58 protein-coding genes and 1 pseudogene (2 of these 59 only partly in view) are annotated in these 54582 nt (G+C 59.5%); 28 read left to right on the top strand and 31 right to left on the bottom strand.

Going from position 1 to position 54582, the window contains the following annotated elements; all coding sequences use genetic code 11:
- Positions 1–305: the 3' portion of a bacterioferritin gene (gene bfr / locus KUV52_RS16710; protein WP_222527082.1), read on the top strand. Its footprint begins 175 nt before the window's first position; only the last 305 of its 480 coding nucleotides appear in the window; its start codon lies off the left edge, out of view; its stop codon occupies positions 303–305.
- Between the two features lie 55 nt (positions 306–360).
- Here bfr and KUV52_RS16705 read toward each other — a convergent pair whose 3' ends face one another.
- From KUV52_RS16705 to efp, 6 genes are all read right to left on the bottom strand, one after another.
- Entirely contained in the window at positions 361–1125 is a 765-nt protein-coding gene (locus KUV52_RS16705; protein ID WP_222527096.1) for a metal ABC transporter permease, read from the bottom strand.
- A complete protein-coding gene (locus KUV52_RS16700; RefSeq protein WP_409996487.1) occupies positions 1122–2060 on the bottom strand; it encodes a metal ABC transporter solute-binding protein, Zn/Mn family in 939 nt (312 codons plus the stop codon). The genes KUV52_RS16705 and KUV52_RS16700 overlap by 4 nt, the downstream gene beginning before the upstream one ends.
- Entirely contained in the window at positions 2044–3216 is a 1173-nt protein-coding gene (locus tag KUV52_RS16695) for an OprO/OprP family phosphate-selective porin (RefSeq protein ID WP_222527081.1), read from the bottom strand. Before KUV52_RS16695 ends, KUV52_RS16700 begins: the two co-directional genes overlap by 17 nt.
- Before the next feature lie 62 nt (positions 3217–3278).
- Positions 3279–3572: a hypothetical protein gene (locus KUV52_RS16690; protein ID WP_222527080.1), complete on the bottom strand. Its 294-nt coding sequence runs from the start codon at positions 3570–3572 to the stop codon at positions 3279–3281.
- A gap of 54 nt (positions 3573–3626) precedes the next feature.
- Positions 3627–4598: an elongation factor P--(R)-beta-lysine ligase gene (epmA, locus tag KUV52_RS16685; protein WP_222527079.1), complete on the bottom strand. Its 972-nt coding sequence runs from the start codon at positions 4596–4598 to the stop codon at positions 3627–3629.
- A 79-nt stretch (positions 4599–4677) separates the two neighbouring features.
- Positions 4678–5250 carry an elongation factor P gene (gene efp, locus KUV52_RS16680; RefSeq protein ID WP_222527078.1) on the bottom strand — a complete coding sequence of 191 codons (573 nt, stop codon included), beginning with the start codon at positions 5248–5250 and terminating at the stop codon, positions 4678–4680.
- 42 nt (positions 5251–5292) lie between these two features.
- On the opposite strand from efp, the gene epmB reads away from it, so the two are divergent.
- Together epmB and KUV52_RS16670 are read left to right on the top strand one after the other, a co-directional pair.
- On the top strand, positions 5293–6315 hold the full coding sequence (gene epmB, locus KUV52_RS16675) for an EF-P beta-lysylation protein EpmB (protein ID WP_222527077.1): 1023 nt from the start codon (positions 5293–5295) through the stop codon (positions 6313–6315).
- A gap of 55 nt (positions 6316–6370) precedes the next feature.
- On the top strand, positions 6371–6919 hold the full coding sequence (locus tag KUV52_RS16670) for a hypothetical protein (protein WP_222527076.1): 549 nt from the start codon (positions 6371–6373) through the stop codon (positions 6917–6919).
- Between the two features lie 6 nt (positions 6920–6925).
- Here KUV52_RS16670 and KUV52_RS16665 read toward each other — a convergent pair whose 3' ends face one another.
- The gene (locus KUV52_RS16665; protein WP_222527075.1) at positions 6926–7756 is read right to left on the bottom strand and encodes a TraB/GumN family protein; all 831 of its coding nucleotides are present in this window, start codon (positions 7754–7756) and stop codon (positions 6926–6928) included.
- 93 nt (positions 7757–7849) lie between these two features.
- Between KUV52_RS16665 and KUV52_RS16660 the strand changes: the two genes are divergently transcribed.
- Positions 7850–8158, top strand: a complete 309-nt coding sequence (locus KUV52_RS16660; RefSeq protein WP_222527074.1) for a prephenate dehydrogenase — start codon at positions 7850–7852, stop codon at positions 8156–8158.
- A gap of 73 nt (positions 8159–8231) precedes the next feature.
- On the opposite strand, the gene KUV52_RS16655 is transcribed toward KUV52_RS16660, so the two are convergent.
- The 3 genes from KUV52_RS16655 to KUV52_RS16645 form a co-directional block, all read right to left on the bottom strand.
- Positions 8232–8753: a DUF3016 domain-containing protein gene (locus tag KUV52_RS16655; protein WP_222527073.1), complete on the bottom strand. Its 522-nt coding sequence runs from the start codon at positions 8751–8753 to the stop codon at positions 8232–8234.
- 194 nt (positions 8754–8947) lie between these two features.
- Positions 8948–10588: a chaperonin GroEL gene (gene groL, locus KUV52_RS16650; RefSeq protein WP_222527072.1), complete on the bottom strand. Its 1641-nt coding sequence runs from the start codon at positions 10586–10588 to the stop codon at positions 8948–8950.
- 35 nt (positions 10589–10623) lie between these two features.
- Positions 10624–10914 carry a co-chaperone GroES gene (locus KUV52_RS16645; RefSeq protein ID WP_222527071.1) on the bottom strand — a complete coding sequence of 97 codons (291 nt, stop codon included), beginning with the start codon at positions 10912–10914 and terminating at the stop codon, positions 10624–10626.
- 211 nt (positions 10915–11125) lie between these two features.
- Here KUV52_RS16645 and KUV52_RS16640 point away from each other — a divergent pair, with 211 nt between their 5' ends.
- The gene (locus KUV52_RS16640) at positions 11126–12472 is read left to right on the top strand and encodes an MATE family efflux transporter (RefSeq protein WP_222527070.1); all 1347 of its coding nucleotides are present in this window, start codon (positions 11126–11128) and stop codon (positions 12470–12472) included.
- A gap of 56 nt (positions 12473–12528) precedes the next feature.
- Here the strand turns inward: KUV52_RS16640 and KUV52_RS16635 are convergent, their stop codons facing one another.
- Positions 12529–13035, bottom strand: a complete 507-nt coding sequence (locus KUV52_RS16635; protein ID WP_222527069.1) for an FxsA family protein — start codon at positions 13033–13035, stop codon at positions 12529–12531.
- A gap of 155 nt (positions 13036–13190) precedes the next feature.
- Between KUV52_RS16635 and cutA the strand changes: the two genes are divergently transcribed.
- From cutA to KUV52_RS16615, 4 genes are all read left to right on the top strand, one after another.
- Positions 13191–13535: a divalent-cation tolerance protein CutA gene (gene cutA / locus KUV52_RS16630; RefSeq protein WP_222527068.1), complete on the top strand. Its 345-nt coding sequence runs from the start codon at positions 13191–13193 to the stop codon at positions 13533–13535.
- Positions 13532–15301 (top strand): protein-disulfide reductase DsbD, encoded by a 1770-nt coding sequence (locus KUV52_RS16625; protein WP_222527067.1) that lies wholly within the window; start codon positions 13532–13534, stop codon positions 15299–15301. The genes cutA and KUV52_RS16625 overlap by 4 nt, the downstream gene beginning before the upstream one ends.
- A 156-nt stretch (positions 15302–15457) precedes the next feature.
- Positions 15458–15829 (top strand): acyl-CoA thioesterase, encoded by a 372-nt coding sequence (locus tag KUV52_RS16620; RefSeq protein WP_222527066.1) that lies wholly within the window; start codon positions 15458–15460, stop codon positions 15827–15829.
- Positions 15830–15977: 148 nt separating this feature from the next.
- Positions 15978–17555: a cation:proton antiporter gene (locus tag KUV52_RS16615; RefSeq protein ID WP_409996488.1), complete on the top strand. Its 1578-nt coding sequence runs from the start codon at positions 15978–15980 to the stop codon at positions 17553–17555.
- Positions 17556–17563: 8 nt separating this feature from the next.
- Here KUV52_RS16615 and KUV52_RS16610 read toward each other — a convergent pair whose 3' ends face one another.
- The 4 genes from KUV52_RS16610 to KUV52_RS16595 form a co-directional block, all read right to left on the bottom strand.
- Positions 17564–18136, bottom strand: coding sequence for an LON peptidase substrate-binding domain-containing protein (locus KUV52_RS16610; protein ID WP_222527064.1), 573 nt, complete (start codon positions 18134–18136; stop codon positions 17564–17566).
- A 232-nt stretch (positions 18137–18368) separates the two neighbouring features.
- Positions 18369–18584: a hypothetical protein gene (locus tag KUV52_RS16605; RefSeq protein ID WP_222527063.1), complete on the bottom strand. Its 216-nt coding sequence runs from the start codon at positions 18582–18584 to the stop codon at positions 18369–18371.
- Positions 18585–19177: 593 nt separating this feature from the next.
- Positions 19178–19381: a DUF2061 domain-containing protein gene (locus KUV52_RS16600; protein WP_222527062.1), complete on the bottom strand. Its 204-nt coding sequence runs from the start codon at positions 19379–19381 to the stop codon at positions 19178–19180.
- Positions 19382–19463: 82 nt separating this feature from the next.
- The gene (locus KUV52_RS16595; RefSeq protein ID WP_222527061.1) at positions 19464–20498 is read right to left on the bottom strand and encodes an alpha/beta hydrolase; all 1035 of its coding nucleotides are present in this window, start codon (positions 20496–20498) and stop codon (positions 19464–19466) included.
- Between the two features lie 476 nt (positions 20499–20974).
- Between KUV52_RS16595 and KUV52_RS16590 the strand changes: the two genes are divergently transcribed.
- The 6 genes from KUV52_RS16590 (at position 20975) to accC (ending at position 24811) form a co-directional block, all read left to right on the top strand.
- On the top strand, positions 20975–21361 hold the full coding sequence (locus KUV52_RS16590) for a DUF2057 family protein (protein WP_222527060.1): 387 nt from the start codon (positions 20975–20977) through the stop codon (positions 21359–21361).
- Positions 21362–21489: 128 nt separating this feature from the next.
- Positions 21490–21897 (top strand): DUF2057 family protein, encoded by a 408-nt coding sequence (locus KUV52_RS16585; protein ID WP_222527059.1) that lies wholly within the window; start codon positions 21490–21492, stop codon positions 21895–21897.
- Between the two features lie 31 nt (positions 21898–21928).
- Positions 21929–22354, top strand: coding sequence for an alternative ribosome rescue aminoacyl-tRNA hydrolase ArfB (arfB, locus tag KUV52_RS16580; protein WP_222527058.1), 426 nt, complete (start codon positions 21929–21931; stop codon positions 22352–22354).
- A 167-nt stretch (positions 22355–22521) separates the two neighbouring features.
- The gene (gene aroQ, locus KUV52_RS16575) at positions 22522–22986 is read left to right on the top strand and encodes a type II 3-dehydroquinate dehydratase (protein WP_222527057.1); all 465 of its coding nucleotides are present in this window, start codon (positions 22522–22524) and stop codon (positions 22984–22986) included.
- Between the two features lie 8 nt (positions 22987–22994).
- A complete protein-coding gene (accB, locus tag KUV52_RS16570; protein ID WP_222527056.1) occupies positions 22995–23453 on the top strand; it encodes an acetyl-CoA carboxylase biotin carboxyl carrier protein in 459 nt (152 codons plus the stop codon).
- 11 nt (positions 23454–23464) lie between these two features.
- Positions 23465–24811, top strand: coding sequence for an acetyl-CoA carboxylase biotin carboxylase subunit (gene accC, locus KUV52_RS16565; RefSeq protein WP_222527055.1), 1347 nt, complete (start codon positions 23465–23467; stop codon positions 24809–24811).
- A gap of 133 nt (positions 24812–24944) precedes the next feature.
- On the opposite strand, the gene KUV52_RS16560 is transcribed toward accC, so the two are convergent.
- A complete protein-coding gene (locus tag KUV52_RS16560; protein WP_222527054.1) occupies positions 24945–26534 on the bottom strand; it encodes a S8 family serine peptidase in 1590 nt (529 codons plus the stop codon).
- A 619-nt stretch (positions 26535–27153) separates the two neighbouring features.
- Between KUV52_RS16560 and KUV52_RS16555 the strand changes: the two genes are divergently transcribed.
- Together KUV52_RS16555 and KUV52_RS16550 are read left to right on the top strand one after the other, a co-directional pair.
- Positions 27154–28746, top strand: a complete 1593-nt coding sequence (locus KUV52_RS16555; protein WP_222527053.1) for an AAA family ATPase — start codon at positions 27154–27156, stop codon at positions 28744–28746.
- Positions 28722–30179 (top strand): VWA domain-containing protein, encoded by a 1458-nt coding sequence (locus KUV52_RS16550; protein ID WP_222527052.1) that lies wholly within the window; start codon positions 28722–28724, stop codon positions 30177–30179. The genes KUV52_RS16555 and KUV52_RS16550 overlap by 25 nt, the downstream gene beginning before the upstream one ends.
- Here the strand turns inward: KUV52_RS16550 and KUV52_RS16545 are convergent.
- The 5 genes from KUV52_RS16545 to KUV52_RS16525 form a co-directional block, all read right to left on the bottom strand.
- A complete protein-coding gene (locus KUV52_RS16545; RefSeq protein WP_409996486.1) occupies positions 30176–30910 on the bottom strand; it encodes a fumarate reductase iron-sulfur subunit in 735 nt (244 codons plus the stop codon). The two genes, KUV52_RS16550 and KUV52_RS16545, sit on opposite strands and share 4 nt — an antisense overlap.
- Positions 30910–32871, bottom strand: a complete 1962-nt coding sequence (locus KUV52_RS16540; protein WP_222527050.1) for a fumarate reductase flavoprotein subunit — start codon at positions 32869–32871, stop codon at positions 30910–30912. The genes KUV52_RS16545 and KUV52_RS16540 overlap by 1 nt, the downstream gene beginning before the upstream one ends.
- Positions 32872–32885: 14 nt before the next feature.
- Positions 32886–33569, bottom strand: a complete 684-nt coding sequence (locus tag KUV52_RS16535; protein WP_222527049.1) for a fumarate reductase cytochrome b subunit — start codon at positions 33567–33569, stop codon at positions 32886–32888.
- 91 nt (positions 33570–33660) lie between these two features.
- Positions 33661–34362, bottom strand: a complete 702-nt coding sequence (locus KUV52_RS16530; RefSeq protein WP_222527048.1) for a succinate dehydrogenase/fumarate reductase cytochrome b subunit — start codon at positions 34360–34362, stop codon at positions 33661–33663.
- Between the two features lie 150 nt (positions 34363–34512).
- Positions 34513–35178 (bottom strand): hypothetical protein, encoded by a 666-nt coding sequence (locus KUV52_RS16525; protein WP_222527047.1) that lies wholly within the window; start codon positions 35176–35178, stop codon positions 34513–34515.
- A 199-nt stretch (positions 35179–35377) separates the two neighbouring features.
- Between KUV52_RS16525 and prmA the strand changes: the two genes are divergently transcribed.
- The 3 genes from prmA to fis all read left to right on the top strand — a co-directional run bounded on the left by prmA (position 35378) and on the right by fis (position 37780).
- Positions 35378–36265: a 50S ribosomal protein L11 methyltransferase gene (prmA, locus tag KUV52_RS16520; protein WP_222527046.1), complete on the top strand. Its 888-nt coding sequence runs from the start codon at positions 35378–35380 to the stop codon at positions 36263–36265.
- Between the two features lie 220 nt (positions 36266–36485).
- The gene (gene dusB, locus KUV52_RS16515; protein ID WP_222527094.1) at positions 36486–37445 is read left to right on the top strand and encodes a tRNA dihydrouridine synthase DusB; all 960 of its coding nucleotides are present in this window, start codon (positions 36486–36488) and stop codon (positions 37443–37445) included.
- A gap of 26 nt (positions 37446–37471) precedes the next feature.
- Complete coding sequence (fis, locus tag KUV52_RS16510; RefSeq protein ID WP_013343972.1) at positions 37472–37780, top strand: DNA-binding transcriptional regulator Fis; 309 nt, start codon at positions 37472–37474, stop codon at positions 37778–37780.
- Positions 37781–37856: 76 nt separating this feature from the next.
- Here fis and KUV52_RS16505 read toward each other — a convergent pair whose 3' ends face one another.
- Complete coding sequence (locus KUV52_RS16505) at positions 37857–38399, bottom strand: protein tyrosine phosphatase family protein (protein ID WP_222527045.1); 543 nt, start codon at positions 38397–38399, stop codon at positions 37857–37859.
- Positions 38400–38634: 235 nt separating this feature from the next.
- Here KUV52_RS16505 and KUV52_RS16500 point away from each other — a divergent pair, with 235 nt between their 5' ends.
- Complete coding sequence (locus tag KUV52_RS16500) at positions 38635–39351, top strand: YebC/PmpR family DNA-binding transcriptional regulator (RefSeq protein ID WP_222527044.1); 717 nt, start codon at positions 38635–38637, stop codon at positions 39349–39351.
- 120 nt (positions 39352–39471) lie between these two features.
- Here the strand turns inward: KUV52_RS16500 and KUV52_RS16495 are convergent, their stop codons facing one another.
- Both KUV52_RS16495 and KUV52_RS16490 read right to left on the bottom strand, forming a co-directional pair.
- The gene (locus KUV52_RS16495) at positions 39472–41646 is read right to left on the bottom strand and encodes an OmcA/MtrC family decaheme c-type cytochrome (protein ID WP_222527043.1); all 2175 of its coding nucleotides are present in this window, start codon (positions 41644–41646) and stop codon (positions 39472–39474) included.
- A gap of 284 nt (positions 41647–41930) precedes the next feature.
- Positions 41931–43385, bottom strand: coding sequence for an NAD-dependent succinate-semialdehyde dehydrogenase (locus KUV52_RS16490; RefSeq protein ID WP_222527042.1), 1455 nt, complete (start codon positions 43383–43385; stop codon positions 41931–41933).
- Between the two features lie 154 nt (positions 43386–43539).
- On the opposite strand from KUV52_RS16490, the gene KUV52_RS16485 reads away from it, so the two are divergent.
- The 4 genes and pseudogenes from KUV52_RS16485 (at position 43540) to KUV52_RS16470 (ending at position 46579) form a co-directional block, all read left to right on the top strand.
- Positions 43540–45036, top strand: a complete 1497-nt coding sequence (locus tag KUV52_RS16485; protein ID WP_222527041.1) for a sulfotransferase — start codon at positions 43540–43542, stop codon at positions 45034–45036.
- A gap of 90 nt (positions 45037–45126) precedes the next feature.
- A pseudogene (locus KUV52_RS16480) lies at positions 45127–45348 on the top strand (RNA-binding S4 domain-containing protein); the annotation flags it as partial.
- Between the two features lie 94 nt (positions 45349–45442).
- A complete protein-coding gene (locus KUV52_RS16475) occupies positions 45443–45784 on the top strand; it encodes a ribonuclease E inhibitor RraB (protein WP_222527039.1) in 342 nt (113 codons plus the stop codon).
- 138 nt (positions 45785–45922) lie between these two features.
- On the top strand, positions 45923–46579 hold the full coding sequence (locus KUV52_RS16470) for an OmpA family protein (RefSeq protein ID WP_222527038.1): 657 nt from the start codon (positions 45923–45925) through the stop codon (positions 46577–46579).
- A gap of 39 nt (positions 46580–46618) precedes the next feature.
- On the opposite strand, the gene KUV52_RS16465 is transcribed toward KUV52_RS16470, so the two are convergent.
- A complete protein-coding gene (locus KUV52_RS16465; RefSeq protein ID WP_222527037.1) occupies positions 46619–47167 on the bottom strand; it encodes a dihydrofolate reductase family protein in 549 nt (182 codons plus the stop codon).
- Between the two features lie 98 nt (positions 47168–47265).
- On the opposite strand from KUV52_RS16465, the gene KUV52_RS16460 reads away from it, so the two are divergent.
- Positions 47266–47817 carry a TetR/AcrR family transcriptional regulator gene (locus KUV52_RS16460; protein ID WP_222527036.1) on the top strand — a complete coding sequence of 184 codons (552 nt, stop codon included), beginning with the start codon at positions 47266–47268 and terminating at the stop codon, positions 47815–47817.
- On the opposite strand, the gene KUV52_RS16455 is transcribed toward KUV52_RS16460, so the two are convergent.
- From KUV52_RS16455 to KUV52_RS16445, 3 genes are all read right to left on the bottom strand, one after another.
- Positions 47814–48617 (bottom strand): hypothetical protein, encoded by an 804-nt coding sequence (locus KUV52_RS16455; protein ID WP_222527035.1) that lies wholly within the window; start codon positions 48615–48617, stop codon positions 47814–47816. The two genes, KUV52_RS16460 and KUV52_RS16455, sit on opposite strands and share 4 nt — an antisense overlap.
- A 42-nt stretch (positions 48618–48659) precedes the next feature.
- The gene (locus KUV52_RS16450) at positions 48660–49421 is read right to left on the bottom strand and encodes an alpha/beta hydrolase (protein WP_222527034.1); all 762 of its coding nucleotides are present in this window, start codon (positions 49419–49421) and stop codon (positions 48660–48662) included.
- A 287-nt stretch (positions 49422–49708) separates the two neighbouring features.
- Entirely contained in the window at positions 49709–51040 is a 1332-nt protein-coding gene (locus KUV52_RS16445) for a DEAD/DEAH box helicase (protein WP_222527033.1), read from the bottom strand.
- Between the two features lie 253 nt (positions 51041–51293).
- Here KUV52_RS16445 and KUV52_RS16440 point away from each other — a divergent pair, with 253 nt between their 5' ends.
- On the top strand, positions 51294–51491 hold the full coding sequence (locus tag KUV52_RS16440; protein WP_315900205.1) for a DUF2375 family protein: 198 nt from the start codon (positions 51294–51296) through the stop codon (positions 51489–51491).
- A gap of 15 nt (positions 51492–51506) precedes the next feature.
- Here the strand turns inward: KUV52_RS16440 and KUV52_RS16435 are convergent, their stop codons facing one another.
- A complete protein-coding gene (locus KUV52_RS16435) occupies positions 51507–51863 on the bottom strand; it encodes a glutaredoxin family protein (protein WP_222527032.1) in 357 nt (118 codons plus the stop codon).
- Positions 51864–51967: 104 nt separating this feature from the next.
- Here KUV52_RS16435 and KUV52_RS16430 point away from each other — a divergent pair, with 104 nt between their 5' ends.
- Positions 51968–52864 (top strand): lysine exporter LysO family protein, encoded by an 897-nt coding sequence (locus KUV52_RS16430; RefSeq protein WP_222527031.1) that lies wholly within the window; start codon positions 51968–51970, stop codon positions 52862–52864.
- 78 nt (positions 52865–52942) lie between these two features.
- On the opposite strand, the gene KUV52_RS16425 is transcribed toward KUV52_RS16430, so the two are convergent.
- Together KUV52_RS16425 and KUV52_RS16420 are read right to left on the bottom strand one after the other, a co-directional pair.
- Entirely contained in the window at positions 52943–53233 is a 291-nt protein-coding gene (locus KUV52_RS16425; protein ID WP_222527030.1) for a hypothetical protein, read from the bottom strand.
- 87 nt (positions 53234–53320) lie between these two features.
- Positions 53321–54582: the 3' portion of an SO_0444 family Cu/Zn efflux transporter gene (locus KUV52_RS16420; protein WP_222527029.1), read on the bottom strand. The gene runs 31 nt beyond the window's last position; the window shows 1262 of its 1293 coding nt (coding positions 32–1293); its start codon lies off the right edge, out of view — the gene reads right to left on this strand; the stop codon is at positions 53321–53323.

Below are 54582 nucleotides of genomic sequence, written 5' to 3'. Positions count from 1 at the left end.
TTGAGCGCATCCTCTTTCTTGAGGGGCTCCCCAACCTCCAATCCCTCGGCAAGCTCCGCATCGGCGAGCACACCAAAGAGATGCTGGAATGCGATCTCGCGCTGGAGATGGATGCAATCCCGGATCTTCGTGAAGCGATCGCCTACTGTGAATCGGTGCGGGACTTCGTCAGTCGGGACCTGTTTGAGGACATTCTCGAAGACGAGGAGGAGCACGTGGACTGGCTGGAAACTCAGTTGGAGCTGATCGACAAGGTCGGGATCCAGAACTACCTGCAAACCCAGACCATCGATGAGGAGGAGTAACCGCCTCCCTCGCCATTCAGCAGTAAAAAGGGACGCCTCCGCGTCCCTTTTTCGTTTACTGTGCGGTTGGGTTGCGGCTGATGATCCGCACCACCACCGCCACCACAGCCAGAGTGCAGACAATGGTTGCCCCGGAGGGCAGGTCTCGCCCTGCGGACAACCAGAGGCCTGCGGCGTAGCCCACCACACCGGTAACATAGCCCCAGACCAAGGCCCGCTTTCCGCTCAGACGGTTAACCGCCAGTGCCGGCAGGATCAGGCTGGAGAACACCAGATAAACCCCCACCAGAGGCACCGACATGGTGATCACCAGCGCAAACAGCGGGTAGAAGGCCCGCCCCCGCAGCAGCGTTGGTCGCCACAACAAGAGCCCCAACACCAGCAAGGTCACCAACGCGGGCAAAACCAGGCTGTTCCAGTCGGTCCAAAGGATCTGGCCGGACAGCAGCTGTTTTAGCAACTCACCGCCATGGGGATCCTGAGCCAGCACCAGCATTGCAGCAACCGCGGAGAGCACATAGAGGCAGCCAATCAGCGCCTCCAGCTCACTCTTATAGTGACGCTCCAGCACGGCGATCAGTCCCGCTCCCGCCAGGGCAAACAGCGCCGGCAACAACCAGGTCATCCCGGGCAGGTGTGCCAGGTCATGATGGGTGTGCGCTAACACTGCCCCCAGAGCAGCGATCTGGGCTAGGGCCAGATCGATAAAGATGATGCCGCGGGCCAGTACCTGCCGCCCCATCACCACGTGACTGGCCAGCACCAGCAATCCAGCGGCCATGGCAGGCATCAGGATACTGATCAGCGTCGCATCCATCAGCGCGTACCTCCCTGCACTGACAACAGCCCCTGAATGACTTGCTCATACAGGTCAAACAGGTCCTCGACCCCTTCGGCACCCGGCGCAAAGGGCAGCATCACCAGAGGGAGATCCGCTCGCTCAGCCAGCCACTTTGCCCCCCGGCTGTCCTGATAGCCGGTGTAGACCACCACCATAACGTCACCTTGAGCCGTGCGGTCCAGCAGTGTTGCCAGATGCGCGCTGGTGGGTGCCAGACCAGGCTTGGGTTCCAGATCACCCACCTGCTCCATACCAAGCCAGTCAAACAGGTAGCGGAAGCTGGTGTGGTAGGCGATCACCTTCTTACCGTTGAGGGGCGCTGCCATCGCTTCCCACTTTGGAACGGCGACGTCCCAGCGGGTCTGAAACGCTTCAAGATGGCTCAGGTACTCCCCCTTGTTCGCAGGATCCAACTCCGCAAGCCGGGCCGCCAGCGCAGAGGCCACCGCAGCAACCCGCTGCGGTGAAAACTGGATGTGCGGATTGCCCTGAGCATGCACATCCCCCATGGTGCGATCGACATTGGCCAGCTGGTCCAGGTTCTGCACCTGATCCGACGCATAAAACATCCCCAGCTGCCCGTCGCGCACCTTGGGGTTATTGGCCTTCATCTGCAGCATCGGCAGCCAGCCAATCTCCAGATCGGCTCCGGCGCAAACCACCAGATCCGCCCGCCGCATCTTGGCGATCAAACTGGGCCGGGCCTGCACCTGATGAGGATCCTGCAGAGCAGTGGTCGCACTGAAGATGGTCGCATCCGGTGCCAGTTCTCTGGCCAGTGAGGCGTACTCCGGTTCACAGGCAAAAATCGACAGAGCCCAGCTGCGTGGCGCCCACAGCATTATCAAGGCCGCCAGCAACAGCACTGGCAGAGCCCGAAACAGGCCATGAGTGACGTTAGAATTGATGTGCACCGTGAGCCCCCAGGGTCATGATGTATTGCAGAGTGACCACGTGGTCATCAAAGTCGCCCAACTCGGTCACATCCTGATGGGTGTACTGCAATCGCACCGTGGAGAAGTGGCTGGCGTGCCAGGCAACCATCGCTTCGGTTTCCTTGATGCGGGCATCGTGGAAATGGCCATGGTCCCCTTCCAGCTCAAACAGGGCGGCGTTCATTTCGCCGTAGCGCACTGCGGCAGACCAGCTTGGATTGAATTGGTACAGCGCGGACAGGTACCAACCATCATAGTACTCTGGCGCGCCCTCCTCCTCGCCATGATCGCCATGCTCAAAAGGCGCATCCAGGTAGAAGTATTCGCCACTTACCGTCAGGTGGTTGTACTTGTAGTTGCCGTTCGGGGCCCACTTGTAGACCGCAGAGAGGTTAAACAGATCCCGCCCGGTAAATTGGGCGCCATGGGCATGGTCATGGCCCGGTTCCTCGGCCGCTTCAACATGCTCATGCTCCTCCAGATGACCCTGACCATTCTCATTGCGCAACCAAGAGAGACCCGCCTGCCAGCTGTGAGACAGCCCGATATCCCCGCCAAGCTTGGTGTAGAGGTGATAGACCCCAACGGTTTCGGGCGCTTCCAACTCTTCAGCCTGGAGCGGGTCGCCACTGAATACCTCGCCGCCCAACTCCCAGTAGGTGTCGGTCGGCGCCACCCAGTTGAGTCTCACCCCATCATCAAAGTAGTGGCCGCCCAGAAAGGCGCGGTATGCCGCTGGACGCTCAACAAAGGCGTCGGTGTGGAGGTGCTGGTTGTTGAGATAGCCGATATCAGAGAGGAAACGGCCCGCCCGTACAGAGAGTCCGCCGGGCAGCGCCAGGGTTTGGATAAAGGCCTCTTCCAGGCCGATCTCCGTCTCCCCGTCCTGTGTTTCCAGTACGGTGGTCAGCTTGCCGTAGAAGCGATCATCGATTGCGGCGGAAAGGGCCAGTTCGGTATGGCCCAGACCGAAGCCCTCTTCCCGCTCGCCCAGCGGGCGCTCTCCGTCCTGGTAGTAGCCATCCAATACCACGGAGATGTTGGGGTTGGTCAGGGTTCCGGGGGTTGCCGCAAACGCCAAAGAGGAAACGCCGCTCAGCGCCAGGCCGACGGCAACAGTAGTCCGATTTTTCATGTTTTCTGATCCTTAGGAAATTGAGTGCAGACACCGACAATCCGGTGCCGGTTGGAATCGCATCAAACTCGAGGATCAGCGGGGGGCGCGCGGGCGCTGTAGTTGGGTAGCGGGTTTACGGTCGGGGTGGCTGGCAGGCTTAGAGGCTGCCAGCGGAAAGGCACCACCGTGGCCAGATCTGGAAGGAGATGGCTGAACAGCTGTTGCAGCTGGGTCTGGTGGGCAAAGAAGTCACACTGTTCGGAAAGGGTGATGTCGTCATGGACATGGCTCAGCTCATGGGCCGGAGCCGCTAGCGAAATCGCCAGCAGCCAGAACACCATCGCCATTGCTGAGACCCGTGGGTAACGCTTCACCGTTTCTCCTAAAAACGTCCTTCCTTGCCCATCCCGGGCGGCCCCAATAGTAACTTAGGCGTTAAAAACTGGGAAGGGGATCACATCTTTTATGGCTTTTGCGTCCAGAGCCAGCATCACCAGACGGTCTATCCCGAGCGCCACGCCCGCGCAATCCGGCAGTCCCGATGCCAGTGCCGCAATCAGATGCTCATCAATGGGACGCTCCGGCAGGCCATGTTGGCGGCGTTGCTCATTGTCCGCGATAAAGCGGGCTCGCTGCTCTTCGGCGTCCGCCAGTTCATGGAACCCGTTGGCCAGTTCCACGCCCTTGTAATACACCTCGAAGCGCCGAGCCACGCGAGGATCGGCATCGTCGATGCGGGCCAGTGCCGCCTGGGAGGCGGGGAAATGGAACACCATCGCGGGCACTTGCTGGCCGATGTTGGGCTCAACCACGGTGGCAAACAACAGCTGCAGCAGGGTATCGCTGTCCTCTTCGCTATCCGCCAGGTCACCCATACCGTGTTGATGGCACAGGGCACGAAGGTCGGCTAATGAGGCACTCAGAGGATTGCAGCCCAGCACCTTCTCAAAGGCATCGGCGTAACTCAGACGTTCCGGTTTGCCGCAATCCAGCACGGTCTGGAGCAGATCCGCCATCTCATCCATCAGGGCATGATGGTCAAACCCAACCCGGTACCACTCCAGCATGGTGAATTCGGGGTTGTGGAACCGTCCCGCTTCCTCGTTGCGGAAGCTTCGACACAGCTGATAGATGGAGCCACTGCCCGCACACAGCATCCGCTTCATGTGATACTCAGGCGAGGTCATCAGGTAGAGCGGAAGGCCCTGTGCCGCGCCCGGGCCAACAAAGTGAGTCTGGAAGTTGTGCAGGTGGACGTCGGTCACCGCCGCTTGCGACAGGCAGGGAGTTTCCACCTCCCACACGCCACGTTCCGCGAAGAACGCCCGGATACGACTCACCAGCGCGGCACGCTGCTTTAATACCGCCATGTCGGCAGTGGGTTGCCAGGATTGGCTCATTGCTCCATCCCCATTTGTGTCTCAAAACAAAAATAGTGGGCCGGAGCCCACTATTTTCAGAACGATGTGCAGCGAAAGATTACTTGCTGCGAACGCGCTCTACGTACTCACCGGTACGGGTATCCACTTTCACCACTTCACCGATGGCGATAAACAGCGGTACACGAACTACAGCACCGGTGGCCAGGGTAGCAGGCTTACCGCCGGTGCCCTGAGTGTCGCCTTTCAGGCCCGGGTCAGTTTCGGTCACTTCCAGCTCAACGAAGTTCGGCGGGGTCACGGTGATCGGGTTACCGTCCCACACGGTGATGGTGCAGACGTCCTGCTCCACCAGCCACTTCTCGGCGTCGCCAATCGCTTTCGCGTCAGCAGCGATCTGCTCAAAGGTATCGTTGTTCATGAAGTGCCAGAACTCGCCATCGCTGTAGAGATAGGCCAGTTCGTGGTCCATGACGTCAGCCGCTTCAACGGTGTCACCGGATTTAAAGGTTTTTTCCAGTACCTTGCCGGTCAGCAGTTTGCGGATTTTCACACGGTTAAAGGCTTGGCCTTTGCCCGGCTTAACGAACTCGTTCTCGATGATGTTGCACGGCTCGCCGTCCAGCATTATCTTTAGCCCGGAACGAAACTCGTTTGTTGCGTAAGAAGCCATCTTTACTCTCTTCCAGCAGTTCTGTTGAAGTTTAACCGCCCAATGATAACCCGAAATTCCGACTCTGTGCAGGGTGTTGACCGCACCTGGCAGCGTGAGCTGGCTGAAGCGTATCGCTCGCCCGCGCAACTGCTGACCGCACTGGACCTGGATCCCGCCCAGTTCGGTGACGGCCTCAATGCCCGTCGCCTCTTTCCCATGCTGGTTCCCAAGCCCTTTGCCGCTGCCATGGTTCCGGGCGATCCGGCGGATCCCCTGCTGCGCCAAGTGCTGCCGATCGGCGATGAGTTTGCTGATGTACCGGGATTCGGGCCGGATCCCATTGGCGAACAGGATGGCCCTTTGCCGGGCTTGCTGCACAAGTACCGCAGCCGGGTTCTGCTGATGCTGCGCACCGGCTGCGCGGTGAACTGCCGCTACTGTTTCCGTCGCCACTTCCCCTACGCCGACCACAGGGTAGGCCAGGCGGAGCTGGAGCAGGCCAGGCAGTACATCGCAGCGGATACCAACATTAATGAACTGCTGCTCTCCGGGGGCGACCCGTTAATGGCCCGGGACGATCATCTGGCCGCGCTGTTCGAGCAGTTCCGCGACCTGCCCCACCTTAAGCGCCTGCGTATCCACAGCCGCCTTCCGGTGGTGCTGCCCAGCCGGGTGACCGACCAGTTGGTGACGCTTCTGAGCAGCCTGCCCTGGCAGGTGGTGCTGGTGTTGCACATCAACCACCCTAACGAACTGCAACCGGAGTTGGTCGCCGGACTGGCGCGGCTGAAAGCCGCCGGTGTGACCCTGCTGAACCAGGCGGTATTGCTTAAAGGGGTGAACGACAATGCCGACACCCTGGTGGCACTCTCAGAAACGCTGTTTGAGGCAGGCGTACTGCCCTACTACCTCCATCTGCTGGACCGGGTGCAGGGTGCCGCCCACTTCGAGGTCTCAGAGGATGAGGCCCGTAGCTTGATGGCCGCCCAACTCGACCGCCTGCCGGGATTCCTGGTGCCCAGGCTGGTTCGAGAGATTGCGGGTCAACCCAGTAAAACCCCCATCGATCTGAAGCTGGTTTAGCGGGGACAGCTTGGGTAGGATGGGCGCCCTGTTGTCCGGGCAGCAAGGAGGCCCCATGTCCACCCACTGGCTTATCACCGATATCTGGGGGCAGCACGCCACGCTGGACCCCTTTATTGAGCGCCTCGGTTCCGTCGCGCCAGAGTGGCAGGTGTTGGACCCCTACAGTGGCCAGCGCTTCGCCTTTGAAGATGAAAACCAGGCCTACCAATACTTTCTGCACCGCTGCAGCAAAGCGACCTATCAACAGAAGGTGGCCACCATGCTGGAGCAGGCGGAAACGCCCGTTACTCTCCTGGCCTGCAGCGCGGGCGCCAATGCCCTCTGGCCGCTACTGAGCGGGCCCCTGGCCGCCAAGATCAAGAAAGCGGTGCTGGTGTATGGTTCCGCCCTCCCCCAACAGCCGCTGACGTCCCAGTGCGAGGTGGCCCTGCTGCTGTGCCGCGATGACGCCGGTGTCACTGAACAGGAAGAAGCGCTGCGTGCACTGGGCCCCTGTCTGATCAGCGATGCGCCCCACGGCTTTCTCAATCCCCGCGCGCCGGGCTTTGACGCTGCAGCCGCTGAGGAAGCCGAAGTCTGGCTGCATCAGCAACTGCGTTGAGCCCATTCAGGGCAGTTGGCAGTGCGCCTGCCAGCAATCCTTAACCTGGAGCCCGGCCTGTTTCAGCAGCGCCGGGATCCCGTCCGGCCCCACCAGGTGGCCCGCGCCAACCGCGATAAAAATACCATCTTGCCGCAGCAGCCAGTCACCAATGGTGCCCGCCATGTCGTGATTGCGATCCACCATCAGCCGCTGCCACAACTCATCGGAATCGGACAGTCCCTCGCGCATTAACGCATCCAGCACCTGAGCATCGCCGCCGCGCCAGGCATCAATCAACTCAGCGGGATCTGCATCCTCCAGCGTGGCTTCCAGCATGGCCAGCTGCGCGTCCTGACTCAGTTCGGTAAAGATCGCCATCTGCCGCCCCATGCTCTCCAGCTGCCACAAAGGCTTCTGTCCCTTACGGGAGAGCAGCATGCTGTCCACTCCCAGGTCGGGCGAATAGCCCGCCTGCATCATCTGGAACATCGCCAGCTGGGCACTGAGCAGCCAGGGGCTGGTATTGAGATCGCAAGGGATGGCCAGGGTCTGGCAAAGGGCGCTGACCTGCTTCGCCAGTGGCGCGGGCAGCGGAGCTTCGGCGCGACCATAGCGCGCCAGCAGCGTGGGCACCTGAGGGTCATTGGGATCCGCTTCCAGCGCCAGGATCTGAGAGTGGGAGAACGCGTCCTCCACCTGAGATGGCAGAGGATAGAAATCTTTCGAGCCCACATGGATGGTGCCCAGTAACCAGGCCGTGTGGCCGTGGGCCTGCACCTGATAGAAGGGCGGACGGTCCTCCGGGGCAGCCCAAAGGGCAAACGGAAACAGCAGCAAGAGCAGCCAGGCGCGCATAAGATCTCCCTAACTATCCGCCTCCGTCGTCAGCGACGGGGGCTTTTTGGTTATACTGTGGCGATTTTCCAACACCAGCTTACAGGACAGAAGATGTCTTTCGACACCGTAATTGAACAGTACCGTCAGAGCCTTCAGGCCGCTTACCGACAAGCGGTGGATGCCGATGCCCTGCTCGATGGCCTGCAGCAGGACGGCAAGGGCAAGTTCAGCGCCATTTTCCGCGAAGACGCCGGATTCAACACCCAGGCCAGCCGCTTTGTGCCTTACGTACAGGAACTGGCGGACACCCTGAGTCGCTTCGAAGCGGAGCCCAATGCCGAGGCACTGCCCCAGATGGTCCAGCAGCTGGAACTGGTGCTGAGTACTCTGGCCCAGTTGCGTCAGCAGCTCAAAGGCTAAAGTTGCGTCAGCAGGTAAAAGGGTAACAACGTAAAAAAAGCCGCTTTTCAGCGGCTTTTTTGTTGGCGCAATCTTAAAGCTGGGGCTTCAGCGTCCGGTCAACCCAGTCATCCAGCATCCGCATCTCATAACGCAATGTGTCGTTGCGGTAGCGGGTGGTGGAGCGGGTATCAAAGCCCAGATCCGCAATCTTCTCCTCTCCGACAACCTTCACGCTGCCATCCGCCGCCTTCACTTCATAACTGAACTCAATGCGGGGCGGGTACACGCTCTTCACGATGCGAATATCATTTGGCGTGGCGCCAAAGGAGGGGCGGACGTCCCCGGCCAGGTCCAGATCCGTTACCGTAATGGTGATGGTTTCCCCTTCAGCCAGGAGCGGTTCAATCGACTTCTGCAGATGCTTGCCTAAAGTGGCGAACACATGATTCTGGTAACGAGACTGCACGCCAGAGCCCGCCTTTACATCACGATAGTTATCAGGCTCCTGCCAGATCACCGTGACATCGCCATCCTGGGTAGGCCACTTCGGGGCGTCCTCCGCCATCGCGGAACCCGTAAACAACGCGATTGCGAGCCAAATCATTCTTCTCATTTGCCAACTCCTCACGGCACAGTGGTGTGCATTCATTGACTTAGAAGCAGTAGAGCAAAAAAGATTCAAAAAATCATGGTACAAAAAGCGGCCGATTCAAAATCGGTTCAGACAAGGGTCCAGTCCATTTGGCAGTACAATAAAAAACGGGCACCGAAGTGCCCGTTTTTTGCGGTTGGCTGGCAGCCGGCAGATTACATCATGCCGCCCATGCCACCCATGCCGCCCATGCCGCCCATATCCGGGGCTGCTTCTTCCTTCGGCAGGTCGGTCACCATCGCTTCGGTGGTGATCATCAGGCCAGCTACGGAAGCCGCGAACTGCAGTGCAGAGCGGGTTACCTTGGTCGGATCCAGAATGCCCATCTCCAGCATGTCGCCGAACACACCGGTACCGGCGTTGTAGCCGTAGTTACCGGAGCCGTCACGCACCTGGTTGGCGATCACGGAGGATTCAACACCGGCGTTGTAAGCGATCTGACGCAGCGGAGCTTCCATTGCGCGCAGAGCCAGCTTGATGCCCACGTTCTGCTCTTCGTTGTCACCGGTCAGGTCGGTAATCTTGGCCGCAACGCGAACCAGAGCGGTACCACCACCAGCAACCACGCCCTCTTCCACCGCAGCGCGAGTGGCGTGCAGAGCATCTTCTACGCGAGCTTTCTTCTCTTTCATTTCGACTTCGGTGGCAGCGCCAACCTTGATCACAGCAACACCGCCAGCCAGTTTGGCCATGCGCTCTTGCAGCTTCTCTTTGTCGTAGTCAGAGGTGGACTCTTCGATCTGCTGTTTGATCTGAGCCACACGGCCCTTGATCTGATCTTCTTCACCCACACCGTCGATGATGGTGGTGTTGTCTTTGGTGATCACAACGCGCTTGGCGTTACCCAGATCTTCCAGGGTGGCTTTTTCCAGCTCCAGACCGATCTCTTCAGAGATAACGGTACCGCCGGTCAGGATAGCGATATCCTGCAGCATCGCCTTGCGACGGTCGCCAAAGCCCGGGGCTTTAACGGCAGCCACTTTCACGATGCCACGCATGTTGTTCACAACCAGAGTGGCAAGGGCTTCGCCTTCCACATCTTCGGCCACGATCAGCAGAGGCTTGCCCGCTTTGGTCAGGCCTTCCAGGATCGGCAGCAGTTCGCGGATGTTGGAGATCTTCTTGTCCACCAGCAGGATGAACGGAGAATCCAGTTCCACGGTGCCGTTCTCGGCGTTGTTGATGAAGTAGGGAGACAGGTAGCCGCGGTCAAACTGCATACCTTCAACCACGTCCAGCTCGTTTTCCAGAGCCTGGCCTTCCTCGACGGTAATCACGCCTTCCTGACCCACTTTTTCCATGGCGGTCGCGATGATCTCACCGATGGAGGTGTCGGAGTTGGCGGAGATGGTGCCCACCTGAGCGATCGCTTTGGAATCGGTGCAGGGTACGGCCAGAGCCTTCAGCTCTTCAACGGCAGCCACAACGGCTTTGTCGATGCCGCGCTTCAGGTCCATCGGGTTCATGCCAGCGGCAACGGCTTTCAGGCCTTCGTTAACGATGGCCTGAGCCAGTACGGTGGCAGTGGTGGTGCCATCACCGGCTTCGTCGTTCGCCTTGGACGCCACTTCTTTCACCATCTGGGCGCCCATGTTCTCGAACTTGTCTTCCAGTTCGATCTCTTTCGCTACGGACACACCGTCTTTGGTGATGGTCGGGGCACCGAAGGACTTGTCCAGTACCACGTTGCGGCCTTTCGGGCCCAGGGTCACTTTCACTGCGTCAGCCAGGATGTTCACACCCTTCAGCATTTTTACGCGAGCGTCATTGCCAAACTTTACGTCTTTAGCAGCCATTATTCTTTCCCTCTAAGCTTCGAAATCGATTGAACTTATTCGACGATCGCCAGGATGTCGGACTCGGACATGATCAGCACTTCCTGACCGTCCACTTTCTCAGTCTTCACGCCGTAGCCTTCGTTGAAGATCACGGTATCGCCGATCTTCACGTCCAGGGCTTTCACTTCACCGTTTTCCAGAATGCGACCATTGCCCACGGCCAGCACCTCACCACGGGTGGATTTCTCTGCGGCGCTGCCAGTCAGGACGATGCCACCGGCGGAGGTGGTTTCCACCTCAATGCGCTTAACGATTACACGATCATGCAACGGACGGATGTTCATCTTTGATTTCTCCTCAAAACGTTTCCGTGTTGATTAATTCAAGTAGAAAGACGCAGACACGCTGCAGTTGCTCCTCTATATGGGGCAGCCTCAAACCCAATACAAGGGGGCGGGAGCAAATTTTTTTTCTTGGGTGGGGCATTGGCCACTGTTACCATGCCCGCCTTGCCGTAACCTGGCAGTTGTCGTCAGTATTTGAACAGGAGTCAGGATGCATCGAGAGCACGACTTGCTCAGCGGATCCATCGCCGGAACCCTATCCCGGCTGGCTCTGCCGAACCTGTTTGCCGTGCTGAGCCTCCTGCTCTACCACCTGACTGACACTTTCTTTATCAGCCGTCTTGGCGCTAAGCCTCTGGCCGCATTGAGTCTGACCTTCCCCGTGACCCTGGTGGTCTCCTCGGTGGCCCTCGGCCTGGGTGCCGCCATGAGCGCCCAACTTGGACGCCTGCTGGGAGAGGGAGACCGGGCTCAGGGGCGCCAATTTGTCAGTCACGGTCTGCTGCTGACCATTGTGGTCGTCACCCTGTTTGCCCTTGGCGGCGCCCTCACCATTGATCCCCTGTTCCGGCTTTTGGGCGCCGATGATGCCCTGCTGGCGCTGGTGCACGACTACATGTTGATCTGGTACCTGGGCGTCGGCTTCCTGGTGCTGCCGATGGTGGGTAACCAGGCGTTACGGGCAACGGGCAACACCTTTACCCCGGCGCTGGTCACCGCCGTCGCCGCGCTGGTGAATGCGGTGCTGGATCCGCTGCTGATCTTTGGCATTGGCCCCTTCCCCCGGCTGGAGATGCAGGGGGCAGCCATCGCGACGGTCCTCTCCTGGATCCTCACCTTTGTGGTGGCGCTGTATATGCTGACCGCCCGCCACCACCTGCTGACCCGAATCAATCTGGATCGCCTGCGCGGACACTGGCGCATGATGCTGCACATTGCACGTCCAGCCACCCTCTCCAACCTGCTGAACCCGCTGGCCAATGCGGTGCTGATCGCCATGCTGGCGCGGATGGATACCCACGCGGTCGCGGCTTTCGGTGCCGGTACCCGAATCGAATCCCTGCTGCTGATCCTGGTGACGGCGCTGTGTGGCGCACTCACCCCCTTTATTGCCCAAAACCTGGGGGCGGGCCAAACCGAGCGCGCCGCCCGGGCGCTGATGGGCAGTCTGCATGTGGTGCTGGTGGCCCAGTTGGGTATCTATCTGCTGCTGTGGCCCCTGGCCCCCCATATCGCTGGGGTGTTCAGCACCGACGCCACCGTGGTGCACTACCTGACTCTGTATCTGCGCTGGGTACCTGCCGCCTATGGCGCGCTGGGGGTAGTGATTCTGCTGGCGATGTCGCTGAACGCCTACCATCGCCCCATGAGCGCCCTTGGCCTCAACCTCTCCCGCCTTGGACTGCTGCTTCTGCCCGCCGCCTGGCTCGGCAGTCAGTGGTTTGGTGTGGAGGGGATCATCCTCGCCATTCCGCTGGCCAATCTGTTGATGGGGGCCGCCTGCTATATGCTGGCCCGCCAATTGACGGAGCCTTCGCTGGCGCCACTGGTACGCTGAATCGAAAAAGGGGACGCCAACGCGTCCCCTTGCTGTCTGTTGCGGCCCGGCGTCCGTCACTCTTTACGCTCAAAGTCGCCATCGATGGTACGACCGTCATCCTGGCCACCCTGACGGAAGGGACCCTGTTGTGTCCCCCCAAACGGGCCCTGCGGATTCTGGAAGTCGCCACCAAAGCCTGCTGAGAAACCCTGCCCCTGCACCACTTTCAGCTGCATCCGCTTCAGCAGCGCGGCGGCAATCGGTGCCCGGGTGGCCGGAGTCAGAATCAGCAGGCCGATAAAGTCAGTAACAAAACCCGGCGTCACCAGCAGGACACCCGCCACCGCCAGCAGCATCCCTTCCACAATCTGCTGGCCGGGGATCTCCCCCTGATTCAGGCGGGTCTGCACCGACATCAGGGTACTGAGCCCCTGACTGCGCACCAGCGATGCCCCCAGAGCGGCGGTCAACAACACCAGGCCGATGGTGGTCAGCGCGCCAAAGGCGTTGCCCACCTGGATCAACACATAGATCTCGACGATGGGCATCACAGCAAAGAGCAAAAACAGGTAAAAGAGCACACAGGCCTCACATTTTTGGGTCAGTTCTGAAACTCTAATGGGGGAGATGCGGTCTGTTTTCAAGCCGGGATCATGTCCTGTTACATAAGCCTGTGCGCCGACTCTCAAAGTCACGTACAGTAAGCAGCCAACCCTAGCCATCGATAGGTAACGCGGTGCCTTCAGACCAATCTGCCCACACCGGGTCCGCTTGCGTGGTGCTCTGCACCTGCCCGGACAACGCCAGCGCTGAGCAGCTGGCAGAGCGGCTGTTGAGCCAGAATCTGGTCGCCTGCGTTAACCTGTTACCCGGCATCACCTCGCTCTACCAGTGGCAGGGAGAACTGTGCCGGGACAGCGAGGTTCAGCTTGTGCTGAAAACCCGGGCAGACTGCCTGCCAGCGCTGGAAGCCTGCATTAAGGAACACCATCCTTATGAGGTGCCGGAGATGCTGGCGCTGCCCGTTGAATGGGGCCATCGTCCCTATCTGGAATGGATTAACCAACACTGCCAGCCATGACCAAGACTCTGACTAGACTACTGCTTCTACCGCTTCTGGGCCTGTTGAGCCTGAGCGCCTTTGCCAACTTCTCCTTCCTCAAGCAGGAGCCGAAGGTACTGCCGGTGGATCAGGCCTACCTGTTTGACTTCCGCCAGCAGGATAACGCCCTGCAACTGACCTGGGAGATGGCTGGCGATCAGTACTATCTCTATCAGGAGAAGTTTGTTCTCAGTGTCGAGGTGGAGGGCAGTGCCGAGCTGGGTCCGATCCAGTACCCCGCTCCGGTCAACCACTACGATGAGTTCTTCGGCGACCAGCCGGTCTACTTCGACAACGTCACCCTGACCATTCCGGTGCTGAATGCGGAAGGGGATGCGGCGGTCACCGTCACCTACCAGGGTTGTCTGGATAAGGTGCTGTGTTACCCGCCCACCAAGCAGACCGTGTATCTGAGTGCCGTCGCGCCCAATGACGGCGTGCTGGCCGGTGCCACCGGTGCCCCGATGACGCCGCAAACCCAACAGGATGGCCTGGCCGCCATGCTCGCCGGTGACGGCTTGCTGCTGCCGCTGCTGACCTTCTTCGGCCTTGGCATCCTGCTGGCGTTCACACCCTGTGTGTTCCCCATGTATCCCATCCTGACCGGCATCATCGCGGGTCAGGGCAAGAAGCTCTCCACCGGTAAGGCGTTCGCCCTCTCCATGACCTATGTCCAGGGGATGGCACTGACTTACTCCCTGTTGGGTCTGGTGGTCGCCTCCGCTGGCATGAAGTATCAGGCTGCACTGCAAAGCCCCACCGTACTGATCGGTCTGGCAACCCTGTTTGCGGTGCTCTCTCTGTCGATGTTTGGCCTCTATAACCTGCAACTGCCCTCCAGCCTGCAGGGCAAATTGACCAATGCGCAGAACCAGCAGAAGGGCGGCTCCTTTGTCGGCGTCTTCGTGATGGGTCTGATCTCCGGTCTGGTGGCATCGCCTTGCACCACCGCCCCGCTCTCAGGCGCCCTGATCTACGTTGCCCAGAGTGGCGACCTGATGCTGGGTGGTCTGGCCCTGTATGCCCTCTCCATGGGTATGGGCCTGCCGCTGCTTCTCCTCGGGACCTCCGGCGGTAAGCTGCTGCCCCGCGCTGGCGCCTGGATGGAAACCATCAAGCACGTGTTCGGCTTCCTGCTGATCGCGGTCTCCATCATGATGCTGGATCGACTCTGGCCCGGCACCGTGATGGACGTGATCTGGGCCGTTTGGGGTGTTGCTCTGGCCGGTTACCTGCTGCATCAGAACAAGAAGACGACGTTCACCTGGATGCAGACCGTCCGCAACGTGGTGATTGTGCTGGGTCTGTTCGCCAGCGTTTCCTATGGCTTCCACGCCGTGATGAACCGTGGTGAAACCCTGGCCAGTGCTCAGCACTCGGTGCAGTTCATTAAGGTGAAGACGCTGGAAGATCTGGAGCGGGAAGTGGCCAAAGCCGGTGCCGAAGGCAAAACCGTGATGCTGGACCTCTATGCCGACTGGTGTGTCGCCTGTAAGGAGTTCGAGCACAAGACCTTCCCTCAACCGGAAGTGACCGCCCGTACCGATAAGATGGTGCTGCTGCAGGCCGATGTGACTGCCAACGACAAGCTGGACATTGAACTGCTTGAAGCGTACCAGGTGCTGGGCCTGCCCACCCTGCTGTTCTTTACTCCGCAAGGGGAGGAGCTCAGCCAACTCCGCGTCACCGGATTTATGGGCCCTCGTCCCTTCGCCAACCACTTGGATCAGGTGCTGGCTCAGTAATCCTCTCCACCGCCCGGCTTGTCCGGGCGGTGCTGTTTTTGGGCAACATTGCCCTCTGTTGGGGCAGTGGCGCCTCAACCGCTTTCCCCTCCTTCCCACAATTCAATCTGTTACCCATTGGCACGGTTCTGGCTGGACTCTCCTCGGAGGTGCCGGATGAAGTACTACAGTCGACGCGTCATCAAACCCGAAGATCTGAACCCGGGCCAGAGCCTGTTTGGTGGCCGTCTGCTGAGTTGGCTGGATGAGGAAGCGGGGATATTCGCTGCTTGCCAGATGGGCAGTGAGCGACTGGTGACGCGGCAGATCCGGGAGGTGACCTTCCATCGGCCCGGGCAGCAGGGCGAGGTGATTGAGTTCGGCCTTGCCCTGACCCACGCCAGTCGCACCACCGTGACCATTCGATGCGAAGTGCGCAATAAACAGAGCCTGGCGATACTGGTCACCGTAGACGCCATGGTGTTCGTCAACCTGGATAAAAAGGGACGACCCGCCCCTCATCGACAGACGTTAAACCCTCGCTCCTGAGGCCAATACCCTCCCGTCTATAGGAGCGTTTTGTGATCAACACGAGCTCCCTGCCTTAAAATACATTGGCATTCAAGGATCTGACCCTATTAAAATTATGTAAATTAAGACCTCTATAACCCGCCCCCTTACAAGGACCGAAGGAATGCTGGATCCCTCCCTTCTGCTGTTTCCTCTGTTGCTGGCTCTGCTGGTGACCGGATTGGGTTTCCCGCCGCTTATCGGCTACCTTGCCGCTGGCTTTGCGCTCTATGGCGCTGGCATTGATGCCCTCCCCTTTCTGCAACCCATCGCCGATCTCGGCGTACTTCTGCTGCTCTTTGCCATCGGCCTGAAACTGGATCTGCGGGGATTAGCCCGAGCGGAGATCTGGGGAGGCGCCACGGTTCACCTGTTGCTGACCATGGTGATCACCACCTCCGCCATCAAGCTGTTTGGCGTCATGGGCATCGCCCTGTTTGGCGAGTTGAGCGTCAATCAGGCGGTGCTTCTGGCCTTTGCACTGGGATTCTCCAGCACGGTATTTGCCATCAAGATGCTGGAGGAAAGGGGTGAAACTCAGTCCCTCTATGGCCGCACCGCCATTGGCATTCTGATCATGCAGGATCTGTTTGCGGTGCTGTACCTGACCATCAGCAAAGGAGCACTGCCCTCGCCCTGGGCGCTTCTGCTGCTCGGCCTGCCCCTGCTGCGTCCGCTGTTATACCGTCTGCTGGATCGGGTGGGGCACGGTGAAGTGCTGGTGCTGTTTGGCCTGGCCATGGCGCTGGTACCCGGCGCAGCATTGTTTGAAGCGGTGGGGTTGAAGCCTGACCTTGGTGCCCTGGTGCTTGGGCTCCTGCTGGCTGGTCACAACAAAGCTTCTGAGCTGTCCAAGTCCCTGTTCCTGTTTAAAGAGCTGTTCCTGGTGGCGTTCTTCCTGACCATCGGCCAACAGGGACTGCCCAGCGGCGCAGAAATCCTGACCGCGCTCGCTCTGATGTTGCTGCTGCCGATTAAGCTCAGCCTGTTCCTGCTGCTGCTCACCCGCTTCCGTCTGCGCCTGCGCAGCGCCATGATGGCCAGTCTGTCACTGGGCAACTTCAGTGAGTTTGGTCTGATTGTTCTGACCGCCGCCATCGCCGCTGGCAGCATGGACCCCAGTTGGCTGAGAGTGGTGGCACTGCTGGTGGCCTTCAGCTTTGTTCTGGCCGCTCCCCTCTCCACCCACGGTCAGGCCATCTATATGCACCTGCGGGAGCGTCTGCTGAGGCTGGAGCGACACCCGCTGCATCCTGAAGATCGCCCGATTCGTTTGGGTGAACCCAAGGTGCTGATCTTCGGTATGGGGCGGATTGGATCTGGTGCATACGATGAGCTTCGCCAGCACTTTGGCGATACCCTGCTCGGCATCGACCATAAGCAGGACATCGTCGATCACCATGCGCGCTTTGGCCGTCGCGTTGTTATGGGAGACGCCACCGATACTGACTTCTGGGACAAACTGGAACACTCCGACTCGGTGGAACTGGTGATCCTGGCGATGCCGGCTCACCACGGTAACCTGTTCACCGCTGAGCAGCTGTCACGCATCGAATTCCCGGGGCAGGTTGCCGCCATCTCCCGCTGGCCGGACGAGGCAGAGGCACTGCGCGATATGGGCGTCCACTCGGTGTACAACATCTACGAAGCCGCCGGTAACGGTGTGGCAGAGCAGGTGGTGGAGTTAATGAAAAAGCCCGCCTGAGCGGCGGGCTATTGATGGGACAGGATCAGCGATAGGACGTACTGCATGGTTTTCCCGCAGTCCGGCTGTCCCATCAGCCGCTGCTTCTCCTGCTCAACCAGGGGCAGCACTTCAAGCCAGCGCTGGCTGACCCAACAGGCGTCATCCAGATGCGGCTCACGGTACAGGTGGCCCAGCTCCGGCTGGGCTTCATAAAGGCGACGCAGCGCTTCGCCCAGAACCAGAAAGTGGTTGTCCAATGGCTGGGACGGCCAGTTGCTCATCTTCAGGGCTTCACCCATCCACACGCCATCGGCGGCGGCCCAGGTATCCAACACCCGAATGCGCTGACGACCCTCCACCACGATCGACAGAGCGTCATCATCCAGTTGAAAGAAATCCACCACCTCAACCAGGGTCGCGATGGGGTAACAGGGCATTTTTCCCCCCTCCCGGCTCATGCAAACCGCGAGATGGGCTCTCTCCTTGAGTGATTCGGCCACCATCCTTAGCTGCCCGGGAGTCACGATGCGCAGCTCTTTGCGACCTTCCGGAAGCACCGGGTCGTCGATAGGGAGCAGCGCCGCTTCAATGCGCTTCATAGCGGGCTCCTCGCTGACGGTGTTCTCTCAGTGTAGCTCTGTAGAAAAGGACCGGAGACAAAGTTCCCCCGTTTCAGACTCAAAAAAGCGATTGAACTGATGTGTCTTTTGCGTTGGCCTGAACAGGTCAGGGTATGAGAGTCTGAACCCGGTCAGACAGGCAGCCCGCGCTTTTCCCAGCGCGGTCCATCCCCTCGAACTCGCCCTCGATTGCCTGTCTGATCCATCATCATCATCCTAAGAAAAACGTCAGCACCTCGCCGCTGGCGTTTTTTTTTGGTTTCAAATAGGCGCATTCCGTCGCTGAGGAAATTCCGATAATAGCGATAGCGCAGACCTGTTGGCCGATGCGGTTGTCACTGTGAGAAGGTAGAAACCAGACCCAGACACCCTGACGTTGGCCCTCCCATCCGGCGCCGCTCCCTGCAAACTCGTCCAGGTCTTTCATCATCGTCCCAAAGCAAAACGCCAGCGCTTCCCACGCTGGCGTTTTTGTTTGGCTGGCGATCGCCCCTCGCCAGGTTCCACTGGAAAATCGATTAGACCCATAGCCTTTACCCGTTGGTATTAACATCCAAGGCTGTGAGAGTCTGTACTCAGACCAAACGGAAGGAGCGGTTCTCCCAACACTCCCTCCAACATTCCCTGCAAAGATGTTCTTGGTCTTTCATCATCATCCTCCCCAAGCAAAACGCCGGCGCTTCCCTCGCTGGCGTTTTTGTTTGTCGCTGACCAAACCGCCCGGACTGAAAGCCGCCCCTGGCGCCCTGAATTACAGACGCTCTGAAGTTCCGGTGAAAAATCGATTAACGCCATAGGCTTAACCCGTTGGTTTTAACAACCTGGGGTATGAGAGTCTGAATCCAGACCAAGACAGCAACCCTGTCTGACCGAGTCGGTTCTGGTCTTTCATCGTCCTCCTCCGCAAAAACGCCAGCATCGCTGGCGTTTTTTTATTGCCCTCAACCCAGGACAACTGAGCCAAAAACAGGACGGACCCGCATTCCGCGGGTCCGTGCAGGAGACGATGGAGTTGGCGTATCAGGCCGGAATGGCCATGGCGTCGTCATCGCGTCGTTGTTCGATTCGCTTCCACACCTTCTCATGAATGACGTAGCCGACGGTGTTCACCATGGGCTCAAGCACTGCCAACAGACCGCCGATCACAATGCTGCCAGTAATGAGATAGGCCAGAGCAAAAGCGATGGAAAAGTGCATAACGGCGAAAGTGAAAGTCTTGAGCATGATGGCGTCCTCCTGATTGATGACCCAATGATAATCGTTATCATTTGCGTTGCAATAGGAAACGCCCGTTTGCCCTTATCGATTAAAGCGGACGCAGGTAGGGAAGCGGGTCTGCAACCAGACGCTCAAAGGTATCCACCAGCGCCTCCCCCAGCTCTGCCGCTCGATTCCAATGCTGGATCCGACGATCACTATCGAGGTGTTTAAAGTCGGTCCGATCCGGTAACTTGCCGCCCGGCAGCCGGGCAATAAAGGTGGGGTCCGGCGCCAGTATCGCCACTTTCTCGAAGTTCTCGCGGGCCCGGCGCCAGGGCAGACGCTTGTCAAACCAGCCCGGAGCCGCATGGGGATAGAAATGGGGATAGAGAGTCAGCCCGCCCTCCTTAAGCGCCGGCAGATCCAGATGGTAATCCGTAACGCCACCGTCAAAGTAACGGCCTGCAGGCAAACCGGGGATACCGCGCACGCCGGAAAGCACCAGAGGGATACTGCCGGTAGCCAGCAGCACAGGGAGCAGATTCTCTGAGGTCAGTTGGGCCAGTTCGGTGGGGAGATCCCGCATGTCAGCAAATGGCGTGTCCGCCTGACTGCTGACCACCACACGCTCCCAACTCACCGGCAAAGTACGGCGGCTGGCCAGGTTTGCCAGAGCGGTCACCATCAGTCCCGTTAGCTGACTCGCGCGGGCGCCACTGCGATTGAAGTGTCGCCCACGGCAGACAATCACGTTCAGCTGCCGATGAGGGTTGCCACAGATCCTCTCGGCACCGTCGGCCACAGCCTGAGCCAGCAGTGAGCCGCACACCTGATCCACCTCTGCCGGTGTCGGTGGCCGGTCATAGCGCTGATGGATGTAGCCCTGCTGAAGACGTCGATGAGCGGCTTCGCCGTCCGGGTCAGACAACATGGCACAGCGCCAGGCTCCTGATGAGGTACCCAACAACGATAACGACTGGCCCGACGGGAAGAAACGGTAAAGCAAATGGCGATCCAGCGCCGCCAGAGGGATCCACTTCGGTCCACCACTTGCCGCAACCACCTTATCGAACAACGCGGGATGAAGCCCTTCATTCAGGATCCGCTCCCGGGCCTGAGGCCCCACTACCAGCTGTAACATCCTTTCCGACTCTCTCCGATTGAGCACCAACTGTTTCGGTAAGTTGACAGTTTCACCTGAGCCAACCGGCCACAACAAGTACCAACGCCAGATGACACCGGGCTCATAGCCGAACAGGATAATAATTTCTTACCGTGTTGTTAAAATTTGGAGGATCTGCACTTTTTTCTTCCGCTTCCCTACCAAAGCGGTAGGAGATCGAACAGAAAAAAAACACAGGATCGCTATTCCACTGATCCAAAACAGATGATCTGTCTGAATTACCCCCTAAACAGCAGCTCATATCCACTGCCGAGTTCACTTTCCTGTTACGGAGTGGTAAAAAGTTATCACAGCTGCAGTGACCATCCTGATAACAACACTAAGGTCACGGGACAAGGTCTAACTGGAAGGGCCTCCCAGCAGTTGAGTGGGTCATCGACAGGCGCCGGCCAACGATGAACCTTCTGGCGCTGTAACTAAGAAGGAGATTCACTATGCGCAACACCATCACTACTCTGACCACACTGGCTTCTGCTCTGGTTCTGTCTGCTGCCGCTAATGCGGGTCAGCTGGAGCTGCCTGAAGGCTTTTACGCCACTGCGGTAAATGGCCAAGCCGTTTCCACCCACGCCGATAGCATCCAGCTGGGCGCCGGTAAGCAAGTGGTCACCGTTCGCTACGAAGAAAACAACATCATCAGCCGTGAACTGAACGAGTACAAGGTATCTGCTCCGATGCACCTGGTATTTAACGCCTCCACCGGCGCCACTTACCAGATTGAGAAGAGTGGCGACACCATCGCTCTGACCAGCCGCAACCAATCTGTACCGGTAGAGGTGCACAGCGACACCCAGGCCATCAACAAGGCTCTGTCTCTGTAAGACTGCACTACCGATGACCCCAGAAAAGCGACGCTCCGGCGTCGCTTTTTCTTTTCGGGCCTGTAACCCACCGGATTGGAGCGATGACAGAGGTCGGGCATATACTTCAGGTATAAAGGAGGCCGCTTATGCGCACACTGGCTTTTGCCCTGCTGGCTCTGTTTACCGGCCTGACTCAGGCGGGTGAACTCCATCTGCCCGAAGGTTTCTATGCCACCGCCGTGAACGGGCAACCCGTTTCGCCCTATGAAGCGTCGTTGAGTCTGACCACCGGCAAACAGGTAGTGACCCTGCGTTACGCCAACCCCTATCTGTTCCACAAAGAGTTTCATGAAGTGGTGGTTTCCGCACCGCTTTATCTGGTGTTCAATGCCACCGATCAGCACTACCGGATCCAGGCCACACTGCCTACTGAACTGGACGCCGCTCGGCGCTTTGCCAAGCAACCCCGCTTTGAGCTGTTGAGTCAGCAACAGCCCGTCCCCTACGAGACTTACCGTTTCAGCGAAGCGGTCAATGCGCTTCTCAGCAGGTGAACCTGACCGCCATAGCGAGTAACATGGCGGGATGCTTACGCTTTCCAACCGGGTGGTTATTCCCGCCCACGAACTCGAATTCCAGATGATCCGGGCATCCGGCCCCGGAGGACAGCATGTGAATAAGGCCAGCACCGCCATCATGCTGATCTTCGACGTGAAACACTCCCCCTCGCTGCCGGATTACTACAAACAACGGATCCTCTCCCGCCCTCACCCCAATCTCACCCCCGGGGGCAAAATCATCATCAAGGCACAGCAATACCGCTCCCAGGAGATGAACCGCCAGGATGCGCTTGCCCGCCTCAAGTCGATGATCGATGCCGCCATGGTGGTGCAGAGAACGCGGATCGCCACCAAACCCACCAAAGCCTCACAAAAGCGTCGATTGGACGCTAAAAAGCGCCAAGGACAGACCAAAAAGCTTCGACAGAGCAAACCGGGATCGTCGGACTGAACACTGGTCCGATTTTGCTGAGATTAGACCAGTATTATGCTGCTATATCCGGCTATGTCGTTATAATAGCCGTCCAAGTACGGGAAATCGGGAACTACTGGTCAGACTTTAGACGCCTCGTCAAATGGTCGCCTTTTCCCGGTAATATCGCTGCGGATGGGAGCAATATGTCGAACAATTTCCGGATTCTATTGGTCAACGGGCCCAACCTGAACCTGCTGGGTCAGCGCGAGCCGGGCCACTATGGTCACCAGACTCTGGGCGCCATTGTCGACACGCTGCGCCAGCAAGCCGAACAGGCTGGTGCCTCCCTGACCCATGTACAGAGCAACCATGAAGGGGAGCTCGTCGACGCGATCCATCAAAGCGATGCGGATTTCGTCATCATCAACCCCGCTGCATATACCCACACCAGCGTCGCCTTGCGGGATGCCCTGCTCGGTGTCGCCAAACCCTTTATCGAGGTTCACCTTTCCAACGTCCACGCCCGGGAGTCGTTTCGTCACACTTCCTACTTTTCTGACGTGGCCATCGGGGTGATCTGCGGCCTGGGAGCTGACGGTTACCGTTACGCCCTGGACGCCGCCCTCGCTTTTCTTAAACGGCAAGCATCTGATTTAAAACAGGACTGAGCGCCACCATGGACATTCGCAAAATTAAAAAACTGATTGAACTGGTTCAGGAATCCGGCATCGCCGAACTGGAGATCACTGAAGGCGAAGAAAGCGTACGCATCGCCAGCACCAGCACCGCTGCTCCGGCTCCGATGGCCTACGCGGCTCCGGCTCCGGTTGCTCCGGTAGCTCCGGTTGCTGCCGCGACCGCTGCTGCCCCGGCGGCTGACGCTGGCAGCGACGTGCCGGCTGGCCATCAGGTTCGCTCCCCGATGGTCGGTTCCTTCTACCGCGCTCCGACTCCGGGTGCCAAGCCGTTCGTTGAGGTGGGTGACACCGTGAACGTAGGCGACACCCTGTGCATCATCGAAGCGATGAAGATGATGAACCAGATCGAAGCGGACAAAGCCGGTGTCGTCAAAGCCATCCTGGCGGAAAACGGCGATCCCATCGAGTTTGACGAGCCCCTGTTCATCATCGAGTAAGGAAGGCCACCATGTTGGATAAAGTGGTGATCGCCAATCGCGGCGAAATTGCCTTGCGGATTCTCCGCGCCTGCCGCGAATTGGGGATCAAGACCGTAGCGGTGCACTCCACCGCCGATCGGGAACTGAAACACGTACTGCTGGCTGATGAGACCATCTGCATCGGCAAGGCACCGGCGACAGACAGCTACCTCAACATCCCGGCGATCATCGCCGCGGCTGAGGTCACTGACGCCATCGCCATCCACCCGGGCTACGGCTTCCTCGCAGAGAATGCCGATTTTGCCGAGCAGGTGGAAAAGAGCGGTTTCATCTTTATCGGCCCTACCGCCGATGTGATTCGCCTGATGGGCGACAAGGTGTCCGCGATCAGCGCCATGAAGAAAGCCGGTGTACCCTGTGTACCGGGTTCCGATGGCCCGCTGACCGAAGACAACCAGCGCAACGTACAAATTGCCAAGCGCATCGGTTACCCGGTGATCATCAAAGCCGCCGGTGGCGGTGGTGGTCGCGGTATGCGCGTTGTGCGCAACGAAGCCGAATTGTTGAAGTCCATCGAGCTGACCAAAGCGGAAGCCGGTGCCGCCTTCGGCAACGATACCGTCTACATGGAGAAATTCCTGGAGAACCCGCGCCACGTTGAGGTGCAGGTTCTGGCAGACGGTCAGGGCAACGCCATCCACCTGGGTGAGCGCGACTGCTCCATGCAGCGTCGTCACCAGAAAGTGGTGGAAGAAGCTCCGGCGCCGGGCATCACTGAAGAGATGCGTAAGTTTATCGGTGAGCGCTGTGCCAAAGCCTGTGTGGAGATTGGCTACCGTGGTGCCGGTACCTTCGAGTTCCTTTATGAAAACGGCGAGTTCTACTTTATCGAAATGAACACCCGTATTCAGGTGGAGCATCCGGTGACTGAGATGGTAACCGGCGTTGACCTGATTAAGGAGCAGCTGCGCATCGCCGCTGGCCAGCCCCTGTCCATCACCCAGGAGCAGGTCGTGATCCGTGGTCACGCCATCGAGTGTCGTATCAACGCGGAAGACCCCAACAACTTTATCCCCTCTCCGGGGACCATCACCCACTTCCACCCGCCCGGTGGCATGGGGATCCGTTGGGACAGCCACATCTACGCTGGCTACCGTGTACCGCCGCACTACGACTCCATGATCGGCAAGCTGATCACCTACGGTGAGAACCGTGGTATCGCCATCGCCCGCATGCGCAATGCCCTGCAGGAGCTGGTGGTCGACGGCATCAAGACCAACGTGCCGCTGCAGCAGCGCATCATGGCTGACGAGAACTTCCAGAACGGTGGGACCAACATCCACTATCTGGAGAAGAAGCTCGAAGCAGAGAAGTAAGCGTGCGCCTGCATTGCTGAACTTAAAAACCGGCCAATTGGCCGGTTTTTGTTTGTCTCTCACCCGAGCAAGAACACCCTGATACCAGACCGAAAAAAGCCCCGGCCATGGCCGGGGCTTTATCGTTCTTATGTTAGCGCTTGGGGCCCTTGTCCGGCTTACCGCCGCCGTTGCCGCCGCCACCGTTACCGCCACCGCCATTGTCACCACCGCCACAGCCGTTGGCTGCCAGGTGGTCGCTGGCCGCTTTGGCCTGAACCAGACCGTGGCCATAGGCATTGTCACGGCCCGCTGCGCCCAAATCTTCAGCGGTTGCCGCCAGAGCCGCACGGATATCCGCGTTGCTGCAGGTGGCGTGATGGCTCCATACCAGAGCGGCTACGCCCACCACGTGCGGGGTCGCCATGGAGGTGCCGTTAAAGTAAGCGTAGTTATCGGCCATCACATCAATGGACGCACTGGCACCCAACTGACCCATCAGAGCCGCACCATCAGTGTCACTGACGCCGACTGAAGGGATGTTAGTGGCCACGCCACCGAGCGTGCCATAAAGCTGGCCCGGCTCATTGTTGTAGATGATGGCGCCGATGCCGCCACCGGCCTGACAAGCCAGGACCTTATCGGAGAAGGAGATGTTGCCGCGGGCGATCAGGCAGATGTTGCCTGCCGCTGCGGTACACGCAGACTCACCCAGGCCGCAGTCCACCAAACCACCGGTAACGCTGCCCTGAGGAGATCCCTCCATGCCAGCGGCATCCACACCAGTACCGGCAACACTCAGAGTGGCGATGCTGGCAGTGCCCATCGGCACGGTAGAAAGCACCCCAACGCCGGGACCCGCCAGTTCAACCTGGTCGGTCTGCTGGGAGAAGCTGGCCACCGCCTTGTTCTCATCAATGGCCGCAACAGAGACCACTGAGCCATAGGAGGCCGGATAGGAGTGACGGGTGTTGCCGTCGTTCCCCGCCGCAGCGATGCTGAGGATCCCCTCGCTGTCAGCCTGCGCAAATGCCTGCTCTTCAAAGCGGCTCTTGCGGTCGCCACCCAGGCTCATGTTGATCACCATGTTTTCGCTGCCTTTGGCCGCTTTACAAGCGTCCAGTGCGGCCACCAGACCAGAGGAGTAGGCCCAGCCATCCGCACCAAATACCTTGATGATATGCAGGTTCAGGTTGCCGCTGGGCAGCACGCCCACCACGCCTTTACCGTTGCCACCAACACCCGCGATGGTGCCGGCAACGTGGGTACCATGGCTGTTTTCATCTGTGTTCCAGCTGCCGGTGCCCGGATCGTCGGTTCCGTTCACTACCGCGCCATGAAACAGATCCTCATGGCCGCCGTCGTAACCGGAGTCGATGATGCACACCTTGGTGTTCCCGGCCGCCGCATCAGAGAGCTGGTCAGCCTGCACCATGGGAATGCCGTAGGGGGTGGTTTCCGCCATCAGGTAACGCTTCACGTCTTCCTCAACGTACTCGACGTTGGGGTGATTCTGCATCGCCTTAAGGGCAGCGGGAGAGAGAGAAACCGCCATCGCGGCCCGGCCAGGCAGGTCCAGTTTGACCTTACCTTTCGCCGATTGAACCTGGGCACGAACCGCCTGCCCTTTGCCGTGCTGATATTTAACAATGTAGCGGGCGTCTTCCGCTGCCATTGCCGTGGGGCTCATCAGCATCGCAGCCGCGACGCCAGCCAAAGCCAAACCCTGGTATTTCATGCTCATTGTCACTCCTGATGACTTTTCATTTTTGTGAGATGAGCAGTCCGGTCTTACCGACCGACAATCTGACCGCAGAATCACAAGCTAGCGCCCGTTCCTCCCTGACGCAAAACCCCCTCACCGTTTAGAACAGTCAAAATAATGACGCTAACCACCTAATCAAATTGAACTTTTTCCAATCGTTACAAGTTGTTAACAATCAATTTCTGTCATCGCCCGTCTTTTTAAGTCCGACCCGCCATGACACTTCATCCGATTGATTAATAAAGATTATTTAACGTAATTCATCTGTTTGATACCCTTTGGCTATATGCTTATAGCCAACAACTTAGTCCTGTCGAACTTCCCACCTGGATCACGGCACCACCACCAGCCTTCTCCGTATGCTAGTCCGACGCTGTTGTAGGGGGAGAGAGCCGGTGGTACCGATGTTGTGGAGTTTTGGAGGGCTGCTCAGTCTCGTCGCACTGTGGCTGTGGCGACGAAATGCCGGGCCTGAGCCACGTCCGTCCGACGATCCGACCCCTCGCTCCTGTCCCCGCTGCAAATTTGTGCAGGGCTATGCCGAAGCCCCCTGCCCCCATTGTGAGATCCACCCTCAGCCGAAACGGGAGACCCTGTCATGAGCCCACGTCGTCAACATCTTCAGGGGTTGTTGGAGGACCTTGGCCAAGGTCTGTATGAGCGGGATGAAACCCTGTCGGTGGCGCTGCTGGCAACATTGTCAGGGCACCACAGCTTTCTCTACGGCCCACCGGGAACCGGAAAGAGTCTGCTGGCCAGGCGCATCGCCGCCGCATTTACCGACAGCCGCTACTTCGAATGCCTGATGAATCGTTTCAGCACGCCGGATGAGGTGTTTGGCCCGGTGGCGTTAAGTGCGCTGAGAAATGACCAGTACCAACGCCAGATCCAGGGGTACCTGCCCTGGGCCGACCTCGCCTTTCTCGACGAGATATTCAAAGCCAGTCCCGCCATCCTCAACACCCTGCTTACGCTGATTAACGAACGTCAGTTCCGTAATGGCGACACGCTGATCAAGGTGCCGCTAAAGGGGCTGATCACCGCGGCCAACGAGATCCCCGATCCCGAACAGGGGCTGGAGGCGCTCTATGATCGCCTGCTGGTGAGACTGGTTGCCGCCCCCACCTCAGAGTGGCAGCACTTTGCTGCGCTGATCCAGACCCCCACACAGGACTCGATCACGGTTCGTCAGCCCATCGATAACTCCACCTGGCAGACATGGCGACAGGGGATCCCCACGGTGACCCTTAGCGAGGACACCCTGACGGCACTCGGCCAGATCCGCACCCGCCTGGCCGAGGACCTGCCGGAGCTCTACCTGTCCGATCGTCGCTGGCAGTGGGCCGTCAGCCTGATCAAGGCTGCGGCCTACCTTGAGGATCGCGACACCACCCACCCGGCCGACCTGCTGTTGCTGAATCACATGCTGTGGCACCAGCCGGAACAGCGGCATCAGGTTCAGGAGCGGATCCTCGACGCTCTGTGTCAGCTCCCCCAACGCGTTGACCCGGCACTGGCGCAACTGGAACAGCTGGATGAGCGTTTACACAGCCTGCTGTTTTATACCGAAGATCAGTACGACACGGTGGAGTTCTTCCCCCAGCAATTCTTCTTTGCCAATGGGGGCGAGCAGCGCCAGCAACGAGGCGGTTACTTCTACGTACAGCGTCAGGCCGTCCATATCCATCGCCGGGCCGAACCGGTTCATTTTGATTTTTTTGTGCACCAGTCGCAGATGGCCAGCCGGGAGCCATTCCACCCCTTCGATCCCCTCGGACACCAAAGGGAGAATGTGCAGTGCCAGTTTCGGGACAACGGCATTCTGACCATCCGCTATGACGAGATGGGGCGGTTTGCCAACAGCACCTTCGAGGTTGAGCCCTACTCGCCCCCCCGCAAACACCGCCGCGGTGATCGACGCTACCCGGTCGACATTACCCATCTGAATACCCTCCTGGCAGAGCTGGACGAGGTGGAGCTGACGCTGTGCCAGATGAAGCAGCAGGCGGAAGTGGCGCTGGCCACACAGCGCCAACAGCCCAAGCCGCTGTTTATTCCGCAGGCATCCGTTAAGGCCATGCAGGAGGGCTGGGCTCAGGGCATCAGCGATCTGGAACTGGCGCTGCTGCGATGCACGGCGCTGCGCAGTCTGGCGGAAGATCCCCAATGCTCGACCTGCGCAGCCAGTTAACCGGCGTAGATCAGCTGCTGGCCCGCTCCCCCAGCATGGAAGCCCGTCTGGCCCAAACCCTGACGGAGCTGGACCGCGATGCCCGACGCATTCTCGAACAGGAGTGCCCCTTTCGCGCCCGGCTGGAACACCTGAACAGTGCGGAGAATGATCTTGTTGCCAACGGCATCGGATTAGCGCAACTGGCTGAGTGGTTGCCCCTGCACGAACAGGTGATGGCGGAGTGCGGACGACCGCCCAAATCCACCTTTTGGGCCACCCAGCTGACGCAGCTGCGTCAGCGCCATGTCGACCCCACCCCTCTCGCCCGCCTGCTGCTGAAGGAGCAACGCACCGCCCTGGAGAAAGCCCAGGCCCAATGGCGGTTGGCCCGGCTGGCCGCGCTGCGGGCCGATTATCTGGCCAGGCTTCAGGCCTGGCTGGATACCCTGATCGCCCTCTCCCGCCGCTATCAAAGCCTGGGGCTGGACCCGGGTGTGCTGGTGGACTTTTCTGACGGCGTGCCTTTGCAGCAGACGGAAGCGCTCCTGAGTCGCTGGGCAGACTACCTGGCGGGCAATCCGGGGATCCTCGCGCTGTGCCAATGCATAGGACAGCATCGGCAACCTCAGACCCAAACCACGCAACACCGGGTTACCCGACGGGTGCCCTGCTGGCGACCCCAACCCAATGCGCCAGCGCCCGATGAACTGTTTGGCCTGCTGCCCGGACGGGAGCTGCCTCAATTGCTGCCCAGCGAGTGGGCTCAACTGGGGGATCCAGAGCTGGCGACGCTGTTTGAGTTGAAGTACCTGGAGAGCAAACTGCTGGCCTACCAGCGCCGTGGCTGGCAATCGGAACGCCAGTGGCGGGAGGAGACCCGATGGGAACCCTGTGAAACCGTGCGCGCCAAAGGCCCGATGGTGATCGCGGTGGACACCAGCCTGTCGATGCAGGGAACGCCTGAAACCGCCGCCAAAGCGATCGCCCTGGCCCTGGCCGCCTCAGCCCGGGCCGAGAACCGTCCGGTCCATCTGATCAACTTTGCGACGGCCGTGGCGGAACAGGACCTGAGCCAAAGTGGCAGCGGGCTGTTGCCCTTCCTGCAGCTCAGCTTTCATGGCGGAACCGATGTGGCGATCGCTCTGGAAGCCACTCTGGAGACTTTGGAGAATCCCGACTACGAACTGGCGGATCTGGTGCTGCTGTCCGATATGGTGCTGGCAGACCTGCCGGTCTCTCTGCTTGAGCGGCTGAACCTGGCCCGCCAGTCAGGGCATCAGATCCATGCAGTGGCAATCGGCGAGGTGGTCAGGGAGAGCAGCCTGATACCGGCGCTGGATTGCCAGTGGCAGTTCAATCCTGAACAGGGGGATATTGATCTGAAGAAGGGAGAAGCCCCTGCCGCGGCGGCGGCGACACCGCTCTGGCAGGGGTTGGCGGGTTCCGCTTAGAGGATGCGGGGGCCGCGCACCAATTGACGGCGCAGGTAGGCGATCTGAGACTGGTGGTTCAGATCCTTCGGACAGTTGTCCTGGCACCCCAGCAGGGTCATGCAGCCAAACACACCATCCTCATCACCGATCACGTGATAGAAGTCCTCCGGCGCCCGGGCATCACGGCTGTCCAGGGCGAAACGGGCCACCTTGTTGAAGCCAACGGCACTGATAAAGGTGTCGCGCATCTGAGCGGTGGCACAGCCCGCCACGCAGCAGCCGCACTCAACGCAACGGTCCGCCTCGTAGATCGCTTCCGCCAGGGCCGGATCCATCGGAGTCTCCAGGGCATCAATGCTCAGCTCTTCCGACTTGGGGTGCAGCCAGGCGCCAAGGCGCTCAGACAGGGCACGCATAAACTTACCGGTGTTGACCGACAGGTCACCAATCAGCTCAAAGCCCGGCAGCGGCATCAGGGTGATCACGGAGTTGGAGAAGGTGCTGGTCAGGGTGCGGCAGGCCAGGGTCGGCTTGCCGTTGATCACCATGGCGCAGCTGCCACAGATCCCCGCCCGGCAGACAAAATCGAACTGCAGAGAGCGGTCCTGCTCCTCCCGCAGGCGGTTAAGGGCGATGAACACGGTCATGCCCGGAGTCTCCTCCATCTCAAACCGCTCAGTGCGCGGCTTGTCACCCGGCAACTGGGGGTCAAAGCGAAAGATCTCGAAAGTCAGGGTACGGGCGCTCATCAAGACTCTCCTGTGCGGCGCTGGTTACGGGCCTGGTAAGCCTCAGGCAGTTCAAAGGGCATCAGCGCCTGCTGACGTTCAAATCGGTCGGCTTCGGGATTGGCCGCATCCCAGGCGGCAATCTCGGCCTCACGCCGGGCGGTGTCCGGATGAGGAATGGCGTTATCGATGCCGTAGCCACGGTAGCCCGGCGGCAGCTCCATCTTCATCACGTCCAGTTCCTCGTAGCTCAGCTCCGGGCCGACAGCGGCTTCCGGCCAGCGCACCAGGGTGCGTTTGAGCCACTCCTGGTCGTTGCGCTGAGGGTAATCCTCACGAGCATGAGCGCCGCGGCTTTCGGTACGGGCGGCTGCCGCAGTGGCGATGCACAGCGCCAGCTTGATCATACGGGGCACCTTAAGCGCCTCAACCAGCTCCGGATTGCTGTGGCGACGTTTGTTCTGCAGCGCGATGTTCTGGCTGCGGGCAAGCAGGCCGGTCAACTCCGTCACCGCCTTGTCCAGTTCAGCACCGGTGCGGAAGATCCCCACCTTATCCATCATCAGCTCTTCCATGGCCCGACGCAGCTCAAACACATCTTCGCCGCTGTCCCGAGCCAACAGAGCATCGATCTCCGCCTGCTCTGACACCACAAACTGCTCCGCCAGTTCACGCTCACCCATGGGGGTGCGCTTACTGGCGTCCGCAACCGCTTCGCCAATGATCATGCCAGCCACTACAGTTTCCGCCAGAGAGTTGCCTCCCAGTCGGTTGAAGCCATGCATGTCCCAGCACGCCGCTTCACCCACGGCATACAGGCCTTTCAGGCCATCGCTCTCGCCCTCGGCGTTGGTGCGGATGCCCCCCATGGAGTAGTGCTGAGTGGGCCGTACCGGGATCCACTCTTTCACCGGGTCGATGCCGAGGAAGTACTGGCAGATCTCCTGCACTTCGCGCAGGTTCTTCTCGATATGCGCTTTGCCCAGCAGGGTGATGTCCAGCCAGAGGTGATCGCCGTAGGGACTGGGTACGCCCTTGCCCTTACGCATGTGTTCGGTCATGCGGCGGGAAACCACATCCCGGGACGCCAACTCTTTCTTCTCGGGCTCGTAGTCCGGCATAAAGCGATGGCCGTCCACGTCCCGCAGGATACCGCCGTCACCGCGGCACCCCTCTGTGGTGAGGATCCCTACCGGCACAATGGCGGTGGGGTGGAACTGCACCGCTTCCGGGTTACCCAGGGCCACCGTGCCGGTTTCCAGCGCAATGGCGGCACCGGTGCCTTCACAGATGATGGCGTTGGTCGAGACCGACCAGAGGCGTCCATAGCCGCCGGTGGCGATGGTGGTGGTGCGGGCCAGGTAGGCGATCAGTTCGCCGGTTACCAGGCAGCGCACCACGGCACCGTGGCAACGCTCGCCATCGTGGATAAGGCGTACCGCTTCCATCCGCTCATGCACCTGGATTCCCATCCCAATCGCCTGGTTATCCAGGGCATAAAGCAGGGAGTGACCGGTGCCGTCGGAGGTATAGCAGGTGCGCCATTTCTTGGTGCCACCAAAGTCCCGGGCATTGATCAGGCCGTGGGCCTCGTCGGGTTCATTGAGGGTGACTTTCTCGGCATTGACCACCACCTGACGGGGACCGGCAGTAACGCGGGTCCACGGCACGCCCCAGTTGGCGGCTTCGCGTACCGCTTTGGGCGCCACATGGGTAAACATCCGGGCCACATCCTGATCGCAGCCCCAGTCGGAGCCTTTGACCGTATCGTGGAAGTGGACGTCCTCGTTGTCGCCTTCACCCTTGAGGCTGTTCCCCAGGCTGGCCTGCATGCCCCCCTGGGCAGCGGCAGAGTGGGAACGCTTGGCGGGGATGAGCGACAACACCGTCGTATCAAGGCCCTGCTGGCGGCAGGCGATGGCTACCCGGAGACCGGCCAGGCCTCCGCCAATCACCAACGCATCGGTGTAGATGGTCTTCATTGCTTCCTTTTCTCTCAGTTAGCCAACTGGGCGTAGCGGACAAAGGCCAGCAACGAAGCCAGGCCAATGCCAATAAACAGAACACTGAGCAGACCCCTCAGTCTGACCAGCAAAGCACGGCGCTCCGGGGAGACGGTGCACCATTTCATGACCAGGCGGTAAACCCCAACCACCGCGTGCAGTTCAACGGCAGCCAGCAGCGGCAGGTAGAGCCAGAGCATCCGCTGATCCCATACCCGTGCTGCCGAGCCTTCAGGGCCGATGGTTTCCGGCTGATTGATCATCATCCACAGGTGGGCGGGCAGCAGCAGAAACAGCACAAACCCGGTGATCACCTGCCAGCGCCACAGCCGGGTTTCCGGGCTGTCGACAGAACCAAGCTGGCGATTCAGGGCCCGCCACTGACGCAGGTTCTGAGGAAACTTTCTCAGCGCCGTAACCGCGTGCACGGCCACCAGGAGCAGCACTCCCAGCCCCAGTACACTCACCACCACCGGATACCCCTGTCCCGAGGGATCCAAAAACGCCAACTCCATGTTCCGGGCCACGAATCGCATCGCTTCCGGGCCCAACAGGATGGAGGAGACCAACAGCAGGTGAACCCAAAGAAACAGCGCCAAAAGGCCACCGGTCAGACTTTGGGCCAGATCAGCGGTGGCCGCCCAACGGGAAAAGCGGGGGGAGATCCGGTCATTCATTTTTGCTTCCTTGTTCTGACTGACATTCACTTGCCTAAGGTGTATCACCTACCGTGAATCATCGTTTCGATCAAGAACAAGGTTTTGGCGATCAGTTGCCCAACATCACAGTTTTACTTTGGTTGAAGGACAATCCATTACTGACATGAGCGCCCAGACTTGTGCCACCCAGAATCAGCAGATAAACCACCAGAATCGCCGCAAACCGGCGCAGGACCAGACGTTTACCGAAGTTGGGCCACCATTTCAGTACCAACCGAACCAGGCCGACCACAGCGTGCAATACCGCTAGAGGCAGCAACAGGCCATACAGCAACCAGCCCCCCTCATTGACGATGCGCAACGCGGAAGGCTCTACGCCAATATTGTGCGGTTGGGTCAGCATGGTGATCAGGTGAACCGGCAGCACCACCATCAGGGCAATGCCGGTGATCAACTGCACGCCCCAGAGCCAGGTGCCGCCATGACGGACATGGCCCAACTGGCGGCTCAGAGCCTGCCACTGACGGAAAAGAATGGGGACCCGGCGCAGCGCTGCCCAGACGTGCAGCGCCAGCAGGGTCAAAATGACGAGCGCGGCAGCCACCACCATGGCGGCGTAGCCGTGACCAGCGGGGTCAGCCCAACCGGCATGCAGCACCCAGGCTACCGTTTCAAAGGCCTCAGGGCCGATAAGAATGCTGGCTTCCAGATGCAGGTGCATCAACAGGAACAGAGCCAGAATACCGCCACACAGCCCTTGGATGATGTCCATCTGGGCTGGGCCGCGGCCAAAAGAGATAAGTTTGCGCATGGTGAGGCTTCAGCCGAAGTAACGATTCAGCCTTTCACCATAGAGCCGGGCCCACAATCAGGAATTGATTCGAATCAACTTCAGATCAAGATCACATTGGTCGGGCCAATGGGCGTGAGCCGCGTCACGCCACTTACCCATGAACCACCGTCAAAGGGCGAATCCAGGCACCCCTCGCAGTGCCGTCACGACCCAGGCGATGACAAACACCAACAGATAGGAGCTGACTCCCAGGCGCCAACGGCGCGCAAACAGACTCTCCGGATTTCGTGGCCACCAGCGCACAATCAGACGACCCAGTCCCAGCAGCGCGTGCAGTATCAACACCGGTACCAACATCACATAGAGAAGTCGGCTACCAAGTGACGTGAGTCGCTGAGACCAATCGTTGAACTCCGGATTTGGGGGGGACTGCACCAGCGTGTAGCACAGCAGCACAGCCAGAGGCAGCAACAGGACACCGCTGACGACCTGCACCTGGTGATAGAAGCGCTCCCAACGAATTGGCGGCTTGCGACCAAACCCGTGGCGCTCGTTCAAAGGCGGCTTATCCTGAGGTTCGGTCAGCGCCAGGTAACCATGCAGCGAAAACAGGCCGAGCAGAATAATGGTGGCCATCCAGCCACTGAGTCCGACGTCGATGGGGCACTCATGGATCCAGTTTCGGATCGGGGCAAGCGGGCGGGGACCAAATATCTGGTCGACCCCCCATTGAAAGGAGAACAAAAGATCGAGGGCCAGAATGCCTCCTGCGGCCCCTTGCAACCAACGTCGGTAAAGCGCAAACCGACGAGGCGATGCGTGCAGTGTGTCCATGCAATAAACAAAAGAAGAAAACGTCCCCTAACATAGCGAGCTTGGTGTGATCCAGACCGTGACTTGAATCAAATTGAATCATCCACTAGTGCCTGCAATCCCCCAGTTACGGTTCAACCGCTGAAAAAAGAAACGCTGGCGAATCCGGGCTGAGCCATTACAATTCGCCCCCTAATCCACCCTTATTCCAGAGAGACGCATGGCTTGGATCCAGATCCGCCTCAACGCCACCAACGACACCGCCGAAACCATCAGTGACGAACTGATGGAACTGGGCGCGGCCTCCGTAACCTTTGTTGACGCTCAGGACACCCCGGTTTTTGAGCCCCTTCCCGGCGAAACCCGCCTCTGGGGTGACACCGACGTGATTGGCCTGTTTGACGCCGTTACCGATATGGCCCCGGTGATCGAGGGCCTCAAGGCGATGCCGGAGTTGGCCAGCCAGATGACCTATAAGGTGGAAGCGCTGGAGGATAAGGACTGGGAGCGTGAGTGGATGGATAACTTCCACCCGATGCAGTTTGGCCGCCGCCTGTGGATCTGCCCCTCCTGGCGTGAAGCGCCGGAGCCGGATGCGGTGAACGTGATGCTGGACCCCGGCCTGGCCTTCGGTACCGGCACCCACCCCACCACCGCGCTGTGCCTGACCTGGCTGGATGGCCTGGACCTGAGCGACAAGTCCGTGGTGGACTTCGGTTGCGGCTCCGGCATCCTGGCCATCGCCGCCATCAAGCTCGGTGCCCAAACCGTGGTGGGCCTGGATATCGACCCCCAGGCCCTGACCGCTTCCGCCGACAACGCCCAGCGAAATGGCGTTGAAGAGAAGCTCACCGTTTATCTGCCCAAGGACCAGCCGGAGAACCTGCAGGCCGATGTGGTGGTTGCCAACATCCTGGCTGGCCCCCTGCGGGAGCTGGCACCGGTGATCAGCGGTCTGGTCAAACCCGGCGGTCAACTGGCCCTGTCCGGTCTGCTGGTTGAACAGGCGGAAGAGCTGCGCGCCATCTACGGCCAATGGTTCGATCTGAACCCGACCGCAGTCGAAGGTGACTGGTGTCGTCTGGACGGAACCAAGCGCACCGACTGATCCCAGTTCGCTCACTCCTTAAGCGGCACAAAATTTAGCCAATCCCGGGGCGCGCATGAAAGTGAGTGACCGCTAACGTCACCGTCCCCATTGCGCCCCGATTTTCCGAAAGATTGTCAAGCAAAAAAATTTGCGCTGCGTTCATTTTCTAACCTTCCCAGGCCAGAAAAAAAGGAGTAATATTCGCCCCCTCGTAAACGAGCGGGACGGAAAAGTGACCTTGAAAATTGGACCCTATCAACTGGATAACCAGCTGGTCGTGGCCCCGATGGCCGGAGTCACGGATCTCCCCTTCCGCCAGCTGTGTTGCCAATTAGGCGCCGGTCTGGCCGTGTCAGAAATGCTCTCATCCAACCCCTTGGTTTGGGCAACGGAGAAATCCATGGCACGGATGGACCACAGCGGTGAGACAGGGATCCGTTCCGTCCAAATCGCCGGCTGTGAGCCCGAGTTGATGGCTCAGGCCGCCCAGTTCAATGTGGAACGGGGCGCGCAGATCATCGACATCAATATGGGTTGCCCGGCCAAAAAAGTTAATAAGAAGCTGGCTGGCTCAGCATTGCTGCGCCACCCGGATCTGGTGCGCCAAATCCTCGAAGCCGTGGTTAACGCGGTTGAGGTGCCGGTGACCCTCAAGATCCGCACCGGATGGGACCCGGAAAACCGCAACGGCGTTGAGATTGCTCAAATCGCCGAGCAGAGTGGCATCGCTGCCCTCGCTGTGCATGGCCGTACCCGGCAATGCATGTACAAAGGCGAGGCGGAGTACGACACCATTGCTGCCATCAAGCGGTCCGTGTCCATGCCGGTGATCGCCAATGGCGATATCGACAGCCCGGAGAAGGCCAAACACGTGTTGGACTACACCGGCGTCGACGGACTCATGATCGGTCGTCCGGCTCAGGGTCGTCCCTGGATCTTCCGTGAGATTCAGCACTACCTGGACACTGGAGAACACCTGCCCCCCCCGTCAAGGGAGGAGCGAAAGGTACTGATGCTGGGGCATCTGGAACACCTTCACGCCTTTTACGGGGACGAGCGCGGCATGCGCATCGCCCGGAAACACGTGGGATGGTATCTGGACCATCAGCAGCAGCCGGAACTGCGGCGCGAGTTCAATGCCTTGGACTGCGCCAGCGCACAGCGCGAAGCCCTGGCCGGCTTCTTCGAACGACATTGATTGTAAAGAGACAGAGCAAAGACAGTATGTTTGACCAGCAGAACTCCTTTTCTGAAGCGCACCAACTGACCGTAGGCCAGATCGAAACCCCGAACGGTACCGTTAAGCCCCAGTTACTGCGCGACTCCGTGAAGCGTGCCGTAAGCAACTACTTTGCTCAACTGGACGGTCAGGAAGCCTCCGAAGTGTACGAAATGGTGCTGTGCGAAGTAGAACAGCCGCTGCTGGACATCGTCATGCAGTACACCCGTGGCAACCAGACCCGTGCTGCCAACATCCTCGGCATCAACCGCGGTACTCTGCGTAAGAAGCTGAAGAAATACGGCATGAACTAAGAGCGTTGCTCTGAAGATGCAAAAACCCGAGTCCTCTGACTCGGGTTTTTTTGTGCCTGTTAACCGGGTATCGCACTCACCCCTGCTGGTTGGCTTTCACCTGCTCAATCAGTTGTGCCCACTGCGGGTACTCCTTCAGGCTCTGCTCCAGCTCTCCCCAAGGCGCCATGATCTCCGCCTTATCGGGCTCGCTCCCTTCGCCACGGTTTACCCACTCATAGAGATAAACAAACGCTGAGGCGCGGTAGTTGGCCAGACAGTGCACCAGCACATTTTTATCCTGGTATTTCGCCATGGTGTTGAGGAACGCATCGACGTCCTCCACTTTGGGCGCTTGCCAATCCACCGGGATCGCGACGTACACCATACCGGCATCGGTCACCAGTTCCGCTTCATTGTTGTATGACTTATTGCTGCTGTCCGGCATCAGGTTGATCACCACCTCAACCCCGGACACCTTGAGCTGAGTAAACGCCTCGGGGGTGGGCAGGCCGGAGGTCACCAGCGATGGGGTTACGCTCTGAAAGGCGCGGATCTCCTGCAGAGGAGTCGCCTCAATGGGGGTCGCATAAGCCAGGGGGGCGGCGAGCAGGGCCGCCACCAGTGGAAGCATTTTCATCTGCCATTCCTTTGTATATATCGGCGTTCTACAGGCCTCAACCAGGGCCAATAAGTTCAGCTCATGATGCCAAACTTTGACGAAACACTCAGAGTAAAACCCCCGACCTGCTGCAACATCGCGCCGGATCCGCGGCTTTCTGTCCGATGGATGACGCTGCGCATTTGCCCTGCACTGCTCAACTGGTAAACTCTTGCCCCGTTATCGTTAGAACTTAGACAGAGCGAGAATCCCGATGGGACGCAGTTTTGAAGTGCGCAAGGCCTCTATGGCCAAGACCGCTGGTCAGAAGACCAAGGTCTATTCCAAATACAGTAAAGAGATCTACGTCGTAGCGAAAAACGGCAGCCCGGACCCGGATGCAAACCTGGCGCTGCGCAGCCTGATCGAACGTGCCAAGAAAGACCAGGTACCCGGTCACGTTATCGACAAGGCCATCGAAAAAGCCAAAGGCGGCGCGGGTGAAGACTACGTCGCGGCCCGTTACGAAGGCTTCGGCCCGGGTAACTGCATGGTGATCGTTGACTGTCTGACCGACAACAACAACCGTACCTTTACCGACGTGCGCCAGTGCTTCGTAAAAACCAACGCCAAGATCGGCTCCCCCGGTGTTGTGTCCCACATGTTCGACCACCAGGCGATCTTTGCTTTCGCCGGTGATGATGAAGATGCGGTACTGGAAGCCCTGATGATGGCGGACGTGGACGTGACTGAAGTGGAAGTGGAAGACGGCATGACCACCGTATTCGCACCCAATACTGAGTACTTCAAGGCCAAAACCGCCCTGCAGGAAAGCTTCCCCGGCATCGAGTTCGAAGTGGAAGAGATCACTTTCGTTCCCCAGACCTACACCAAGGTTGAGGGCGATGACGTGGCCATGTTCGAGAAGTTCATCGCCATGCTGGAAGATTGCGACGACGTTCAGAACGTCTACCACAACGCCGAACTGTAAGCGTTGAATGGATCTGAAAAAGCCGGTCTCTGACCGGCTTTTTTATTGCCTAAAAAAGGGAGCCCGAAGGCTCCCTGGGAGGCCGACCGGTACTCGCTAGACCGGTCTGTAAGCAACCGTTTAGAACTGGTGCACGCCACCGTGGCACACGGCACAGCTCTCTACCGGCGGATTCTCAATCGCGTTGGCCGGATCCACAATCGCGCCTTGAGAAGCAGCGTGGGCGGCAACCGCATCAGACTCGTGGCAGGAGAGACAGGTGGTGGCGATCGGGGAGACCCGCTCATCACCATCAATGGTCACCTTGAAGCCCACTTTGCCTGAACGCAGCGCACCGGAGCCATCAAACCACTCGGAACTGACATGGCAGGCCTGACAATCGGTAAGCAGACTCGGGTAGTGGATGCCGTCACCATCAGGTGCATACTCGCTGTGATTGGAGTGGAACTTATGGACGTTCAACCCCAGTTCACGGGAGGAAGCACGGAAGTCGAGCACGTTTTCATTGTGGCAATGCACGCACTGCTCGATCTTATCCACACCATGGTGGCCCCGTTTGGCGTAGGCGATGTCGCTGTGGCAATCATTACACAGAGCAATGGAGACCACACCGCCTTCGTCGGTGGCAAAGCGAGGCTTGGCCACATCCGCATTGGCGGGGTTGGCAGTATCGAAGTAGACCGCCTCAGACTTCATCGCCAGAGAGGTGGTGTCATCGATCTCTGCTCCACAGGTCGCCAGGGCACCGGCTTGAGCACACAGCCGCACATCACCGATGATCACACCAGTACCGGTCACCAGTGCCGCAGGTGCGGTGGTGGTCGCGATATAGTGGGTACCGTTGAAGACGCCACTGTTGAAGTTCACGTAGCCAGTCCGGCTGCTGTCTGGCAGGGTGTAACGGTACGCCCAGGCGTAGCCGCTGTCTGCCTGGAAGTTAATCAGCCACTTCTGTGAACTGGAAACGAAGTCCAGGGTGGTCAGATCGCCAGTAAACTCGGCACCGTTGTAGAACACCTTGTAGCCAAAGCTGATGTCCACCAGTGTGGGATCACCCGCATTCGGTGCAATCGCAATAGTGGCCGGATCCACTTCGCCATAGAAGGCGTCACGCAGGTTGTTGCGGATACCGATCTCATGGGCCTGCATTACGCCGAGCGCGCCACTGCCGTGACAGGAGGCACAAGCGGCATCGTCCGCAACGGCGATGCCGTTGTGGTTTTCACCGGTGCGAGGATCGGTGTCGATGTGGCAAGCCACACAGGCGTCACGATAGATGTTATCGGTAAAGGCGGTGTTGCCTTCGTGACAAGCGATACAGTTGTTCAGTTCACCTGGGTAATGGATATTGCCCATGAACTCCAGCGCTTCGCCACTGAGGCTATCAGCGATGTGGCTACCGGCATGGAGACGATGCACCAGAACCGTCAGGTCCCAGTTACCTTCGTTCCAGCCTTCCGCCACTTGTTCTTCACTGGCTTCGTAGAAGGGGTTATGGCAGTTCACGCAGTTGCCCACACTCTGGTAGTTGTGGTGAGCGTGGATGTTGGTGATGATGCCGCCCTCTTCGCCGCCGTGGCAGGCCTGACAGGCACTGTCATCAACGATGTCGCGACCGCTGTCCGCCAGCACCTCATTGGTGGCAGGGATGTAGTCCAGACGATCGGACAACACCTTGTCGGATACGCCGTTACCCTGGCTGTCGACGATGTTGTAAGCCCGCAGCCAGACGCGGTGGGTCAGATCAAGGTCGTCACCCTCCAACAGAACCGGAGCCGGTGTATCAGCATGTTCCCAGGTACCGGTGTAGAGACCCGGTTCCACTTCCACCAGGGTACAGGCCTTATAGGTACGGCCTCTAACGGTGATCTCCCCACCACCCAGAGCACAATACATGGAACTTGCGCCGCTGCTTAGGTAGCTGTGGCTTGCCCAGGCGGTCGGCGGTCCGATATCGGTGTCATTGATGGTCAGGTGAGAGAGGTAGATGGCGACCCGATCCAGCCCAACAAAGGGGACATCTTCGCCTTGAGGATTCTTACCGGTGAATTCGAACTGAATGCCGAACTCATCGGTAAACTCAATGTTTTCCGGGGCAAGAACAAAAGTCAGATCAGAAGCCATTTCAGCGGTGGTGGCAAAACTGCCGGCTGGCAGGCCGGGTTCACCCGGAGGTCCCGGAGGGCCCGGAGGGCCGACTTCACCAGGAGCACCGTCTTTGCCGTCATCACAGGCAGACAATGAGAGAGCACTGACCAAAGCCAGCGCGATCAGATGGAGATGATTGGTGCGCATATTATCCGTCCTTAGAGTTGTTTTAACCCGTCACGTTCACACTCAAGCAACAAAGGTTGCACCATTTATGTAACACACCCATCCGCTCATATATTGACCTACTTGGTTTTATCTGAAGTGCGTTTAATCTGGATCAATTTTGACCAGTTCGAACCTCACAAAAACCGGAATTCATCCTCTTAGACCTTGGTAGAACCCGCCTAAAAGCCCTCTATCCACTCATGCTCAGGGCGAAAAAAAAGGCGCCATTAAGGCGCCTTTTTTTCCATGACGATGTGGGCTGATCAGCGGTCCATACCACCCAGACAGAGATACTTGATGTCGAGGTAGTCATCCAGGCCGTACTTGGACCCCTCGCGCCCGTGACCGGACGCCTTGATCCCACCAAACGGCGCTGCGGCATTAGAGAGAATACCGTCGTTGACCGCCACCATGCCGTACTCCAGTGCCTCACTGACCCGGAATACCCGGCCAATATCACGGCTGTAGAGATAAGCCGCCAGGCCAAACTCACTGTCATTGGCCTCGGCCACCACACTGGCCTCGTCATCGAACGGGATCAGCGGCAGCACCGGACCAAAAATCTCGTTGCGGGCGGCGGCCATTGCATTGCTGGCGTGATAGAGCACCGTGGGCGGGTAGTAGTGCCCCTGCTCCGGCACACGGGCAACGGTTTCCGCCTTCGCGCCCTGAGCCTCGGATTCCGCCACCAGGGCCGCCACCTTATCCACCGCAGCCTGGCTGACCAGCGGACCTATCTGAGTGCCCTCTTCCAGGCCATCTCCAACCACCAGGTTCGCTACCGCAGCACGCACCTTGTCGGCAAACGCCTCATACACCGAGCGCTGCACAAAGATGCGATTACTGCAGACGCAGGTCTGTCCCGCATTGCGGAACTTCGCCACCATCAAGCCCTTCACCGCTTCATCCAGATCCGCGTCCTCAAACACGATAAAGGGGGCGTTGCCGCCCAGTTCCATGGAGGTGCGCTTCACCCCTTCCGCACACTGAGCCAGCAACCGTTTGCCGGTGGCCGTTGAGCCGGTGAAGGAGAATTTTCGGATTACCGGGTGCTGGGTCAGCACCTGACCGATGGCAGGTGCATCTGTCCCCACCACCACGTTAAACAAACCATTCGGGAATCCGGCACGCTTGGCCAGTTCCGCCACGGCCAGGGCCGACAGCGGAGTTTCCGCCGCTGGCTTAGCCACAAACGCGCATCCGGCAGCCAGAGCGGGAGCGGCTTTGCGTACCATCATGGCGTTGGGGAAGTTCCAGGGCGTGATGGAGCCCACCACCCCCACCGGTTGCTTGATCACCAGCACCCGCTTATCCGGACTCGGGCCGGGAATCGTGTCGCCATAAACCCGCACAGCTTCTTCGGCAAACCACTTCACGTAGCTGGCGCCATAGAGGATCTCCCCGCGCGCTTCCGCCAGCGGTTTGCCCTGCTCCAGAGTCAGGATCCTGGCCAGATCGTCCAGGTGCTCCAGCATCAGATCATGCCAACTCATCAGCAAAGTGCTGCGCTGAGCGGCGGGCACTTTGGCCCAGGCTCTCTGAGCCCGGTCGGCCGCTTCCACCGCTTGAGTGGTCTCTGCGGCACCCGCTTCCTCCACCTCGGCCAGCGGTTCGCCATTGGCGGGGTTACTCACCGTAAAGCGAGCCGTCCCCGCCAGCCACTGTCCGTCCACAAAAGAGCGGGTACGCCATAGCCCGCTGTCCTGGATCCCCTTCATGTTGCTCTCCGTGTTCCTGTTTAAAGACAAAACTTTAAACACTTTGTTTAGAATTTAAAACTGCTTAATGGTTAAGGGATCTGGATTCAGGGGCAGAATTGGAACAACTTTTCCTTTATATTCATGGACTCAATGTCAACAAGGACTGCCATCCGTGGACTGGGAGCAGGGATACAACGCCGCCGGAGTCGCCCATCTGGTGCGCACCGCATTGGAGAAGGACGATCTCTCCACCGCCATCGATCTCTGCCGGGAGCTGAATCAACGTGCCTCAGGGTACGGGCCGGGCTGGCATCTGGCCGCTCAGATCGCCCTGAAACTGGATAATCCCGCTTCCGCACTGGCCATGGCCCAGCGGGCTGTCGGCTGCCAACCGGATCCTGTGGTCGAAATGCTGATCGTGGCGTGCCACTCCCGCTTGGGGCACTACCGTGAAGGACGCGCCGCAGCGCGTATTCTTGGCCACGCCCAGCCACCCCACCTGGCACTGCAGCGGGCCCAACTGCTTCTGGAACTGGGCTGTCCCGACGATGCCGCCGCGCAATACCGTTACCTGATCGACACTCAGGGCGCCAATCCGACGCTTCTTGCCGCTCTGGCCGACGCGCTCCGCCTGGCGGGCCGAATCGAGGAGGCAAGTGCCACACTGGATCAGGCGATCCAACTGGCACCCCATCAGGACGACCTCTGGGCCACCCGCGCCTTCCTGCAGCGTCAAAGCGAGTCCCATCACCATATCGATACGCTGCAGTTTGCCATCGCCCGCCGAACCTCCCCCTGCCCGGCGCTTCACTACGCCCTGGCTAAAGAGTGGGCGGATCTGCGCTGCGAAGAGGCCGCCTGGCAAAACCTCCATACCGGTGCTCAGCAACAGCAGCAGGCGCTGGGATACCAGGTGGATCGGGATCGCGCGCAGTTTCAGGCGATTCAGGCCCTGTTCCCTGCCCCGGGCTCCGGTCAGCCTCGTGCCTCGGAGCGCCCCAGGCCACTGTTCCTTGCCGGGCTTCCGGATGGCAGCATCGAAGCAATCGCCGATTACCTGTCTCAGCACGATCAGGTGGTGCACCTCGGCCCCATAAATCGCTTCCTGCCGGAACTGGAGCGCCAGCTCGCGCAGCAGGCCCGACTCAATGGCAAGCCACTTTGGGGCAGTAAAGCCAAACTGATGGCCAGCACCCAACTGGACCTTGAGCCTTTGGCTCAGGCCTATCGAAGCAGCCTCCCGCCGGAATCGGAAGGGGCACGCTGGGTGATCGACACCAGCCCCGGCCACGATCAGCATCTAGGCCTGCTGCTGCAGGCGCTCCCGGAAGCCAGGGCGATCCTGCCTCAAAGGCCATTGGCCAGCAGTGGGGCGGCGCTCTACCAGCAGTGGTTTGGCCCTGAACAGCCCTACAGCTACGATCCCACTCAACTGGGTCATTACCTGCTCGCGCATCGTCAGCTGATGGCGCACTGGCAGACTCGCCACCCGGAACAGTTGCTGGTTCTGGATATGGCGCAATCCGCCAGCGACGCCTCCCGGATGGTTTGGGACCACCTGGCCCTGACCCCGCTGCCCCCGCCGGCCAATTGGCCGATGACAACCCACTGGGGTGATCCGGACAAAGCGCTGCCGGAGTTGATCGCCGCATTGGTCTCTGAGTCCTGAGCCACAGGGGACAAAGCCCACTTTCCCCTTCGAACGGGGGCAGAAAACTCGCTATAATCCGGCCAACTGACTGTCTTTGAGAGCGCTGTTATGTCCACGTCCGTACTGGAACTCCATCCCGGTGACGAATTCATCGAGCTGTACAAAGTGCTCAAAATCGAAGGTTGGGTCGGCTCTGGCAGTGACGCCAAGATGCTGATCGCCGAAGGTGAAGTGCTGGTCAACCACGAAGTGGAAACCCGCAAGCGCCGCAAACTTGTTCCCGGCGACAACGTCATTTTTGGTGAAGAAGCCGTACTGATTCAGGCCAGCAGCCAACCGGCTCCCACCCCCGCTGCCAGCGACAAACCGGCCAAGCCGGCTAAGCCGAAGCGCCGCCCCAGTTTGAAATTTTAAGGAACCCCTCATGGCCTTTCCCAATGACGCCAATGGCGAGCTGCTAGCCCTGATGCAGGGCGAAGGCATCGATCTGTCCCAGTCCTACATGCTCGACTTCTATGTCATTTTTGGCAGCGAGAAGCAGGGCCAACTGGCGGCTGACGCCGTGGCTGAAGCCTTCCCCGGCGCCGGCATTTTCCTCAACCTGGCTGAAGAAACCAGCCAGTGGGAGCTGCGTCTTCAGCAGGAGATGGTGCCGGAGTACGACGCCATTACTGCCATCGAAAACCGCCTGGCCGAGCTGTCCAAACCCTTTAAGGGCAAAACCGACGGCTGGGGCATGCTTGAACCCGAAGAGGAAGACGAATAAGGTTCAGCTTTGGCTAAGGGCGTCATCTGACGCCCTTTTTATTGTCCCTATTCCGTCATTAGTCATGGTCAGTTCAGGCTTCGGCTGGCAGACTGTGACCAATTTTTGTGTTTATTTGCATCCTAAGGAGAGGTCTCGATGCGCACTCCCCTGATCTCTGCCCTGGTCGCCACCCTGTTTTTGGGCGGCTGTGCCAGCACTGATCCCTACACTGGCGAACAGAAAACCTCTAACGCCACCTCCGGTGCCGTTATCGGCGCAGTAAGCGGCGCGCTGATTGGCGCCGCCAGCTCCTCCAAGAGCGATCGTGGAAAGGGCATTCTGATTGGTGCCGCTTCCGGCGCCGCACTGGGTGGTGGCATTGGCCACTACATGGACCGTCAGGAAGCTGCCCTGCGCGAGAAACTGGCGGGTACCGGCGTTTCCGTAAAGCGCGATGGCGACCACATTCAGCTGGTGATGCCCAACAGCCTGACCTTCGATGTCGGCAGCAGCAAACTGCGTCTGCAGGCGATCAATGCCCTCTCTGGCGTTGCCATGGTAGTCAGCGAGTTTGACCAGACCAACATGGCCATCACCGGCCACACCGACAGCACCGGTGGCCGTGATCTCAACATGCGCCTCTCCAAAGAGCGTGCCGAATCCGTTGCCGGTGAGCTGCTGCGCCAGAGCGTCAGCGCCACCCGCATGAGCATCTACGGTGCCGGTCCGGATCAGCCCATCGCCAGCAACCAGAGCGAAACGGGTCGGGCGGAAAACCGCCGGGTAGAGATCGTTCTCACCCCCCGCACCTGATAACAAAAAACCGCGCTACGGCGCGGTTTTTTTTGCCCCTTAACGACGGCGGCGATAGTGGTTTTTGACCATGGCCCCCAGCAGCACTTCGCTGCTTACCAGTTCAAAGGCCTGCGGTTCAGCCAGCTCTCCAAACAGCGGCATGCCACCCCCCAGCACAATGGGGATCTGGGTGATGATCATCTCATCGACCAACCCCTCCTCCATAAAACCCTGGATGGTCTTGCCACCATCAATGTAAAGCCGTTGATGGCCCTGTTCCGCCAGTTGCGAAACCAATGCTCCGGGACTGCCAGGTTGCAAAGGGAACACCTTGCCCTCAAGGGCAGATGGCACACCAACCGCCGAGGTACTGACCACATACACGGGCTTCGGATAGGGCCATTGACGCTCCAGATCCAGGTCAAAAGCCAGTATGGCTTCATAGGTATTCCGCCCCATCACTAGGGCATCGATACCAGCCAGAAACTCGGCAAAGCCAAAGTCATTCCCCTCCGGGTTGGGAATGCTGTGCAACCAATCCACGCCCCCATCCTTGTCGGCGATGTAGCCATCCAGACTGGTGGCGATATAGACGATATTACTCATGGGTTCTCCCGTGGGATGTCATGGCCCCGACCTTGTTCCAAACCAGAAAGCGAATTATTCTACGCCGTAGAGTTTTTAAATCGTAGCGAGCCATACCCATGAGTGTCAAGACAGGAAAACGCGGACGGCCGAGTCAACTCAGCGCGGAGCGCATCGTCGAATGTGCCAAGGCGATGCAGGTGAAAACGGGAAAAATCCCGAGTATCCGGGCATTAAGTGCGGAACTGGAGGTGGACCCGATGGCGATCTACCACTACTTCCGTAACAAGTCCGCTTTGCTGGAAGCGGTCTGCCTCTCCCTGATAGAGGCGATCCATAACCCACAGGGCGAAGATTGGCGGGCAGAGATCGTGGCGCTCAGCCAAAGCTATTTGACGCTGCTGAGCACCCATCCGGGCCTGTTGGAAACCCTGCTGTCGATGACGGGCACAGGTCCCGCGCAGGTGTTTATTGAGCGATATGAGCGCGCCTTGCGTCCCCTGGTTCTGCCGCAGGAAACGCTGAACCAAAGCCGGGACCTGCTGGTGGACTACCTGCATGGCTACGCCCTGGCAATGCAAGGCAGTCAGGGCGCCCTGACCATCGAGCTGCTGGACGGGCCCCTGAGCTTCTGGATGCGGGCATTGGAGCGGGAAGCGGCCGAGGCTTAACGAGCCTTAGAGGTGGAACGGTTCACTTCGGTGGAGGCGCGTTGACTCCACCACCAGTACCCCAGCAGATAGAGGCCCGCCATCGAGAATGACGCCAGGGTACCCAGTCCGATGCCCAGCTTGGGATAGCTCTGTCCCACCGCCAGGGTGTAGACCACCAGACTGCCCGCACCATAGGGGTAGTGCTTGGATACGGTTTGTACCGGTGCCGTGCCGTAGCTGATCTGCAGCAGCAACATCAGCGGAAACAGAGTGATGGGGAAAGACGCCATCACCCCGGCCCAGGCGGGCGGCACCATGTCAGCTATCGCGGTAATGGCCACCACCAGCGTGGCCGCCATGGCTGCGCGGGCCCAAACCAGCCCCCAACCGGAACGCACCGCCACAAAGGGCGGGTCCGGCATACGTCGGGTCAACAGGATTGCGAGAGCGGCCGCCGCCAGTGCCACCAGGGCTCCCCACCAACCAATGGAGGGGGTCGCTTGCATCACGGTCGCCAGTGTCATCAGAGCGGTCAGCGCCAGCACCATGGGCCAGAGGCTGCGCCGACCAAAGCGGGCGGCGCTGAGGGTATAGGTCAAGGCAAAACCGGTGGTGGCAGCCAGTCCCAGCAAGCCATAGGGGGCAGCCTGAGCGGCAAAATCCGCGCCCTGCTCCAGCCCGTAGAACAGCAGCACAATGGCGGTTCCCAGGGGAAAGCCCGACAACACGCCGGCCCATCGCGGCCCCACCTTTTCCGCCAACCAGGCCAACCCGACCACCGCCAGCACTGCTGCGCCGACCTTTGCTAAAACCAACATCCCTAACCTCGACCACTTCCTCAGGACAGAAGCGGGACTCTATCAAAGCGCACCACATAAAGGGCTGAAAAAGGCGGCAAGGGATGCATTTGGCGCCAAACGGTTATGGTTACCGGGCAAAATCACCACTTGCGGTTCATCCAGCACTTCAATCAACGCCTCGCTGCGCGCTCGCGGTACGACCCGATCCGCCTCCGCCAGCACCACCAGGGTGGGCAAGTGCAGCGCCGAGGCCATCGGCACAATCTCGTACCGCTCTCTGAGCAACCAGGACACCGGGAAAAACGGGTAGTGATGACGGGCCAGGGCCACCATGCTGTCAAAGGGGGTAAGGAGCGCCAACCGGGACAGCGGGCGCTGGTGAGCCAGTTGGATCGCCACCGATCCCCCCAAGCTGCGCCCGATGGCGCTGGCCGTCTGATGCCCGGGAGCGAGCGCATCATAGATCGCCAGTGCCGCCGAATGGATGGCGGACTCCTCAGGTGTCCCTTCGCTGCCACCATAGCCGGGATAGTTCACCAGATAGAGGGTGCACCCCGGCAGCGATCTTGCCAGCGCAGCTTTGCCATAGATGACCGACTCTGCATTGCCGCCAAAATAGAACACCGCGTGGGCCTGGCCGGGGTTGGCCACCTCCACCACCATCTCACCAGAGGGGGTGGTGATTCGGCGCTGCTCCTCCGGAGCGGTCACCGGCGCGGAGGGGTAGTAGATAAGGCGGCGCTGATTCAGGGTCAGCATCAGACAGAGGCCGATATAGACCACCGCTGCCATCGCCAGCCAGCTTATCAGGGCCTCTTTCATCTCACCTCCGCTCCACACGCGTGTTGGGCGCCCGGTCCGGCGCGCCTCTTACAAGGATCGGTTATCTGGGGGAAAAGAGGTAAATATCCACCTGCTTTGCAGGTGGCTTTGATTAGCCCCTTTATCAGGGGGCAACTTTGTTTTTGGGGATGCCACAGGCATATGTACGCGAAAATATTTAGAAATCCCAACTCCAGGGGCAGAACCCGAGGAAACGATGACCCGTTACATAGGAGCGGGTTTAAGACTGACAACAAAAAAGGCCGCTCCTGAGAGCGGCCTTCTGATCATTCGTCGTCCACGGGTTCAACCGGTTTCTTCTTGATCATCATGGGCGCGTCGCCAATGTCCCGTAAGCCCCCGACCGGGCGCTTCACCTTCTTCGGCGCCCGCTTCTTCGGAGCCGCGGCTTTCTTCGCGCTGGTCGGCTTCTTGGATTGGGCCGGGCCGCGCTTGGGCTTCTCTGCCAGGCCTTTGAATTTGGCCTCCAGCCCCTCAATGGCTTCAAAAGCCAGAGGATGGTTCAGAAACGCTTCCAGCTTCTTAAAGCTGGCCCAATCTTTCGGACCGACCAGAGAGAAGGCATCGCCTTTGGCACCGGCACGACCGGTACGGCCAATACGGTGCACATACTCTTCCGGGTGCTTAGGCAGATCGAAATTAACCACGTGAGAGACCCGCGGAATGTCCAAGCCACGGCTGGCCACATCGGTGGTGATCAGCACCTTGGCTTTGCCCGCGGCAAAGTCCTGCATAATCTGGTTACGGGCTGCCTGGTTCAGTTCACCGGACAACGCCAGCGTGGTATGTCCCCACTCGCTCAGCAGGTTTGCCAGGCGGTCCGTGTCAGAACGGGTTGCGGTAAAGAGGATCAACTGGTTGATATCCTGCTTCTCCAGCAGCGCTTTGAGCTGGGCCTCTTTATGGTCCAAGTGGTCGGAAAACAGCATCCGATGATGGATGTCACTGTGGATCTCCGCTTCGGAATCGATGCGGATCCGTATCGCGTCGTTCAGCAGATCTGCGCCAAACTCGTTCACCGCCGCGTGGTCCAGGGTAGCGGAGAACATCAGGGTCTGGCGCTTACGGTGATCCGCCGCCTTGTGAATCGCCTGCAACTGGCTGGCAAAGCCCAGGTCCAGCATGCGGTCCGCTTCATCCAGAATCAGCAGTTCCAGACCGTGCAGGTAGAGGTGGCCATGCTCCAGATGGTCTGCCAATCGGCCGGGGGTCGCCACCACAAAATGGGGGTCACGGGCCAGCGCCTTGCTCTGCTGGTTGAAGTCCTCGCCCCCCAGGATCAGCAGGGATTTAAAGCTGGTATTGGCCACCACCAGACGCAGTTGACCATACACCTGCTTAGCCAACTCCCGGGTCGGCGCCAGAATCACCACCCGCGGGTCACGCTTGGACAGCGGCTTGTTGCGGATCAGGCGCTGCATCGCTGGCAACAGAAACGCCAGAGTTTTACCGGAGCCGGTTCGAGAGCTGGCGAGCAGATCCTTTCCGGCCATGGCGGCGGGGATCGCTTTTTGCTGAATCTCGGTGGCCTCATTGAAGCCCAGGTGCTCAACGGTAGCTAACAGACGCTTATCCAGCGCCAGCTGGGAAAACTGCAAGACAGACTCCAGGGAATTGAATGGTTAGGGGGCAATTATACCCGCTTGAGCGGGGGGCGCTATTTTGCGCGCAATTCAAACAGGACTCAACCTGCGTCAAACCTTTGTCGGCACAGAAAAGCCTTTCCATGTTGTGGATAAAGTTCTCAGATCTCTCATATTGTTATGCTTTTGTTGGTAATGTTGTGGAACAATGGCTTGCGCTTAAAACTGTTGGCCAGGTATCGCCGACATTTTGACAGGGGGGAATCAAGTGGACGTAAAGGATGTGACAGTGCTGTTCTTCGACGGCGACGAGTCGCTGGTGATGAAGAGGGCCGTACTCCGGGGGCTGCCGAATCATTCGGGTGGCCGCGTGCGTCTGCCGGAGCACTTCCGCGACGGCAAAGTGATTGTCGCCGTGTTGGAGGGTGAAGTGAAAGTGCTGAGCCTGGCGGGAGACCGGTTCTGACTCAGCGGCAATCGATTACTGTGCCTCCGGAGCCAGTATCCGGTTGAGCTCTGATGGACGGTGTCCCCGAATCACCTCCCCTTTGGCCAGAACCAGAGGGATGCCGTGCCCGCCAAACTGAGCGAACTCGTGGGCCGCTTCCGGGTTTTTCTCCATATCCAGTTCCACAAAAGTCTGCCCCCGGGCAGTCAGGTACTCGCGGGTCGCCGCACACGCCGGGCACCAGGCCGCGCTGTACATCACCACGTCACTGTCATGAGCATCGTTAAAGGATTGGGCCAGACGATTCCCCGCCCCCAGTTGGTAAACTGAAAAGCCCATCAACGCCAGCAACATCACCCCTGCCAGCAAAGCCGCGCCCATCTTTCCCATTGATTACCTCATTTGTTTCACTGTGTTACCAGGCCGATACCCGGCTTGAGGATGGTATACCAACTTGATAACCTTGCCGCGCCTTTTTTCACCGGAACTCGAACGTGGACACCCTGGTTATCCTCTCCCCATTGGTGCTGGGCTACCTTATCCCCCTGCGCCACCGTCCCACGCTGCAGCTGATCGATCGCGCGCTGACCGCCATCGTCTACCTTATCCTCGGCCTGATGGGCGTTGGCCTGGGCAGTATGGAGAACCTGGCCGCCGAGCTCGGTGGCATCCTCGCCCTAACAGCCACCCTGATCGGCCTGACACTGGCCGGGAACCTGGCCGGCCTGCCCCTGGTGGATAAACGCTGGCCCTTGAGTCTGGGGCAGGAGCAGGGCGAGGTGCGTACTCTGGCCATGGTGGTGGAATCACTGCAATTGGCGGGTGTCGTACTGGCCGGATTCCTGCTGGGGCTGCTGTTCCCGCAATCCACCAGCCACATCGAGTCCGGCGTGAACATCATCCTGATGGGGCTGCTATTACTGATCGGCATCCAGCTACGCGCGTCCGGTATGAGCCTGCGTCAGATCCTGCTCAACCCCCGCGGCCTGGCCATCGCCGCCATGGTACTGGGCACCAGTCTTCTGGCTGGCGCCATCACCGCCTGGATATGGCAACTGCCGACCCATCATGGCCTAGCGCTTGCCGCTGGCACCGGCTGGTACTCCCTCTCCGGTGCCCTGGTCAGCGCCAAGCTCGGCCCCGCCATGGGTTCCGTCGCGTTTCTTTCCGACCTGTGCCGTGAGTTGATTGCCGTCATTCTGATCCCGCTGATGATGCGCAGAACCCCCGCTTCCGCCATCGGTTACGGTGGTGCCACGGCGATGGATTTCACGCTGCCGGTGATTCAAAAGAGCGGCGGTCCTCAGACGGTACCGATCGCCATTGTCAGTGGCTTTGTTCTGAGCCTCGCGGGGCCGGTGCTGATCCCCTTCTTCCTGTCGCTGGGTTAGCCGAAAACCCGGACAGGCAGCATTAGCCAGCCATAAAAAACGCCGGGCATGCCCGGCGTTTCTGATTCTGACAGCCTCTTACTCAGGTTTGGCGGCCTGCTGGCTGCAGCGCCATCCCCAGCCTTCCTGCTTCTCGACAAAGTTTGCCGCACGCTGTTCGCAGTACCCTTCGCTGTTCTGAGCACTCCAGAGGATCTGGCTGCCCTCAGCCTTGGTGTAGTGCACTTCGCAAGGCAGCGTCCCGCCCTCCGGGTATTGCACTTCAATCACGCGCTCGGCTTTGCCCAAGGCACAGTGATAAACGATGGACTCAGCGGCCAGGGTGGGGGTGGCGACCAGCAGTGCGGTCAGCAGGGTGATCCCTTTCATGGAGAAACTCCTTGTACGGCAATTCCGGATGGGGTTAATGATCATTTCGGGCGACCAAAGTCGCCCGAAACTTGACCCTGAAGCCTATCAGGCCATGGAGGGTCGGGCGGGGAGCCACTTGTCCATCATGGCTTTGATCATCAGGACAGCCAGCAATACGCCACTGCCATAGACCAGCCAGTGCGGCAGCATGCGGTGCTCTTCACCCACCAGGGGCATCACCTTGAAGCCAAACTCCGCTACCGCGTAGTCCACGGCAAAACCGAACAGCATGGCAGTGCCAATCACACCAGTCAGGTAAGCCCACAGAGCCCGTTTACCCAGTTCGTTACGCACGACACCCAAGGTGGCGATGTTGGTGGCGGGTCCCGCCATCATAAACACCAGTACCGCACCGGGGGACACACCGGCCAGCAACAGGCCCGCCGCAATCGGGGTGGAGGCGGTGGCGCAGATGTACATCGGGATGCTCACCAGCACCATCACCGTCATCGCCAGGATCCCGTCCCCCCACTGGGAGAGGAAGGAGGCCGGCACAAAGGTGTTGACCAAAGCGGCAAAGAACAGACCCACCAGCAGCCAGAGGGTGGTATCGCGCACCAGGTCGGTCGAGGCATAGTGCACGCCGCTGACCAGCTTACCCACCACGCTTTGCCCCGCCGGTAACTCAGGCTCGGTTCCGCAGCAGCCCTCATGCGCCGCCTTGCTGTTGACCGTTTTGCTGGAGCAGCAACCGGCGCTTTCCGGTTTGGTTTCTTCGACCTTTTTGCTGGCGCAACAACTGCTGGCCTTGGCCTCCACCACCGGTGCCGCTTTGCTGGAACAACAGCTGCTGGCCTTGGCCTCCACCACCGGTGCCGCCTTGCTGGCGCAGCAGCTGGAGGTCGGAGCCGCCATCAGACTGGGGCTGTCTCCCTTGGTCGGGGTAAATTTCGGCGTCGGCTTGGCCTCCGCTTCAGGGTTGGTGTCCGGGTTATCCCGACCCACCAGAAGCCCCGCCACAATGGCGGACACCACTGCCGTGATGGGACGAACCACCGCCATAAAGGGGCCGAGCAAAACGTAGGAAACGGACACAGAGTCCACGCCGGTCTCCGGCGTTGCCACCAGAAAGGCGGTGGTGGCGCTCTTGGAAGCGCCGGAGCGACGCAGCCCCACCGCAGCCGGGATCACGCCACAGGAGCACAACGGCAGGGGAGCACCAAAGATGGCGGCCTTCACCGTCGGCTTAATGCCGTGCCCACCCAGCTGCTTCTGCATCCAGCTCATCGGCACAAACATCTTGATCATCCCCGCCATAAACAGGCCCAACAGGAGCCAGGGGGCGGAGTCGAGGAAGAGATCGAGGA

The organism is Ferrimonas balearica (assembly GCF_019802055.1).
GTDB lineage: Bacteria > Pseudomonadota > Gammaproteobacteria > Enterobacterales > Shewanellaceae > Ferrimonas > Ferrimonas balearica_A.
The sequence above is the reverse complement of the archived record's forward strand: the minus strand, read 5'-3'. Positions and strand labels throughout refer to the sequence as shown.

What these genes read in the sequence shown, in the direction of transcription:
- groL (WP_222527072.1), bottom strand. Translation starts at nt 10,588, where the DNA reads ATGGCTGCTAAAGACGTAAAGTTTGGCAATGACGCTCGCGTAAAAATG.
- KUV52_RS16555 (WP_222527053.1), top strand. Translation starts at nt 27,154, where the DNA reads ATGAGCCCACGTCGTCAACATCTTCAGGGGTTGTTGGAGGACCTTGGC.
- KUV52_RS16610 (WP_222527064.1), bottom strand. Translation starts at nt 18,136, where the DNA reads ATGAAGCGCATTGAAGCGGCGCTGCTCCCTATCGACGACCCGGTGCTT.
- KUV52_RS16605 (WP_222527063.1), bottom strand. Translation starts at nt 18,584, where the DNA reads ATGAAAGACCTGGACGAGTTTGCAGGGAGCGGCGCCGGATGGGAGGGC.
- KUV52_RS16505 (WP_222527045.1), bottom strand. Translation starts at nt 38,399, where the DNA reads ATGAAAATGCTTCCACTGGTGGCGGCCCTGCTCGCCGCCCCCCTGGCT.
- KUV52_RS16450 (WP_222527034.1), bottom strand. Translation starts at nt 49,421, where the DNA reads ATGAAAGAGGCCCTGATAAGCTGGCTGGCGATGGCAGCGGTGGTCTAT.
- KUV52_RS16535 (WP_222527049.1), bottom strand. Translation starts at nt 33,569, where the DNA reads ATGAATGACCGGATCTCCCCCCGCTTTTCCCGTTGGGCGGCCACCGCT.
- KUV52_RS16600 (WP_222527062.1), bottom strand. Translation starts at nt 19,381, where the DNA reads ATGCTCAAGACTTTCACTTTCGCCGTTATGCACTTTTCCATCGCTTTT.
- KUV52_RS16525 (WP_222527047.1), bottom strand. Translation starts at nt 35,178, where the DNA reads ATGGACACACTGCACGCATCGCCTCGTCGGTTTGCGCTTTACCGACGT.
- KUV52_RS16590 (WP_222527060.1), top strand. Translation starts at nt 20,975, where the DNA reads ATGCGCAACACCATCACTACTCTGACCACACTGGCTTCTGCTCTGGTT.
- KUV52_RS16655 (WP_222527073.1), bottom strand. Translation starts at nt 8,753, where the DNA reads ATGAGAAGAATGATTTGGCTCGCAATCGCGTTGTTTACGGGTTCCGCG.
- prmA (WP_222527046.1), top strand. Translation starts at nt 35,378, where the DNA reads ATGGCTTGGATCCAGATCCGCCTCAACGCCACCAACGACACCGCCGAA.
- KUV52_RS16475 (WP_222527039.1), top strand. Translation starts at nt 45,443, where the DNA reads ATGGCCTTTCCCAATGACGCCAATGGCGAGCTGCTAGCCCTGATGCAG.
- KUV52_RS16540 (WP_222527050.1), bottom strand. Translation starts at nt 32,871, where the DNA reads ATGAAGACCATCTACACCGATGCGTTGGTGATTGGCGGAGGCCTGGCC.
- epmA (WP_222527079.1), bottom strand. Translation starts at nt 4,598, where the DNA reads ATGAGCCAATCCTGGCAACCCACTGCCGACATGGCGGTATTAAAGCAG.
- aroQ (WP_222527057.1), top strand. Translation starts at nt 22,522, where the DNA reads ATGTCGAACAATTTCCGGATTCTATTGGTCAACGGGCCCAACCTGAAC.
- KUV52_RS16665 (WP_222527075.1), bottom strand. Translation starts at nt 7,756, where the DNA reads ATGCGCGCCTGGCTGCTCTTGCTGCTGTTTCCGTTTGCCCTTTGGGCT.
- KUV52_RS16500 (WP_222527044.1), top strand. Translation starts at nt 38,635, where the DNA reads ATGGGACGCAGTTTTGAAGTGCGCAAGGCCTCTATGGCCAAGACCGCT.
- epmB (WP_222527077.1), top strand. Translation starts at nt 5,293, where the DNA reads ATGATAACCCGAAATTCCGACTCTGTGCAGGGTGTTGACCGCACCTGG.
- KUV52_RS16560 (WP_222527054.1), bottom strand. Translation starts at nt 26,534, where the DNA reads ATGAGCATGAAATACCAGGGTTTGGCTTTGGCTGGCGTCGCGGCTGCG.
- KUV52_RS16530 (WP_222527048.1), bottom strand. Translation starts at nt 34,362, where the DNA reads ATGCGCAAACTTATCTCTTTTGGCCGCGGCCCAGCCCAGATGGACATC.
- KUV52_RS16465 (WP_222527037.1), bottom strand. Translation starts at nt 47,167, where the DNA reads ATGAGTAATATCGTCTATATCGCCACCAGTCTGGATGGCTACATCGCC.
- KUV52_RS16435 (WP_222527032.1), bottom strand. Translation starts at nt 51,863, where the DNA reads ATGGGAAAGATGGGCGCGGCTTTGCTGGCAGGGGTGATGTTGCTGGCG.
- KUV52_RS16640 (WP_222527070.1), top strand. Translation starts at nt 11,126, where the DNA reads ATGCATCGAGAGCACGACTTGCTCAGCGGATCCATCGCCGGAACCCTA.
- KUV52_RS16625 (WP_222527067.1), top strand. Translation starts at nt 13,532, where the DNA reads ATGACCAAGACTCTGACTAGACTACTGCTTCTACCGCTTCTGGGCCTG.
- KUV52_RS16620 (WP_222527066.1), top strand. Translation starts at nt 15,458, where the DNA reads ATGAAGTACTACAGTCGACGCGTCATCAAACCCGAAGATCTGAACCCG.
- KUV52_RS16695 (WP_222527081.1), bottom strand. Translation starts at nt 3,216, where the DNA reads ATGAAAAATCGGACTACTGTTGCCGTCGGCCTGGCGCTGAGCGGCGTT.
- accC (WP_222527055.1), top strand. Translation starts at nt 23,465, where the DNA reads ATGTTGGATAAAGTGGTGATCGCCAATCGCGGCGAAATTGCCTTGCGG.
- KUV52_RS16550 (WP_222527052.1), top strand. Translation starts at nt 28,722, where the DNA reads ATGCTCGACCTGCGCAGCCAGTTAACCGGCGTAGATCAGCTGCTGGCC.
- KUV52_RS16460 (WP_222527036.1), top strand. Translation starts at nt 47,266, where the DNA reads ATGAGTGTCAAGACAGGAAAACGCGGACGGCCGAGTCAACTCAGCGCG.
- KUV52_RS16660 (WP_222527074.1), top strand. Translation starts at nt 7,850, where the DNA reads ATGTCTTTCGACACCGTAATTGAACAGTACCGTCAGAGCCTTCAGGCC.
- KUV52_RS16425 (WP_222527030.1), bottom strand. Translation starts at nt 53,233, where the DNA reads ATGAAAGGGATCACCCTGCTGACCGCACTGCTGGTCGCCACCCCCACC.
- KUV52_RS16595 (WP_222527061.1), bottom strand. Translation starts at nt 20,498, where the DNA reads ATGTTACAGCTGGTAGTGGGGCCTCAGGCCCGGGAGCGGATCCTGAAT.
- efp (WP_222527078.1), bottom strand. Translation starts at nt 5,250, where the DNA reads ATGGCTTCTTACGCAACAAACGAGTTTCGTTCCGGGCTAAAGATAATG.
- KUV52_RS16670 (WP_222527076.1), top strand. Translation starts at nt 6,371, where the DNA reads ATGTCCACCCACTGGCTTATCACCGATATCTGGGGGCAGCACGCCACG.
- KUV52_RS16495 (WP_222527043.1), bottom strand. Translation starts at nt 41,646, where the DNA reads ATGCGCACCAATCATCTCCATCTGATCGCGCTGGCTTTGGTCAGTGCT.
- arfB (WP_222527058.1), top strand. Translation starts at nt 21,929, where the DNA reads ATGCTTACGCTTTCCAACCGGGTGGTTATTCCCGCCCACGAACTCGAA.
- KUV52_RS16455 (WP_222527035.1), bottom strand. Translation starts at nt 48,617, where the DNA reads ATGTTGGTTTTAGCAAAGGTCGGCGCAGCAGTGCTGGCGGTGGTCGGG.
- KUV52_RS16470 (WP_222527038.1), top strand. Translation starts at nt 45,923, where the DNA reads ATGCGCACTCCCCTGATCTCTGCCCTGGTCGCCACCCTGTTTTTGGGC.
- fis (WP_013343972.1), top strand. Translation starts at nt 37,472, where the DNA reads ATGTTTGACCAGCAGAACTCCTTTTCTGAAGCGCACCAACTGACCGTA.
- KUV52_RS16585 (WP_222527059.1), top strand. Translation starts at nt 21,490, where the DNA reads ATGCGCACACTGGCTTTTGCCCTGCTGGCTCTGTTTACCGGCCTGACT.
- KUV52_RS16490 (WP_222527042.1), bottom strand. Translation starts at nt 43,385, where the DNA reads ATGAAGGGGATCCAGGACAGCGGGCTATGGCGTACCCGCTCTTTTGTG.
- KUV52_RS16645 (WP_222527071.1), bottom strand. Translation starts at nt 10,914, where the DNA reads ATGAACATCCGTCCGTTGCATGATCGTGTAATCGTTAAGCGCATTGAG.
- KUV52_RS16545 (WP_409996486.1), bottom strand. Translation starts at nt 30,910, where the DNA reads ATGAGCGCCCGTACCCTGACTTTCGAGATCTTTCGCTTTGACCCCCAG.
- accB (WP_222527056.1), top strand. Translation starts at nt 22,995, where the DNA reads ATGGACATTCGCAAAATTAAAAAACTGATTGAACTGGTTCAGGAATCC.